Genomic DNA, 56625 nt, shown 5'->3' on the forward strand with positions numbered 1-56625 from the left:
CAGAAGAACAGCTCCGTACCGTCGGGGGCCGCCACCGCGTCCAGCGGCACGTCGTCGGCCGCGCGCCGGCGCGGCAGCACCGGCGCCAGCAGGGCCTCGGCGCGGCGGGCGGCACCGGCCGGGTCCGGTGACTCCAGGCCGATCGCGGCGAGGCCGGTGCCCTCGCGCCGTGCGGCCGGCCCGGTGTTGACGAGGACGCGCGCCTCACCCTGCTGCCACAGGTCGACGGGCTTGCTGCGATGCCGCGCGGTACGGGCGAACCCGAGAGCGCCGAGCACCTCGGACACCGGCTCGGCATCGGGCGTGACCAGTTCGGCGAAGGCCACGCCGGTGGGCACGACAGCACCCGGCAGGTCGGCCAGTCCCAGCGCCTCCTGGAGCACCAGCAGCGAGCGGTGCGCGTCCACGGCCGTAGGACCGGCCTCGGCCTGGCGGAAGACGTCGTTGAACACCTCGAGCGAGAGCGGTCCGTCGTACCCCGCCCGCAGCACATGCCCCACGAGCCCGGCGACGTCGAATCCGCCCTGCCCCGGGAAGCAGCGGTAGTGGCGGCTCCACTGCAGGACGTCCATCGCGAGCAGCGGCGCGTCCGCGAGCTGCAGAAAGAAGATCTTCTCGCCCGGGATGTCCTCGATCCCCTTGGGATCGGACGCGCGGGAGAGAATGTGGAAGCTGTCGAGGCAGGTCCCGAGAGCGGGATGGTCCGCCCGCTCCACGATCTGCCAGGCATGGTCGTACGTACTGACGTGCCGCCCCCAGGCGAGCGCCTCGTAGGCGACGCGGACGCCGAACTCCTGCGCCATGTCGGCGAGTCGGCTCAACTGCCGGGCGGCGAGATCGTCGTCGTCGACCGCGAGCGGATGCACGCTGGAGCAGACGAGCACCGTACCGGCACCGAGCCGCCGCATCACCTCGAACTTGTGCCGCGCCCGCCGGAGATTTCGCCCGAACTCCTCCTCGGGCACACCTTCGATGTCCCGCATCGGCTGATAGAGATCGATGCTCAGCCCGAGGTCGGCACAGCGCTCCCGCACCTCCTCGGGCGCGAGCCGGCTCGCGAGCAGGTCGTTCTCGAAGATCTCCACACCGTCGAACCCGGCCCGCGAGGCGGCGGTCAGCTTCTCGGTGAGCGACCCACTGAGCGAAACGGTGGCGATGGACGTACGCACGGCCCAACTCCTTTCAGGGGCCCGGTCTAACCGACCGAGCTCTCCGCCACACCGGCCAACTCGGCAATGTCCGCAAGCATCGACGCAGCGTCCGGTGCACGTCCGGTGAACAAGCGGAAGGCATCCGCGGCCTGGAACACGGCCATCCCGCCCCCGTCCAACGTGGCGCAGCCACCCGCCCGGGCCACCCGCAGCAGCTCCGTCTCCAGCGGCCGGTAGACGACCTCGGCCACCCACAACTCGGGCCGGAGCAGGTCCGCCGCGAACGGCGACCCGGGGTGCGCGGCCATCCCGGTGGGAGTCGCATGGACGACCCCGTCGGCGGACGACAACAGTCCAGCCAGCTCGTCCGGCGAGCCGGCGGCAGCCCTCCCCGCCCCGAAGTGCCGGTTCAGCTGACCGGCCAGGGAGACCGCCCGCTCGGCCAGCGCGTCGACCACGGTGACCCTCTCCGCGCCGAGCGTGAGCGTCGCATGGGCGACCGCCGCCCCCGCGCCGCCGGCGCCCAGCTGCACCACCCGCTCCAGCGAGGCGTCCGGCAGTCCCCGCGCGAACGAGGCCACGAACCCGGTGACATCCGTGTTGTGCCCGACGGCACGGCCGTCCTCGAAGACCACGGTGTTCACCGCGCCCAGCGCCTCGGCCTGCGGAGCGAGCGCGTCCAGGTGCTCGATCACGAGCTGCTTGCACGGGTGGGTGATGTTCAGCCCGTCGAAGCCCAGGTCGCGGGCGCTCCGCACCAGATCGCCGACCGCCTGCGCAGGCACGCCGAGCACATCGATGTCGATGATCCGGTACAGGTAGCGCAGACCCTGCCGGTCCGCCTCCCGCTCGTGCAGCGCCGGGCTGAGCGACGGGCCGATGCCCGAACCGATCAGTCCGACGAGATACGAGTCCTTGGCCACGCGGACCTCCTGAGCTGAACACTAATGTACGAACCAGTACGTTAGCTATATCAGCCGTGCCGCTCCCTGAGAAGCCCCGGAACCGCCTACCGGGCGGGCCGGGCGGCGCCGCCCGGCCCGCCTTCTACAATCTGCGGCACTGGCCGCACTCCCGAAGGAACCCGATGACCAGCGTCGACGAACCGGCACGACCGAACGGGCGGATCCGTGACGCCGCCCGCACCCAGGCCGAGATCCTCGACGTCGCGACACAGGAGTTCGCCCGGGCCGGGTACGACGGCGCCCGCGTCGACGAGATCGCCGCCCGCACCCGCACCACGAAGCGGATGATCTACTACTACTTCGGCGGCAAGGAGCAGCTCTTCACGGCCGTGCTGGAGCGGGCGTACGGCGTGATCCGCGAGGCCGAGCAGGAGCTGGACGTCGAGCACCTGGACCCGGTCGCGGCGATCCGGCGCCTGGCGGAGCTGACCTTCGACCACCACGAGCAGCACCCCGACTTCATCCGCCTGGTCAGCATCGAGAACATCCACGGCGCCGCGCACATCGCCGGCTCCGAGAAGCTCGGGAAGATCGGCTCCCCCGCGCTCGACGTGATCCGCCGCATCCTGGCCACCGGGCAGGAGTCCGGCCTCTTCACGGCCGACGTCGACGCGGTCGACCTGCACGCGATGATCAGCTCCTTCTGCTTCTTCCGGGTCGCCAACCGGCACACCTTCGGCGCCCTGTTCGGCCGCGACCTGGTGGACCCGGCGCAGCGCGAGCACTACCGCGCCATGCTCGGCGACATGGTGATCGCCTACCTGACGGCGGAGCGCGCGACGGACTGAACCCGTACCGCGGTACCCCTTGACACGCGGGAAACGTGGGCGCAACATCCGTAGCCAACCACTACTAACTACCCAGTGGGTTAATTAGCCGGACAGCGCCCGGCTCGGCCGTCCCGTCACCCCAGGGATCCGGCACTTCTCCCCCGCCGCTCACTCCGCCTACGTTGGAGTTCCCTCGAAGGAGCATCGCCGTGTCCGTCCCCGCCGAAGCCGTCGGGCAACCGAAAAAGGCCGCCGCAGCCGCCTGGATCGGCAGCGCCCTGGAGTACTACGACTTCTTCATCTACGGCAGCGCGGCCGCGCTGATCTTCCCCAAGGTCTTCTTCGACGAGTCCGACCCCGCCACCGCGACCCTGCTGTCGCTGGCCACGTTCGGCGTCGCGTACGCGGCCCGGCCCGTCGGCGCGCTCTTCCTCGGGCACTTCGGCGACAAGGTCGGCCGCAAGAAGATCATGATCTTCACGCTGCTCCTGATGGGCCTGTCGACCTTCCTGATCGGCTGTCTGCCCACCCGCTCCCAGGTCGGCACGCTCGCCCCTGTGCTGCTGGTGCTGTGCCGGGTCCTTCAGGGCATCTCCGCCGCCGGCGAGCAGGCCAGCGCGAACTCCATGACGCTCGAACACGCGCCGTCGAACCGGCGCGGCTTCTTCACCAGCTTCACCCTCGGCGGCACCCAGGGCGGCCAGCTCATCGCCACCCTGGTCTTCATCCCGGTCGCCGCGCTCCCCGAGCACCAGCTGCTGACCTGGGGCTGGCGGATCCCGTTCTGGGCGAGCGTCGTGGTCGCCGCCGTCGGCTACTTCATCCGCCGCCGGCTGGAGGAGACCCCGGCCTTCGCCAAACAGGCGGCCACCGAGGGCGTGGCCAAGCTGCCGCTCGCCGTGCTGATGCGCGAGCACTGGGCCGACGTGCTGCGGGTGATCGGGGGCGCCCTGGTCGCCTCGGTCTCCACGATCTTCACCGTCTGGGCCCTCGCCTACGCCACCAGCGACTCCGTCGGCATGTCCCGGTCCTCCATGCTGTGGGTGGGCGCGCTCGCCAACCTCGTCGCACTCGCCGCGATCCCCCTGTGGGCCTCGCTGTCGGACCGCATCGGCCGCCGCCCCGTGTTCCTGATCGGGGCCGCCGGCAGCGCGATCGCCATGTTCCTCTACCTGTGGGCGATCTCGACGGGCAACTACCCGCTGACACTGATCCTCGGCATCGTCGCCTTCGGCGTGGTCTACAGCGCCGCGAACGGCGTGTGGCCCTCCTTCTACGGCGAGATGTTCTCCACCCGCGTCCGCCTGTCCGGCATGGCGATCGGCACCCAGATCGGCTTCGCCGTGGCCGGTTTCGCGGTGACGTTCGCCGCGCAGATCGCGGGCCCCGACGGCACCGACTGGTCCTCGGTGGCGCTGTTCACCGCGGCCCTGTGCGTGCCGCCGGTCATCGCCGCGCTCTCGGCCCGCGAGACCCACAAGGTCCCGACGGAACACCTGGGCGAGCCCTCGCCCGCCAACGCGTCACAGCGGGAGACGGTGACGGCCTGACGGTCCCACCGCCCCACGACCACCCCGGCCTCCGGACGCCCTACGGCTCCGGAGGCCGGGGTTCGCCGTCTACGGCTTCGGGTGGCGCGGCTCGTAGAGACCGACCTCGGCGCCGCCCGGCAGCCGGAACCCGGTCACCCGGCCCCAGCGCGCCTCTTGCAGCGGTCGTGCGAACTCCACGCCCCGGTCGGTGAGTTCGGCCGTCGTCGCGTCGAGGTCGTCGCACATCAGCAGCAGTTCGTGCGACGGCTCACCGTCGGCCGGATGGAAGGCCACCTCGGCCGGTGGCGCCTTGAAGATCAGCCACCCATGCCCTGCGTCGACGTGCGCCCAGCCGAGAACGTCCCGGAAGAACACCCGGTCCGCCTCGGCGTCATTGCTGTAGATCACCACGTGGGCCCCATTGATCACGCGCGGAGAGTATGCGCGGGGGCCGCTCGCGGCAAGCACCGTGGGAGCTATGCGTTGGACCAGCCCCGCTCGCACAGCACCAGCCGGTACCCGTCCGGGTCCTCGACCGTCACCCCCCACCGGTTCCAGTACGGATTCGGCGAAGCCATCCGCTTGCCGCCGTGGTCCTCCAGACGGGCGACGATGTCCTGCGGCACCGGCCCGTCGACGTAGACGACGAGAAGGTCCTCCTCGGTGGGCCGTGGTTCGACGGGCCGCCCGGGCTCGTGGACGAGTTCCAGATGCCAGCCCGCGTCCGGCCAGCCGACCATCAGCAGATCGTGCTCACCCGGTTCCGTGCCGCCCTCGGTCCGCCACACCACGCTCAGCCCGAGCCCGCCCACCCAGAACCGCTCGGCGGCCGCGAGGTCCCGGGACGGCCGGGCGACACGGATGTGACTACGGGCGTCGACAGACATGCTGACCTCTTTCCGAACTACGGATCCGACCCCCGCACCCTAGGCAGCCGACGATCCCCGGACCATCGGCCATCCGCCCTGCACCCCGGGCCCTAGGTCTCCCGAAGCACCCCGCCCCCGTTGACAGATGACGTTTTCAGCAAGAACATCGGCCGGAACGAGCAGAAATGAACAGCACCGCTGCACGGCAAGGCACAGCAACCCCATGGCTCCCCCCTCTCCCGCAGAAGGACATGAGTGGTGCGCATCCTTTCCCGCAAGTCCGGCTGTCTCCTCGCCGCCACCCTGACGGTGGCGCTCCTCCCCTCCATGGCCCACGCGTCGGCCACCGCGCCGGGACCGCGCGTCTCGCAGTCCGCGAGCGCCGTCACCCTCGACGTGCCGGCCACCCGTGACTCCCCCGGCTACACGGTCTCCGTCCCGCGCAGCGGCCGACTCGCCCTCACCACCGTCAGATCCGGGCACACCGTCCTCGCCACCGGCACCGACGCCCTGCGCTTCCGGGCGGGCGGCGCCTGGCAGCACGCCAGCGGACTCACCGGCTGGAGCTGGCGCGACGGCGTGCTCACCCTGACCGCGGACACGACCCTCGCCGGGGCCCGCGTCGAGGCCCGGGTGACCCCGGTCGCCGACCGCTACCGACTGGACTGGGACGTCAAGGGCGTTCAGGCCGCATCGCTCGGCCTCACCTACGGACTGAACAGCGCCGGGCACTGGTACGGCCACGGCGAGACGACCACCCCCTCGGGCGGTCCGTACACCGACCAGCCCTGGCCGCTGGACGCCGGGCAGGTCGAGCAGGACGACTTCAGCGCGGCCTCGTACCAGATGGTCGATCCCTTCTGGTACACGCAGAGTTCGGCCGGGCTGTACGTCGACACCGGCGACACCATGGACGTCTCCCTCAACAAGTCCGGCGACGGCCTGGGCCGCTTCACGGTCGGCTCCGGGAGCACCTACCGGGCCACCGTCTTCGTCGAGTCGACGCCGCGCGACGTCTACCGCGACTACATCGGCATCGTCGGCAGGCCGGGCAAGAGCGACGCGACCTACGAGCAGTACGCCGAGCCGCTGTGGAACTCCTGGGCGCAGTTCTACACGAACGTGAACCAGGAGAAGCTGCTCGACTACGCAACCGACCTGCACGCGAACGGAGTTGACGGCCACACCATCCAGCTCGACGACAAGTGGGAGTCGAACTACGGGAACATGACCTTCGACCCCAAGGCCTACCCCGACCCCAAGGCGATGTCGGACCAGATCCACGCCATGGGCTACGACTTCGGCCTCTGGGTCACTCTGTGGATCAACCTCGACTCGGCCAACTACCGGTACGCGGCCGACCACGACTACCTGCTGCACGACGCCGCCGACCCCACCAAGCCCTGCACCGTGACCTGGTGGAACGGCACCGCCGGCATCGTCGACCTCGCCAACCCCGAGGCGAAGGCCTGGTACCAGGGCAACCAGAAGAAGCTGATGGACACCTACGGCGTCGACGGCCTGAAGTTCGACACCCGGTTCTTCGACGACCACTGCGCAGGGCGTGACGGCAACACCCGTACCGACTACCAGCGCCTGGGCTCCGAACTCGCCGACTCCTACGACCTCCAGGGCGCCGGCATCCGCGTCCACTGGGGCAGCGCCGCGCACCAGGCGGGCTTCGTGGTGCGCCAGATCGACAAGGGCACCGGCTGGGACTCCCTGCGGGCCGCCGTCTCGCAGAACCTCGCCCTGTCCACGATCGGCTACCCGTTCGTCGAGACCGACATGATCGGCGGCTCCAGCGGCCGGCCCGCGCCGACGAAGGAGGTCCTGGTCCGCTGGGCGCAGACGGCCTCGTACATGCCGCTGATGTACGCCTCCACCTCCCCCGTGGACACGATCGACGCGACGACCGGCCAGAAGGTGGACTACGACCGCCAGACCGTCGACCTGTACCGCGAGGCGATCGCCCGCCACGAACGGCTCGCTCCGTACATCTGGGCGCAGGTGCAGAACTCGCTGAGGACCGGCGACCCGATCGTCCGGCCGCTGTTCTTCGACTTCCCGCAGGACAAGGCCGGTTACACGGTCGCTGACGAGTGGATGCTCGGTCCGGCGGTGCTCTCCGCGCCCAACCTGACGGCCGCGTCCTCGCGCGACATCCAGCTGCCGCCGGGCAGGTGGTACGACGTCAACCGCCGTACGACGATCAAGGGCCCCACGACCCTGAAGGCGTACGCCACTCCCCTCACCGTGACACCGGCCTTCGTGAACCTTCATGCGAAAGGCGCCGTTGAGGCATTGCGCGCACTGCGGTAATCATGAGGTAGCGGCGCGTGCTCCGGCCGGATTCAGGGGCGGCCGGAGCACGTGGTCCGGGGTGCGCCGGGGCTGCTCTCAGCCCCGGTTGGCCCCCTTCGGCATGCCGTACGCGTGCTCCACCCTCAGCCGCACCACCAGGCGCCGGTCACGGACCATCGCGGCGCGGTAGTCGTCCCAGTCGGGGTGCTCGCCCGCGAGGTCGCGGTAGAGCCGGACCAGTTCCTCGACCGTGTCGTCGTACGGGTCCTTCGCGACGGGCGACAGCTCGGCCGTGCCCTCGACGACGGCGTAGGCCCAGCGGTCGGGGGTGGTCACGTGGTACGACGCCCGCGGATCCCGGCGCAGATTGCGCGTCTTGGCCCGGTCGTCGGTGACCGAGATCCGGACGACGCGTTCGTCGGGGTAGTAGCGGTGGCCGACGTTCGACAACTGGGGCCGGCCGTCGCGCTTGAGGGTGACCAGCACCCCGCCGCCGCTTTCGGAGAGCAGCTCGAGCAGTGCGTCCTGAGTCATACCAGGATCAACCCGCCGGGCCGAGCCGCGCATTCCCGCATGGTCAGCATGGGTAGACACTGTCTACTCTCGGCTGGTAGACAATGTCTATGCACGCATCGGACACAAACGCGGCCACAAACGCGGCCACTAGCGCGGACACGGACACGGCCGGGGAAACGGGGCTGCGGGCCCGGCTCGTCGACGTCGGGGTGGAGCTGGTCGCCGGTGAGGGCGCGCAGGCGCTGACCTTGCGGGAGATCGCCCGCCGGGCAGGCGTCTCGCACGGCGCGCCCCGCCGCTACTTCCCCACCCACCTGGAGCTGCTGTCCGCCATCGCGCGCCGCGGCTTCGCCGAGCTGGCCGAGCGGGCCGAGCGGGCGACGGCGGCGCCCGGCCACGGCTCGGCCCCCGGGCGCGAGCAGCTGACCGAACTGGGGCGCTGCTACCTCCAGTTCGCCCTCGACAACCGCGGCATGTACGAGCTGATGTTCCGTCACGACCTACTGGAGAGCGGCCATCTCGGCCTGCGCGACACCAGCCTGCCGCTGTTCGGGCGCCTGGTGGAGCTGGTCGGGCAGGTCCGGCCGGACGCGGACGCCCGGCTCGTCGCCGGCGCACTGTGGGCCAACCTGCACGGCGTCGCCCAGCTGTGGGGCTGGGGCAGCCTCCAACTCGCCACCGGCGCGGAGGACTTCACACCTCTGCTGCGGTCGGCTCTCGACGCGCACCTCGGGGACGGTGCATGAGCCACCGGCGCGCATGGACGCTCGCGAGCAGTGTCGCCGGGGCCGTGATCGTCGCCCTTGACGGCACGGTCCTCACCGTCGCCCAGCCCACCCTGCAGCACGGCCTCGGCGCCACCTTCGCACAGGTCCAGTGGACCAGCACCGGCTATCTCATAGCGGTGGCCGGCCTGTTGGTGTTCTCCGGACGGCTCGGTGACCGGTACGGCCATCAACGGCTGTTCGCCATCGGCATGTTGGGCTTCGGCGCGGCGTCGGCGGGCATCGGGCTGGCGCCCGGCATCGGCTGGGTGATCGGCCTGCGGGTCGTCCAGGGCGTGTTCGGGGCGCTGTTGCAGCCCGCCACGCTCGGGATGCTGCGGGCCGCGTACCCGCCCGACCGGCTGCGGATGCCGATCGCCGTGCGCACCGGTGCGATCGGGCTGGCGGCCGCGGCCGGTCCCGTGCTGGGCGGGGCGCTGGTCGCGGGGCCGGGCTGGCGGGCGGTGTTCTTCCTCAACGTCGTGCCGGCCCTCGTCTTCGGCCTGCTCGCCCTCACGATGCGCGGCCCGCGCCCACAGCCCTCCCCCGCCCGCCTGGACGTGCCCGGCGCGATGCTGCTCGCGGTGACCCTGGCCTGCCTGGTGCACGTCCTCGCCGGGCTGCCGGACCACGGCTGGACGGCCGTGAGCGGGGCGGGCCTCGTCCTGGCCGTCCTCTCGGGCGCCGCCTTCGTACGGCACGAGCGGCGGACCACGAGCCCACTGGTGCCCGCGGACGTCGTGGGCTCGACGGCCGTCCGCTCGGCGCTCGGCATGCTGGTCGCCGCGTCGGCGGCCCTGCACGGCGCGCTGTTCGTCGCGACCTTCCTGCTCCAGGACACCCTCGGCTACGACCCCCTGCACATGGCCCTGCTCGGCCTGCCGCTCGCGGCGCTGATGATCCTCGCCGCCCCGGGCTCCGCGCTGTTGCTGCACCGGATCGGGGCCCGCAGTACGACCGTCACGGCGATGACCGTCCTGTCCGCCGGCATCCTGGTGCTGGGCCGGGGCTCGGGCGCGGTCGCGCTGTGCTCCGGGTTCGCTCTGCTCGGGGCGGGGTTCGGCACGGTGATGGTGGCGGCCACCCATGTCGTCGTACGCCGGGCCGCGGTCGGGTCGGCCGGGGTGGCGGGCGGCCTGCAGCAGACCGCGCTGAACGTCGGGCCCGCGCTCGGCGTCGCCCTCGCGACCACGCTGCTGGGGCCGGGACAACGGTACGGGCCGGCGCTGTGGGTCCTGGCCCTGGTGGCCGGGGTGGGAGCGGTGGCGGGCCGCGCGTTGCCAAAACGTTCCGCTCAAACGATCAATCCTCGCCGAGAGGGGGACCAGGTCGAGGTTCCTGCGCGACGATGAGGTCTGAGGCCGTCCCGGCGGGAGTACCGCCGGACCACACCTCGACGAGCGCATTCGGAGGAGAGCGATGGCAACGCTGCGGCAAGAGGTCGAACCGGACGAGGCCGGGCTGGACGTGAAGGCGCTGGACCGGCTCGACCAGGCGTGCGCCCGCTTCGTCGACGAAGGACGCCTGCCCGGCTTCCTGGTGGCCGTGGCCCGCGGCGGACGCGTCGCGCACCTCACCACCCATGGCCGGCGCGACGTCGCGGCGGACCTGCCCGTCGAGTCCGACACCCTGTGGCGGATCTACTCCATGACCAAGCCGGTCACCTCGGTCGCCGCGCTGATGCTCGTGGAGGAGGGCCGGCTCTCGCTCGACGACCGGCTCGACAGCTACCTCCCGGCCTTCGCGAACCCGCGCGTGTATGAGAGCGGTGAGGGCGACGACGTGCGGACGCGCCCGGCCGACGGGCCGATACGGATCCGCCACCTGCTGACCCACACCTCCGGCCTGACCTTCGGCTTCTACCACAGCCACCCCGTCGACGCCCTGTACCGCGAGGCCGGCCTGGAGTCCTCGGTGATACCGGGCACGGACCTGGCGCGGACGGTCGACGTGTACGCGCGTATGCCGCTGCAGTTCGAGCCGGGCACGCAGTGGAACTACTCGGTCTCCACCAATGTGCTCGGCCGGGTGATCGAGGTCGTGTCCGGGCAGCCGCTCGACGCGTTCTTCGCCGAGCGGATCCTCGGGCCCCTCGGCATGGCGGACGCAGGTTTCCACGTCACCGACGAACAGGCGCCCAGGCTCTGCGAGTTGTACGGCGAGAGCGACGACGGCGGGATCAAGCCCGTCCCCGGGCTGCCGCTGCGCGGCGGGCGGCCCCGCTTCCTGTCCGGCAGCGGCGGCATGGTGGCCTCCGCGTACGACTTCCACCGGTTCATGGAACTGCTGCGCCGCCGCGGCGAGCTCGACGGCATCCGCCTGCTCGCGCCGGGGACGGTGGACCTGATGACCCGCAACCACCTGCCCGGCGGCGCCGACCTGCGCGCCTACGGCAGCCGCCCGGCCCACGACGAGCCCAACAACGACGGCGTCGGCTTCGGCCTCGGGGTCTCGGTCGTCGTCGACCCCGAGCGCACCCAGTCGCCGACGGCGGCCGGCACCTTCGGCTGGAGCGGCGCGGCGACGACGACCTTCTGGGTCGACCCCGGCCGCGACCTGACCGTGCAGTTCATGACCCAGGTCCGCCCGAAGACCTCGCTCAGGATCATCCCGGAGCTCCGGCGCCTGGTCCACGAGGCCGTCATCGGGTAGGCGCTCGGGAGGGCCGGGCCACGGCCCACCTCGCCGACGGTAGATTCCCCTGCAGACACCGGCGGCGAGGTGGGAAGGCGTGCTCAGGACAGGTGTGCCACCGCGTCCAGGTGCGGCAGGACGTGGTCGAGCCGCTCCCGCTTGGTGCGCAGGTAGGTGATGTTGCTCTCGCACGGAGGGATCAACAGCGGTACCGTCTCGGCCACTTCGATGCCGTGCCGCACCAAGGCCTCCCTCTTGCGCGGGTTGTTGGACATCAGGCGCACCGAGTTCACGCCCAGGTCCTGCAGGATCCCGGCGGCCACGCCGTAGTCGCGGGCGTCCACCGGCAGCCCGAGCGCCAGGTTCGCCTCGACGGTGTCCAGGCCCTCCGCCTGCAGCGCCATCGCCCGCAGCTTGGCCAGCAGCCCGATGCCGCGGCCCTCGTGGCCGCGCAGGTACACGACGATGCCGCTGCCCTCGGCGACCACGGCCTTGAGCGCGGACGCCAGTTGATCCCCGCACTCGCAGTGCTGCGAACCGAACGCGTCACCGGTCAGGCACTCGGAATGCAGCCGGGTGAGAACGCCTTCCGCGCCGATGTCACCGTGCACGAGGGCCACTTGCTCATCACCGCGATCGTGATCCAGGTAACCCACCGCGCGGAATTGCCCGTACACCGTGGGCAATGGCGCATTCACGATCCGCTCCACACCCGTGCGCTGTGGAGACTTCTTGCCGAGGACGCCGATTTTTTCTGTCATGATCTGATTCCTAAGCAGAGACGAAGGGCCGTGAAGAAATGAGTGTTTCGGGCGCGCGTACGGCGGCGGACGGGCTGGTGCCGGCGGACACTACGGAAGAGGTACGGACCAGGGCCGCGAGTGTCTCAACGCAGGTCGCGGTGCTTCCCGTCGGAAGTTTCGAGCAGCACGGTCCGTTCCTTCCGCTGGCGACCGACACGCTCGTAGCATGTGCCGTGGCCCGGGAGATCGCCGCGGCGTACGCGGTGCACCTCCTCCCCCCGGTGACGATCTCCTGCTCGCACGAGCACGCGGCCTGGCCCGGTACGGTCAGCATCTCCTCGGTGACCCTTCATGCGGTGGTGTCGGACATCGCGGCCTCGCTCCGCCGCTCCGGCGTCGACGCCCTGGTGGTGGTCAACGGGCACGGCGGAAACTACGTACTGGGCAACGTCGTTCAGGAATCCTCCGCCCGCGGCGAGCGAATGGCGCTGTTCCCGGCCGCGGAGGACTGGGAAGCGGCGCGGCAGCGGGCGGGGGTGACCACCTCGCTGCTGACCGACATGCACGCGGGAGAAATCGAGACCTCCATCCTTCTGCACGCTCACCCCGAATTCCTTCGGCCCGGTTATGAGACCTCCGATTTCGTCGCGGACGACCGGCGTCATCTCCAGACCCTCGGTATGTCCGGCTATACCGATTCGGGCGTCATCGGGCGCCCTTCGCTGGGTTCGGCGGAAAAGGGGAAGGAACTGCTGGCGAGCCTCGCGGATTCCTTCGGCACGTATTTCTCGCTCATCACCTCGGCGGACGGGCGGCCGTGACCCGCGGCCGCCCCGGCCGTCCCGGAGCCCGCGCGCAGGCCGGTGTACCAGCGGGCGACGAGGACGACGGCGCCGGGCAGCGCGGCCACGAAGCTGAGCACGCCGTACACCACGGCGACCGCCACACCGCTGCTCGCGCCGAGGCCCGCCGCGCCGAACGCCCAGGCGGTGGCGCCCTCGCGGGGCCCGAAGCCGCCGACGTTCAGCGGCAGCCCCATGGCGACCAGCGCCAGCACGGCCAGCGGCAGCAGTACGACGACGGAGGCACCGGAGCCGGCGACCCGGGCGGCGAGCACGAACAGCGCGAAATGGCCGGCCAGGATCAGCAGTGAAGACAGGGTCACACCAGGCCAGTTGCGGCGCGAGAGCAGCCCCTCCCGCGCCTCGCTGAGCGTCGCGCGCAGCGCCCGTCCGCGCCGGGAGGGCGCCTTGTTCATCCGCAGCGCGACGACGACGGCGAGCGCGCCGAGAGCGGCGAGCCCGGCCAGCGGGGCGAAGTGGCGCACCTCGGCCCGCACCGGCGACGGCATGGTCAGCAGCATCCCCGCCCCGACGACCGTCAACGCGACCTGCCCGGCGACCCGTTCGAGCACCACCGAGCGCACACCGCGGCCGAGGTCACCGGCGCTCTGCCCGTGCCGCACCGCCCGGTGCACGTCGCCGAGGACGCCACCGGGCAGGGCGGCGTTCAGGAACAGCGAGCGGTAGTAGTCCCCGACGGCCGTCGCGAGCGGCAGCCGGATCTTCAGGCCGCGGGCCACCAGCGCCCAGCGCCAGGCACTGAGTACGGTCGTCACCAGGCCGACGACGAGCGCGATCAGCAGTGTCGTCGCGTCGATGCGCCGCAGGCCGTCCAGCAGGACACCGGTACCGAGCTTCCACAGCAGCCCGCCGAGGATGGCGACGCCGGCGACGGTTCCGAAGTGGGTGCGTACGGCCGGGGAGTTGACCACGGCCGGCGCCTTGCGCCGCCGGGGCGTGGCCGCCGTGGGCACGTCGGTCCGCGCCCCGCCGTGCGACTCGCGCCGCACCACCGGCGCCCGCACCGTGTCCACACTCATGACGCCCCGCCCGTCGGCCGGGACAGCGCCAGCAGGTCGCTGTGGTGGACGGTGACGCGCAGCTCGCCGGCCGCGCAGGCGGCCAGGCGCTCTCGCAGATACCGTTCCGCACGCGCCTTCAGCTCGGGCCGCTCCTCGACGGCCGCGCCCACCCAGCCGCGCAGCCACTGGGCCGCCAGCGCGGCCTCGTCCGGCCCGAGCCGCCAGGGGCTCGGGTCGACCCGTACCGTCGCGCCCCGCTCCGAGAAGATCTCGCACGCCACCGTCACGGCGTCCGGGCCGAGCAGGCCGTCCCGGCGCTGATGGGCGTTGAACGCCTCGGCGATCTCCTCGTCCATCGGGTCGGACGGGCCGAATTCGACCCGTCCGGCGACCGAGAGGGTCAGCAGGGCCGGGCAGCCGGCCCCGGCGCAGGCGTCCGCGAAGGTCTCGATCTCCTCCCGGGTGAGGACGTCGAGCAGCGCGGAGGCGGTCACCAGGGAGGCGCCGCGCAGGGCGTCCGCGGTGAGCCGGGCGACGTCTCCGCGCCGCGTCTCCACGCTGACCCGGCTGCCGTCGGCACCGGAGCGCGGGGAGCCGACGGCGGCGAAGTGCAGCAGGTAGGGGTCGCGGTCGTGCAGGACCCAGTGCTGAGCGCCGTCCAGCCGGGGCGCGAGCCAGCGGCCCATGGAGCCGGTGCCGCAGCCCAGGTCGTGGATGACGAGGCCGCCCTTGCCGGGCAGGTTGGCCAGCCGGATCCGCAGCGGGTCGAGCAGGTCGTGCGCCCGCGCCTCGGCGTCGGCGGGCTCCCGCAGCTCCAGCCACTCGGGCGCGTACCGGGGCGGCTCCTCGGGCCCGTCGTCCCGCAGCCGGACTGTGGCACGCTCACCGGGGCCGGTGGCGGGACCGGCGCCGGGGAGCGCGGAGTCGGCCGGACCGGAGCCGGGCATCACGGAGTCCGCTGGTTCGGAACCGGTCATCATGGCGCCCACCGATCCGGAGTCGTCGCGCGACCCGGGCTGTGCCGGGATCTTCCCACCGATCTCTGCGGTCCTGTTCATGCCGCCCTCCTGGGTTCGCTCGGCAGCCGGCCCAGTACTCCGGCGAGACTGCGGGCCGTGGTCGCCCAGCCGTCCAGGGCGGCCCGTCGGCCCCGTGCGGCGGCCTTCAGCCGGCGTCGTACGTCTGCCTCGCCGAACCAGCCGCGCAGTTCGGCGGCGAGCGCGGCGGGGTCCTCCGGCGGCACGAGGATGCCGGGCACACCGCCGTCGGGGGCGCGCCCGAGCGCCTCCGGCAGACCGCCGACGTCCGTGGCCAGCACGGGGATACCGCGCGCCAGGGCCTCGGTAACCGCCATGCCGTACGTCTCCGCGTACGAGGTCAGGACCATCAGGTCGGCGGCGGCGTAGCTGGCGTCGAGCGCGGCACCGGCCCGCGGGCCGGCCAGCTCGATGCGGTCCTGGAGACCGTTCTGCTCGATCAGCAGCCGCAGCTGGGCGACGTAATCGGGGTCGTGTCCGAGTCCGCCGACGCACACGCAGCTCCACGGCAGGTCGGCCGCCGCGGCGAGCGCCTGCACCAGCCGGTGCTGCCCCTTGCGCGGGGTCACGGCGGCGACGCACAGCAGCCGGGAGACACCGTCGGTGCCGGAGGCGAGAGGAGCGATGTCGGCGCCGGGCGCGGCGACATGGACCCGCTCGGGCGCGAGCCCGTGATGCGAGACGAGGCGCCGTACGGCCCAGTCGCTGGTCGCGATCACGGCGGGCACCGCCCGCAGCACGTCCCGCTCCTTGGCGTCCAACTCGGCTGCCACGGCGGGCTCGAGGCCCGTCTCGTCGCCGAGCGGCAGGTGCACCAGCACGGCGAGGCTCAGCCGTTCGGTCTCCGGGACGACGACCTCCGGGACGGCGCAGGCCACGATGCCGTCCAGCAGGACGACCGAGTCGTCCTGCAACTCCCGCAGCATACGGCCGAGTTCGGCACCGGCGGCGGCCGTGGGCCGGGGCCAGTCACCGGCCACGGCGTGCTTGTGGACCTGCCAGCCGAAGCCGGGCAGATCGAGGCTGACGCGCCGGTCGTAGGCGTTGCCGCCGCTCGGCGCGGCCGGGTCGTCGACACCGCCCGGCATGACGAAGTGCACGGAGCGCAGGGACATGGGAATGATCTCGGCGTTCTCCAGGGCGGAGTGCTGGACGGGCACGTAGCCGAACGTCGTCTGCTCCGCCGTCCGGCGATTCTTCTTCTCCACCTTCTCCAAGGTCACGTCGGTCACAGGGCACGCTCGTAACTCGCCCAGGCGATGTGCGACTCGTGCAGGGTCACGCCGATCCCCGCGATGCCCTTGGCGCCCTCGCCGAGTGCGCCCTTCTCGATCCGGGCGGCGAGCCGGTCGGCGATGACCTTGGCCAGGAACTCCGTCGACGTGTTGGTTCCGGCGAACTCCGGCTCGTTGTCGAGGTTCCTGTAGTTCAGCTCGGCGACCACGGCGCCCAGTTCCTGCGTGGCGAGTCCGATGTCGACGACGATGTTGTCGTCGTCCAGCTGCTCGCGCCGGAACGTGGCGTCCACCAGGAACGTCGCTCCGTGCAGGCGCTGCGCGGGCCCGAAGACCTCGCCGCGGAAGCTGTGGGCGATCATGATGTGATCGCGGACGGTGACACTGAACAACGGACGACCCTCCAGGTGCGGCGCGTCTGGCCCCCCGGCTGATACCTGCCGGGGGATGCCCTTAGTACGGCTCTTGGCTTCCCCGTGTTCAGCCCTCTCAGACCCTTTTCTCAGGTCAGGCCGTTTCGGGGTACCGCACACGGTGGCACAGGGCGGAAATCTCGCCGGAGGCGAGCTTCGGCATCACCTCCGGCAGCTCCTCGAACGTGCTCTCCCCGGTGATGAGCGCGTCGAGCGCCGGGTCGGCCAGCAGATCGAGGGCGAGGGCGAGACGGTCGGCGTAGCTCCGGTTCGCGCGGGCCGGGGAGACGGTGCCGACCTGGCTGCTGCGGATGGTCAGCCGCCGGGAGTGGAAGGCCTCGCCGAGCGGGAGGCTCACCTTCCGGTCGCCGTACCAGCTCAGCTCCACGACGGTGCCCTCGGGCGCCAGCAGCTCCATCGCACGCGCGAGGCCCTGCTCGGTGGCGCTGGCGTGCACGACGAGATCACGGTCGCCGAGCGCGTCCGCGGGCGTGGCGAAGTCGACGCCGAGGGCCCGGGCGACCTTGGCGCGGCCCGGATCGGCGTCGACGAGCTGGACCCGTACCCCCGGGAAGCGCGCCAGCAGCGCCGCGACCGAGCAGCCGACCATGCCGCCGCCGACCACGGCGATCCGGTCGCCGACCAGCGGCGCGGCGTCCCAGAGCGCGTTCACGGCGGTCTCGACGGTGCCGGCGAGGACGGCCCGCTCGGCGGGCACGGTGTCCGGTACGACGGTGACGGCGGCGGCCGGAACGACGTACCGGGTCTGGTGCGGATACAGACAGAAGACGGTCCGCCCGACCAGGTCACCGGGCCCCTCCTCCACCACGCCGACATTGAGGTAGCCGTACTTCACGGGCGCGGGGAACTCGCCCTCCTGGTAGGGCGCCCGCATGGCCGCGTACTGGCTGCCGGGAACACCGCCGCGGAAGACGAGCGTCTCCGTGCCACGGCTGATGCCGGAGTAGAGCGAGCGCACCACGACCTCGCCCTCCGCGGGTTCCGGCAGGTCGGCGGTCCGTATCTCGCCCAGACCCGGACGACTGAGCCAGAACGCTCGAGCGATGCGGTTCATCGGGTGTCCTCCTGAACGATCGGGAAGCCGTTCACGTACCGAGGTGTGCACAGGCCGCGCACAGTACGCGGCGTTGATCGACTCTGTCATACGGCCGGAGGGTGTGCGGTGGCCCTGAACAACACTTACGACGCAAGGCTGGTCCAGCAGGAGACCGCTGTGGGAGCGGGCGTTCAGATCCTGTTGCTGGCCCTGCTCGGCACGGCGATCGGCATGGGGCCGGCGGGCTGGCTGACCGGCCTGGCCTTCGCCGTCGCCAGCTGGGCGGTGCTCTCCCGGGCGCTGCACCGGTCCCGGCTGCGATCCTTCGGCCCGGCCAACCGGGTGACCCTCGGCCGGGCGACCCTGGTCGGCGGCGTCACGGCCCTGGTCGCCGACTCCTTCGAGAGCTCCCCGCCGGTCACGCTCTTCGTCGGCCTCACGGCGATCGCCCTGATCCTGGACGGCGTCGACGGCAAGGTCGCCCGCGCCACCGGCACCTCCACGTCGCTGGGCGCCCGTTTCGACATGGAGGTCGACGCGTTCCTCATCCTGGTCCTCAGCGTCTACGTCTCCATGCAGCTCGGCCCCTGGGTCCTGCTCATCGGCGGCATGCGCTACGCCTTCGTCGGCGCGGCGCGCGCATACCCATGGCTCAACGCCGAACTCCCCCCGAGCATGGCCCGCAAGACGGTGGCCGCGATGCAGGGCATCTGCCTGCTGCTGGCCGCGTCCGGCTACCTGCCGCACATGGTGTCCCTCGGCGTCGCGATACTGGCCCTCACCTCCCTGACCTGGTCCTTCGGCCGAGACGTCCTGTGGCTCCACCGCACCTCACGCGTCCAGGACGCCGAGGTGGAGGAGATCCTGAGCCTGTCGCCGGAGCGCGAGACGGTGGCCTCCTAAAGGACTTCCGCCCGCCTTCAGCCCTCCCAGGCCATCCGGTACACGGCCGACTCCCGCACCTCGAACCCGAGCCGCTCGTAAAGCCGGTTGGCGGCCTTCCGGTCCGGCCGCGAGGTGAGATCGACGGTCCGGGCCCCGGCCTCCCGGGCAACCCGCAGGGCCTCCTCGATCAGCAGCCCTGCGACCCCGTGCCCGCGCGCCGACTCGTCGACCACGACATCCTCGACTCGCGCCCGCAGCCCGGTCGGCAGAGGGAACATGACGAGGGTGAGGGTGCCGACGATCACCCGATCGGCACGGGCGACGAGCACGGTGTTCGCATCGCAGCCGAGAACGCGCCCCACCGCGTCGGCATCCAGCGGCCTCACACGCACGGACAGCTGAGGCAGCAACCGCCGGAAGGCGTCGACGAGTTCTTGATCCGCCTCCTGGGCAGCCTCCACTTCGATCTTCATGGTGGGGACCTTATCGGCGCGGCAAGGACCCGCCGGCGACCTTGACCGGCACGGCACTCGTGCACGGGAGGAGAATTCGGCAATGCCCGACAACCTCGCATGGATCGCCGATGCCTGGCGGAGCGCGCACCTGAACGCCACCGACCTGTACATCACCTGCGCCCGCGGCCTCAGCCCCGAGCGGCTGGCCGGGCGCATGGCCGACCATGAGCCGGTGGAGATCGGGCCCGACCTCACCATCCAGGAAGCGTCCCGCATGGTCGACCTCACGCAGGTCTACTGCGTCGGCCGCATCGGACGGAGCGGCGACTGGTCGTTCGTCGTCGAGTGCGGGGCCAGCGAGGGCTGGTCCCTCGACCCGGCGGTGTCGAGGGACGGCGCCGAGGTACTGGTCTTCGACCCACGGCCGGACGACCCGCCCTCCTTCTTCCGCTACCTCGCCGACGGCGAGCTGCAGCTGCACTTCGAGTTGGGGTTCGGCTACGACCCCGCCGGCGCCCAGCCCGACCTGCTGCGTCCGGCGCTGGAAGCGGCCGGAGTCGTCCCGCCGGAGGACGCCCTCGATGACCTGCTGGGCGCGGACGAGGAGCTGCCACCTGCCGAGGAGAAGCGCCGGGTGCTGGAGGTCGTCGGGGAGCATTTCGGCCTGTCACTGCCGCGGCAGGTGATCGAAAGCGGGCAGCTTCCAGCCGTGGTCACCCGAACCTCACCTCCGTCCTCCTGGTGACCAAGCCGTCGTCTCCCTGGGTGACCTCAAGTGAGCGAGTGGCTCAGGTCGGTGCTGAGCCACCCGCCCGACGGTTCAGGCAGCCCGCGAAGACCGTCCCCTGTGCGTGCGGATGATGTCCGCGTACCGGTACCCGGTCCCCTTGATCGTGCGGACCTGTGTCCGGTAGTCCACGTGGACCAGCCCGAACCGCTTGTCGTAGCCGTACGCCCACTCGAAGTTGTCGAGCAGCGACCAGGCGAAGTAGCCGGCCAGTGGCGCGCCCTTGCGGATGGCTGAGGCGCAGGCGGCGAGGTGGCGCTCCAGGTAGTCCTGGCGCTCCGGGTCGTCGACGGTTCCGTCGGGGCGTACGACGTCCGGGTAGGCGGAGCCGTTCTCGGTGACGTACAGCCGGCGGACGGGGTACTCGTCGGTCAGGCGCAGCAGGAGCGCCTCGATGCCGCTCGCGTCGATCTCCCAGTCCATGCCGGTGCGCGGGACGCCGAGGCGGCGCACGGAGCGCACGTGGGGCGCCGGCGCCGAGGGGTCGTCGGCGACCGTGGACGGCATGTAGTAGTTCAGGCCGTGCCAGTCGAGAGGTGCGGCGATCTTGGACAAGTCGCCTTCCCGCTCGGGCAGTTCGACGCCGTACACCTCGCGCATGTCGGCCGGGAAGCCGCGGCCGTACACCGGGTCCAGCCACCAGCGGTTGATGTGGCCGTCCTGTCGGCGGGCGGCCGCGACGTCCTCGTCGCGGTCGGTGGCGGCGTGCACCGTGGAGAGGTTGGTGACGATGCCGACCTGGGCGGACGGGACCGCGGCGCGGATCGCGTCCACGGCGAGGCCATGGCCGAGCAGCAGGTGGTAGGAGGCGCGGACGGCGGCCGTCAGGTCGGTCAGGCCCGGGGCCATCCTGCCTTCCAGGTGGCCGATCCAGGCCGAGCAGAGGGGCTCGTTGAGCGTGGCCCACTGCGACACGCGGTCGCCGAGGCGCTCGGCGACGACCGCGGCGTACTCGGCGAACGCGAGGGCGGTGTCCCGCTCGGGCCAGCCGCCGCGGTCCTGGAGGGCCTGCGGCAGGTCCCAGTGGTAGAGGGTGACGGACGGGGTGATGTCCGCCTCCAGCAGGGCGTCGATCAACTCGTCGTAGAAGGCGAGGCCCTTGGGGTTCACCGGGCCGTCGCCGCCCGGCATCACCCGCGGCCAGGCGACCGACAACCGGTAGGCATTGGCGCCCAGTTGACGCATCAGGCCGATGTCCTCGCGCCAGCGGTGGTAGTGGTCGCAGGCGACGTCGCCGTTGTCGTTGCCTGCGACCTTGCCGGGCGTGTGGGAGTAGGTGTCCCAGATCGACGGGGCGCGGCCGTCCTCCGCGGCGGCTCCCTCGATCTGGTACGCCGCTGTGGCCGTACCCCACAGGAAGTCGTGGGGGAAGGCGGCGAGGTCGATGCGGTCGGACACGGAAGTCCTCTCAAAGCGATGGGAGTTGGTCACTTGACGGCCCCCGCCGTCAGCCCGGCGACGAGATAGCGCTGCAGCAGCAGGAAGCCGGCCACCACGGGCACGCTGACGACCAGCGAGGCGGCCATGATCTGGTTCCAGTAGACGTCGTTGAGCGTGGAGTAGCCCTGGAGGCCGACGGCCAGGGTGCGGGTGGCGTCGTTGGTCATGACGGAGGCGAACAGCACCTCGCCCCAGGCGGTCATGAAGGCGTAGACGGCGACGGCGACGATGCCGGGGATCGCGGCCGGCACGACGATCCGGAAGAGCGCGCCCAGCGGGCCGCAGCCGTCCACCAGCGCCGCCTCGTCCAGGTCGCGCGGCACCGAGTCGAAGTATCCGATCAGCATCCAGATCGAGAACGGCAGGGAGAAGGTGAGGTAGGTGAGGATCAGGCCGCCGCGCGAGCCGAACAGGGCGATGCCCGTCGCGTTGCCGATGTTGACGTAGAGCAGGAACAGCGGGAGGAGGAAGAGGATGCCCGGGAACATCTGGGTGGACAGCACGGTGACCGTGAAGACCCGCTTGCCGCGGAAGCTGTAGCGGCTGACGGCGTAGGCGGCGAACACCGCGACCACCACCGAGCAGACCGTCGCGGACACCGCCACGATCAGCGAGTTCATGAAGTACTTCGCGAGTGGCACGGTGGACCAGATGTCGATGTACGGCCGGATGGTCAGTCCGCTGGGCAGCCAGCGGAACTTGCCCGTGACGTCCGCGAGGGGCTTCAGCGAGCTGGAGACCATGACGTACACCGGGATCAGCACGAAGCCGGTGAGCAGGGTGAGGAAGATCCGCCGGGACCAGATGAACGAACTCGGCATCGCCATCGGCGACTTGGCCGCCGACCGTGACTTCGGCAGCGTCGTCGGCTTCGGTATCCGCAGCGACTCAGACATCTCCGGTCCTCCGTCCGCGTGAGGTGAGCACCAGGTACACGCCCGTCACGACGAGCAGGAACAGCAGCAGGAGCACGGACATCGCGGAGCCGGTGCCGAAGTTCCAGGTGACGAAGGACGCCTGGTAGATGTGGACCGAGATGAGGTCCGCGGCCTCGGGTGCGGCCTTGCCGAACAGGACGTACGGCGTGTTGAAGTCGTTGAACGTCCACAGGAACAGCACCAGGACCAGCACCTGGTTGACCGGCCGCAGGGACGGCAGGGTGATGCGGCGGATCTGCTGGATCATGCCGGCGCCGTCCAGCGCGGCCGCCTCGTACAGCTCCTTGGGGATGTTCTGCAGTCCCGCCATGACGATGAGGAAGGCGAACGGCCAGCCCTTCCAGACGTGCACGATCAGCAGCGCGTAGAAGCTGTTGTCGCCGATCAGCCAGAAGGACGGCTTGTCCGTCAGGTGCAGCTGGTCGTGCAGGACGTGGTTCACCAGGCCGTTGTCGTGCTGGAACATGAACACCCAGGTGATGACGGCCGCGTAGACCGGCAGTGCGTACGGCACCAGGAACAGGGCCCGCAGCAGGCCGCGCCCGCGGAAGGTGTCCTGCATGTAGATCGCCGCAGTCGTGCCGATCAGCCAGCACAGGGCGACCGAGAGCAGGGTGAAGCCGACGGTGACGAAGAAGGAGTGCAGCAGTGCCTCGCCGACCGGGGCGTCGAAGTCCACCGACACCTTGTAGTTGCCGAGGCCCGTCCAGGGCGCGGAGCCCCAGTCGCGGATGTAGAACTGCGTGAGCTCCTTGAAGCTCATCACGATGCCGATGACCATCGGCACGAGATGGACCAGGAGTTCGAGAAGCAGGGCGGGCAGGAGGAGCAGGTACGGGAGCCCGATCCGGCGGATCCGCCCGGGGCGGCGACGCTGTTCGCGCGGCTCCGCCCCGGGGGCACTCCCCCTCACCGGCTCCTTGAGGGTCGTGGTGGTCATCGGGCTCACTTCGCCGGCATCTGCTGCTGGGCCTTCTCGAGCTTCGCCTTCACCGAGTCGGTGGTGACCGCGCGCCCGGCGGCCGCGTCGGCGAACAGGTCCTTGACGGCCGTGCCGACCGCCGTCTCGAACTGCGACTCGTCGGCGACCTGCGGCAGCGCGGAGGCGCTCGTCGCGAGGGTCTGCTTCAGCACGGAGTTGGAGGCCGAGTTGAACGCGGCGTCCGACTGGGCGCCCTTGACCGGCGGGATGGAGCTGTAGGCCGTGTTGAGGATCTTCTGCTCGGCGTCGCTGGTCATGAACTTCACGAACTTCGTGGCGCCGTCCATGTTGTGGCTGTTCTTGAAGACGGCGAGGTTGATGCCCGCGACCATCGAGTTGACCTGGGCGCCGGTGCCCGGGGTGCCGGACTGCACGGGCACGGGCGCGATGCCGTACGCGTCGTCGGCCATGCCCTGCGACTTGAGGTTGGCGGCGGCCGACTGCCACAGCAGCATGGCCTGCTTGCCCTTGGCGAAGTCGCTCACCGACTGGTTCTGCGCGTACTCGGCGTCGCCGGTCGGGATGACCTTGTCCTTGGCCATCAGGTCGACGTACTGCTTGACCGCGTCGACCACCTTGGGGTTGGTGAAGTCGGGCTTGCCGTCGGCGGTGAAGAAGTCGCCGCCGTGCTGCTTGGCGAAGACGAAGACGTGGTGGATGTTCTCCGACACGTTTGCGCCCTCGGCGCCGAGCGGCGACTTGCCCTTCGCCGTGATCTTCTTGCCGTCGGCGACCAGCTCGTCCCAGGTGGCCGGCGGCTTGCTGATGCCTGCGTCGGCGAAGATCTGCTTGTTGTAGTAGAGGGCGTAGGCCATCGAGTACAGCGGGACCGCGGCCGGGTCCTTGCCCTCGGCGCCCGTCGAGCCGAGGGCCGAGTCCACGAAGCGGTCCTTGCCGCCGATCTTGCCGAAGTTCTTGGCGTCCCACGGCAGCAGGGCGCCGGTGGCCTGGAGCGAGGCGCTCCAGGTGTTGCCGATGTTCAGGACGTCGGGGCCCTGGCCGGACGTGGTCGCGGTGAGGATCCGGTTGAGCAGGTCGGACCAGGGGACGACCTCCAGCTTGACCTTGATGCCCGTCTGCTTCTGGAACTTGTCGAGTTCGGGCTGCAGGACCTTCTTGTCGATCGCGATGCTCGCGCCCTGGTTGGAGGCCCAGTAGGTGAGCGTCTTCGGCGAGTCGTTGGAACCGCCGCCGCTGGACGAACCGCCTCCGCAGGCCGTGGCGGCAAGGGCGAGTGACATGGTGACGGCGCCTATGGCCGCGGCTCGGATGCTGCGCATGGCTCTGGGTGTCCCTTCAGGGATTGCACTCATGGCTTAATTTAGGACGTGAGTTAAACCTCAGGAGATGGCCTAGTCAAGGGGTGCGGCAACGCTTGTGGAACTCCGGTCGTACCTCTTGACGCACTCCTTCGGGTAGTTGAAGCATTCACCGGCAAGAGAGCGCTCCCAAACCCCCACCCCGTTCACTTCCTGAACAGGAGAGCCGCCACATGCCCCTGCCTGACATAGGCCGCAGAACCGTCCTCGGCGCCGCAGCCGCCTCCGCGCCGGTGGTCCTCGGCCTGTCCGCCCGGGCCTCCGCCGCCCCGGGGCCGAAGAAACGGCCGAAGAAGCCGCGCCTCCTGCCCGGCGGCGGCGACCTCGGCCCGAACGTCCTGGTCTTCGACCCGTCCACGGCCGGCATCCAGGCCAAGCTGGACGAGGTCTTCAAGCAGCAGGAGTCGGCCCAGTTCGGCACCGGCCGCTACGCCCTGCTCTTCAAGCCCGGCTCGTACAGCGGCCTCAACGCCCAGCTCGGCTTCTACACCTCCATCGCGGGCCTCGGCCTCTCCCCCGACGACACGACCATCAACGGCGACGTCACGGTCGACGCGGGCTGGTTCAACGGCAACGCCACGCAGAACTTCTGGCGTTCGGCGGAGAACCTGGCCCTGGTCCCGGCGAACGGCACCGACCGGTGGGCGGTCGCGCAGGCGGCCCCCTTCCGCCGTATGCACGTCCGCGGCGGCCTCAACCTCTCGCCCACCGGCTATGGTTGGGCCAGCGGCGGCTACATCGCCGACAGCCGCATCGACGGCCAGGTCGGCCCGTACTCGCAGCAGCAGTGGTACACCCGCGACAGCGCGATCGGCAGCTGGCTCAACGGCGTGTGGAACATGGTGTTCTCGGGCGTCGAGGGCGCCCCCGCGCAGAGCTTCCCCAACCCGCCGTACACCACGCTCGACACCACCCCGGTCTCCCGCGAGAAGCCCTTCCTGTACCTCAGCGGCAGCGAGTACCGCGTCTTCCTTCCGGAGAAGCGGACCAACGCCCGCGGGGTGACCTGGGGCAACGGCACGCCCAGGGGTACGTCGCTGCCGCTGTCGCAGTTCTACGTCGCCAAGCCGGGCGTCACCGCGGCGACCCTCAACCAGGCGCTCGCCCAAGGACTTCACCTGCTGCTGACGCCGGGTGTCTACCACCTCGACCGGGCGATCCAGGTCGACAGGGCCAACACCGTGGTCCTGGGCCTCGGTTACGCGACGCTCGTACCCGACAACGGGGCCACGGCCCTGCGGGTCGCCGACGTCGACGGCGTACGCCTCGCGGGATTCCTCATCGACGCCGGGCCGGTCAACTCCGCGACTCTGCTGGAAGTCGGCCCGAAGGGTGCCACCAAGGACCACTCCGCCAACCCGACCACCGTCCAGGACGTGTTCGTCCGCATCGGCGGCGCGGGCGCCGGCAAGGCCACCACCAGCATGGTCATCAACAACCGGCACACCATCGTCGACCACACCTGGGTGTGGCGCGCCGACCACGGCACGGGCGTCGGCTGGGACACCAACCGGGCCGACTACGGCATCGTCGTCAACGGCGACGACGTCCTGTCCACCGGCCTGTTCGTCGAGCACTTCAACAAGTACGACGTGCAGTGGAACGGCCAGCGGGGCCGCACGATCTTCTTCCAGAACGAGAAGGCCTACGACGCCCCGAACCAGGCCGCGATCCAGAACGGCTCGGTGAAGGGCTACGCCGCCTACAGGGTCGGCGACTCGGTCACCGCGCACGAGGGCTGGGGGCTGGGCAGTTACTGCTACTACAACGTCGACCCGACGATCGTGCAGCACAACGGCTTCGCGGCGCCGAACAAGCCGGGGGTGAAGTTCCACAACCTGCTGGTGGTCTCGCTGGGCGGCCAGGGCCAGTACGAGCACGTGATCAACGAGACCGGATCGCCGACGTCGGGCACGTCGACGACCCCGTCCACGGTGGTGTCCTACCCGTGAGCCGAGGGCGGCCCCGTCCACTGGAGGACGGGGCCGCCCCGCCGGTCACCGCACCGGCCTCACGACCGGCGGCCGGTCACCGCACCGACGCCACGGCCGGCGCCGGCGCGTACCCGGCCGGGCGGGCCGTGAACGTGCCGCGGCCCTGGCTCCGGCTGCGCAACCGCGTTGCGTAGCCGAAGAGTTCGGCCAGCGGGACGGTGGCCGTGACGAGCGCCGCGCGGCCGCGTGCGGTGGAGCCGGAGACCCGGCCGCGGCGGGCGGCGAGGTCGCCGAGAACGCCGCCGACGGCGTCCTCGGGCACGGTCACCGTGACCTCGACGACCGGCTCCAGGAGAACCATCGCGCAGGCGCGGAGGGCTTCGCGGAGGCCGAGCCTGCCCGCGGTGCGGAAGGCGGTCTCCGAGGAGTCCTTCACATGGGTCGCCCCGTCGGTGAGGGTGACCCGCAGCCCGGTCACCGGGTGGCCGCCCAGGGGTCCCTCGGCGAGGGCGTCCCGGCAGCCGGCCTCGACCGCGCGGACGTACTCCTGCGGCACCCGGCCGCCGACGACGGCCGAGCGGAACTCGAACCCGTCCTCCAGCGGCTCGACATCGAGGACGACGTGCGCGAACTGCCCCGCGCCACCGTCCTGTTTGACGTGCCGGAAGATTAGACCCGACACCCCGCGGCCGACCGTTTCGCGGTAACTCACCCTGGGACGGCCGACGTTGACCTCCAGGCCGAAGGAGCTCCGGAGCTTCTCCGCCGCCACCTCCAGGTGCAGTTCGCCCATCCCGGACAGCACCGTCTGCCCGGTCTCGGAGTCCGTCCGCACGACCAGTGACGGGTCCTCCTCGGCCAGCCGCGCGAGCGCCGACACCAGCTTGTCGGTGTCGACGGCCCGGCGCGCCTCGACCGCCACGGACACCACCGGCTCGGTGACGCCCGGAGGTTCGAGAACGAGCGGCGCCCCGGGATCGCTGAGGGTGGAGCCGGCGCGGGCGGACTTCAGCCCGATCACGGCGACGATGTCCCCGGCGACCGCACGGTCCACCTGCGCGTGCCGGTCGGCCTGCACCCGCAGGATCCGCCCGATCCGCTCGCTGCGGCGCGCGCCCGCGTCCCACACGGTGTCCCCCTTCCCGATCGTTCCCGAATAGACCCGCAGATACGTCAGCCGCCCCGTAGAGGTGGCGTTCACCTTGAATGCCAGCGCCGCGAACGGCGCCTGCGGATCGGCCGCCCGCTCCTGCTCCGTACCGTCGTGCGTGCCCCGTACGGCCGGCACGTCGAGCGGCGAGGGCAGGTACGAGACCACCGCGTCGAGCAGCGGCTCGATCCCGCGGTTGCGGTAGGCCGAGCCGCACAGCACCACCACCCCGTCGCCGCTGCGCGTCACCTCGCGCAGGGCGACGACCAGCGTCGGCGCGGAGAGTGCCGACTGCGCGCAGAACTCCTCCAGCGCGCCGGTGTGCAGTTCCGCCACCGCCTCGTCCAGGAGCCGCCGGCGCCGCCGCGCCTCCTCGCGCAACTCCTCCGGCACCGGCCCCTCCACGGCCCTCTCGCCGTCGTCGGCCCACACCAGCGACCGCATGCGGACGAGGTCGACGACGCCCCTGAAGGCGTCCTCCGCTCCGATGGGCAACTGCACGACCAGCGGCGCCGGATGCAGCCGTTCGCGGATCGAGGCGACGGCCGCGTCGAGGTCGGCACCGGCGCGGTCCAGCTTGTTGACGAACGCGATGCGCGGCACGCCGTGCCGGTCCGCCTGCCGCCACACGGACTCGCTCTGCGGCTCCACCCCGGCCACCGCGTCGAACACCGCGACGGCACCGTCCAGCACACGGAGCGAGCGCTCGACCTCGTCGGCGAAGTCCACGTGTCCCGGTGTGTCGATCAGATTGATCCGGTGACCGTCCCAGGCACAACTGACCGCCGCGGCGAAGATGGTGATGCCACGGTCGCGCTCCTGCGGGTCGTAGTCGGTGACGGTGGTCCCGTCGTGCACCTCGCCACGCCGGTGCGTGGTGCCGGTGGCGTACAGGATCCGCTCGGTGACGGTGGTCTTGCCCGCGTCGACGTGGGCGAGGATGCCGTGGTTGCGGACGACGGCAAGCGTGCTGGGATTGATGGTGGTGCGCATGGCCCGTTGGCCTTCCTGGTGATCGGTGACGATCGGAAAAGGGCAGCGCGATTCCGGGCGAACGGGCCCGACCATGAGGCGCCGGTGAGTGCGGCAGGTCGCGTCAGACGTTCGTCTCGGGCATCCGGTACCGGCCGCGCAGCGGGCACCGGACGGACGGGGACACGAGGATCACCTCGTACTGCGAGCAGGGGACGACGACATCGGTGCGGTAACGCACGGCCGTTCCCCTCACTCGTCGCGCGCGTCACGACGACGCACGGTGCGTGGCGAGTGTAGGGAACGCGACGCGGTCGGGGCACCGCATTTTCCGGCGGTGGGCGGTGAATGAACTTTCCTGGAACGGACGGAACTTATCCGTCCCGCCGCTAGTTTCTACGGTGCTGTAGATCTCTTACGACCACCGACAACATGGAGTTCTCATGGCCCTGTGGGACCGCATCAAGGAATCCGCGACGACGATGCAGACCCAGCTCGTGGCGAAGAAGAACGATCTGAAGAGCGGCGCCTTCCGCGACGCGAGCATGGCGATGTGTGCCCTGGTCGCCGCCGCGGACGGCACCATCGACCCGGCCGAGCGGCAGCGCGTGGCCCAGTTGATCGCCACCAACGAGGTCCTGCAGAACTTCCCCGCCGACGATCTGCGCCGCCGTTTCGAGGAGAACCTGAACAAGCTGACGACCGACTTCGCCTTCGGCAAGGTCAGCGTGCTCCAGGAAGTCGCCAAGGCGAAGAAGAAGCCCGCCGAGGCCCGTGCCGTCATCCAGATCGGCATCGTCATCGGCGGCGCCGACGGCGACTTCGACAAGACGGAGCAGGCCGTGGTGCGGGAGGCGTGCTTCACGCTCGACCTGCCGCCGCACGAGTTCGACCTCTGATCGGCCCGGCGGCGGCCTGGCCCCTGACGCGCTGGAGCGCGCTACAGCGGGGTCGCCGCCTTGAGGATCAGGAACATGGTGACCGCCGAGTTCGCCGACGACATGGCGGAGAGGGCGGCACCCGCGGCCGCCGTCCAGACGGCCACGCCCATGGCCGTGAACATCGGCGGCAGGGTACGGGCGGCCGGAGCCGGACCCAGCAGGGCCGCCACCCTGCGCGGCACGGGTCCGGCCGTGGCGGCGAGCGCGGCCAGGGTCGGCGCGGGTGCCAGCCGGGAGACCAGGGCGGCCTTGGCGATCGCACGGGCGGTGACCCGCCGGCTGCCGACCGCCCGAGCCGCCTCCTCGTCCGCCCAGCGCTCCACGGTGTAGGCGACGGCGGTCCGCAGCGGCCGTAGGAACGGATTGGCGCGGGCCGCGAGTCCCGCCCGCAGCAGATGGCGGTCGTGGCGTCCGGTGAGATGGGCGCGTTCATGGGCGAACAGGACGCGGCACTCACGGGAGTCCAGGCCGGCCAGCATGCCGGTGGAGACCAGGATGCGCCCGGCCCGGCCGCGCCGCCCGGGCAGCGCGTGGGCGTACGGCACCTCGTCCGGCAGGACGGCGACCTGTGTGGCGGGCAGTGCGCGCAGCGCCCGTGCGGCACGGCGGTGTACCCGGCGGTGGCGCAGCAGCAGGGCCGTGCAGGCGGCGGCCGCGAGGGCGAGCGCGCACACGGCGCCCTTGCCGATCACCTCGTCGTGCGGCACCGCCGCGCGCACCTGCGGATCGGCCCAGCCGTCGGGCAGGGGGTTGCCCGGCAGCTGTGCGGTGCCCACGATCGCGAGAAGTCCCAGGCACAGACTGCTGCACAGGCCGAGCACGGCGGCGGCCGCCGACAGCAGCAGGGTCGCCGGATGCGGATGCAGCCGGTGCTCGGCGAGGCGCGCGACGGGCCAGGCGGTCAGCGGCAGCACGAGCGGCAGCAGGACGAACACGCCCATGCCTCAGTGCTCCCGGCCGTCGGCGCGCGCATCACTGCCGCCGCGCTCCGTCTGCGCGGTCTCCTCGGTCTGCGCGGCGGCCTCGGTCTCCTCGGTCTCCTCGGTCCCCTCGGTCTCCTGGAAGAGCCTGCGGAGCAGTTCCTCGTCCTGGGGCGGAAGGGAGGAGACGAAGCTGGCGAGCACCGCCTGCCGGTTCGTCTCGCCGTCCAGCACCCGGCGCATGCGGTGCGCCGCGAGGCCCGCCTCGTCGGCCGCCGCGGTCCATGCGAAGGAGCGGCCCGCGCGCTGACGGGTCACCACGCCCTTGGCCTGGAGCCGGGTCAGGATGGTGATGACGGTGGTGTAGGCGAGGGTGCCGCCGAGATGCTCGCGGACCCAGCCCGCGGGTACCGGTTCCGGGGCGGCCCGCAGAGCGGCGAGCACCTGGGCCTCCAGTTCGCCCTGCCCCCTCCGGCGAGCCGGCACTCCCGGGCTCCCGCCGCCGCGTCCGTCCTGCTGTCCCACCCGGCCTCCCCAGTACGGCACCGCGCTGCGCCGCTCAACACCCGCTCCATCGTAGTGAGATGGCCCACTCGCCGGCCCCTGCGTCACAGGTCCCACCAGGGCGTACCACAGGGGAGTCCCGTGTTCCGGGGTTTACGCGGCAGAGAATCGGTCAGGCGCGTGGGATGTCCCATCCTCAGACCACAGCCGCCACTCGGATAAGACAGTCCCCCGGGACCACAGGTTCCCCGCGGGGCGAAGGGCAAAAACGGCCGGCCCGGCGCGACGCGTACTTCGACAACGCGAAGTACCTGGCGATCGTGCTGGTGGCGATGGGGCATTCATGGGAGCCGCTGCGGGACGGCAGCCGGACCGTCACCGCGCTCTACAACTTCGTCTACGCCTTCCACATGCCGGCGTTCATAGTGATCTCCGGCTACTTCTCCCGCAGCTTCGACGCGAGCCCGGCGAAGATCAAGCGCCTGGTGACGGGCGTCCTGGTGCCGTACGTCGTCTTCGAGACGGCGTACACCCTCTTCACCCGCTGGACCGACGGCGTCCCGGACCGGCCGATCACGCTGCTGGACCCGCTGTATCTGACGTGGTTCCTGATCGCGCTGTTCGTCTGGCGGCTGACGACACCGCTCTGGAGGACCGTGCGCCGGCCGTTGCCGCTGGCGCTCGTGATCGCGATGCTGGCGAGCGTCTCGCCGTCCATCGGCAACGACCTCGACCTCCAGCGTGTGCTGCAGTTCCTGCCCTACTTCGTGGTCGGCCTGTGCCTGCGCCCGGAGCACTTCCAGCTGCTGCGCCGCTGGCGGGTGCGCGCCTGTGCCATGCCCGTGCTCGCCGGTGCGCTCGCCGTGTCGTACTGGGCGGTCCCGCGCATGACCGGGGCCTGGTTCTTCCACCGCGACAGCGCCCAGGAGCTGGGTGCGCCCGCCTGGTACGGGCCCTTGATGACGCTCGCCGGCTTCGGCTGCTCGATGATCCTGGTCGCCTGCTTCCTGTCCTGGGTGCCGGGCCGCCGCCTGTGGTTCACCGCTCTGGGCGCGGGCACGCTCTACGGCTATCTGCTGCACGGCTTCATCGCCCAGGGCTCGAAGTTCTGGGGCTGGTACGACCCTGCCTGGATCCACGGCCCGCTCGGCGAGATCACCGCCACGCTCGTCGCCGCCACGGTGGTGACCGTGTTCTGCACGTCGCCGGTCCGGCGGATCTTCCGCTTCGTGATCGAGCCGAAGATGGACTGGGCGTTCCGGCGGGACCCGCGGGAGCTACGTCTCTCCTGAGGACCCGGCAGCGCCGACCGCCCCGCCCGCCCCGGCCGCCCCGGTCGCCCCGGTCGCCCCGCCTGAAGGATCGCTACTGGATCCTGCGTTCCGCGCCGGTCCAGGCCCGATCGCGCAGGACGAACTTCTGGATCTTGCCGGTGGACGTCTTGGGCAGCTCCCCGAACACCACGTGCCGGGGCGCCTTGAACCGGGCCAGCCGGGCCCGGACGAACTCGATGATCTCGGCCTCGGTGGCCTCGGCGCCGTCCAGCAGACTCACGTACGCGGCGGGCACCTCCCCCCACCGCTCGTCGGGTACCGCGACGACCGCGACCTCCGAGACGGCCGGATGCTCGGCGATGACCTGCTCGACCTCGACCGAGGCGACGTTCTCCCCGCCGGTGATGATCACGTCCTTGCTGCGGTCGCGCAGTTCTACGTACCCGTCCGGGTGCAGGACACCGAGGTCGCCGGTGCGGAACCAGCCGTCCGGTGCGGCCTTCGCGGTGGCCTCCGCGTCCTTGAAGTAGCCGAGCATGAGGTTGTTGCCGCGCAACGAGATCTCCCCCACCGTCGTCCCGTCCGCGGGAACGTCGGAGCCGTCCCCGGCGATCACACGTGCCGCGCACGAGATCATGTTGCCGACGCCCTGGCGCGCCTTGAGACGGGCCCGGGCCCGGTCGTCGAGGACGTTCCACTCCGGACGCCAGTCGCAGATCATGGCCGGGCCGAACGTCTCGGTCAGGCCGTACAGATGCGTGACGTCGAAGCCCAGTTCCCCCATCCGCCGCAGGATCGCCGGGGACGGCGGCGCCCCGCCGGTCGCGACCTTCACGGTCTGCGCCAGCAGCGACGCGTCCGGTGCGTGGGCGAGCATCGACAGCACCGTCGGGGCGCCCTCCAGATGCGTCACCCCCTCGGTGTTCAACAGCCGCCACACCTCGGCGGGTTCGACCTTCGGCAGGCATACGTGGGTGGCCGCCGCCGCGGTCACCGCCCACGGGAAGCACCAGCCGTTGCAGTGGAACATCGGCAGCGTCCACAGGTGCACCGAGGACGGTGACAGCCCGGTGTGCCCCACCATGGCCAGCGACTGGAGGTAGGCGCCGCGGTGGTGGTACATCACGCCCTTGGGCCGTCCGGTCGTCCCGGACGTGTAGTTGATCGACAGCAGCGACCGCTCGTCCTGCGGCCGGATCGCGGTGGGGGTCGCCTCGGCCAGCAGGCGCTCGTACTGCTCCCCCGCCCGGATCCGGTGCGGGGGCTCGGACAGGCCCGCGACCGCGGCGTCGGCCAGGTCGTCGAGGAGGGGGTCGTGCACCAGCACCGACGCCTCGCAGTGGCGCAGGATGTAGGCGATCTCGCGGGCCGACAGCCGGGTGTTGACGGCCACCAGGGGGACGCCCGCCCACGGCACCCCGAAGCTCGCCTCCAGCAGCACATGCGTGTTGGGCGCGAGCACCGCGACCGGCCGGCCCTGCGCCAGAGGTGCCAGCACACCCGCCAGCCGGCGGCAGCGGTCGTGGAACTCCGTGTACGACCAGCGCCGGTCGCCGTCCACGACCGCGATCCGCTCTCCGTGCGCCGCCGCGGCCCGGTCCAGGTACGAGACGGGGGTGAGCGGCTCGAACGACAGGGTCGAGGCGGGCCCCTGTTCCGGTTCGGTCATCGGTTCCGGCCCTCCGATCGCGCGGAGCGGGTCACGCAGGTCGTCTTCGAAACGCGAAAGACCCCTGATCAACAGGGGTCTTTGCTGGTGTCCGAGGGGGGACTTGAACCCCCACGCCCGATAAAGGGCACTAGCACCTCAAGCTAGCGCGTCTGCCATTCCGCCACCCGGACCAGGTGTCTGCCGCCTTGACCGGGGTGTTCCCCCGGGCGACATGCACAACAATACCAAGGTTTCGCAGTGCCCTTCACCTGCATATCCGCGTGCATTCCCGGGTGCGCGTCCCCGCCGTGGTGACGCGTTTCCTCCGACCGCGGAAGGCCGGAGGAAACGCGTCACCAGCGGTGATCGGGCCGTTACGGCCATCGGGCGTCGGTCACGGCATGAGGTGGTAGTCCGGGAAGTTCCCGGGCAGCCGCTCCCCCGCCGGCCCCTGCGTCACGGCTCGGACGAGGAGTTCCCCGCCGACGAAGGCGCCCCGCCAGGACGCCCCGAAGCCGCCGAACAGCTCGTCCCGGTCACCACGGGAGCGGGGCCTGCCGTGTCCTGTCTTGAACGCGCGGATCTGCGGCGCCAGCCGGTCGAAGGTGGACCGGTCGTCCGTGGACAGCGTGGCCACGAGCGCGCCGTTGGAGGCGTTCATCGCGGCCAGCAGCTCCGCCTCCGTGTCGACCAGGACGATCGTGTCGACCGGGCCGAACGGCTCCGCATGGTGCAGCGGCGACGACGGCGGCGGATTGAGGAGCGTGACCGGCTGGACGTACGCCGAGGTGTCCTGCCCCGGCAGGAAGCGGGCCTCGGCCTCACCGGCGCGGTGCAGCGGGACCGCGCCGCGCTCGATGGCCTCGGCGATCTGGTCGTGCAGTTCCTTGGCCTTGGCGGCGTTGATGACCGGCCCGAAGTCCAGCTGCGGATACGGGTCCTCGGGCCGCTCGACGGCGAGCGGGTGGCCGACCTTCAGGGTGCGCACCGCCGGGAGGTACGCCGCCAGGAAGTCGTCGAACAGCCGCCGCTGGACGACGAAGCGCGGATACGCCGTGCAGCGCTGCTTGCCGTAGTCGAAGAGCTTGGGGATCATCGCGCCGAGCGCGTCCCAGTCCGAGTGGTTCCAGATGCCCCAGGTGTTGAGTCCTTCCTGTTCGAGCACATGGCGCTTGCCGAGGTCGGCGACGGCCGTGGCCACGGCGGCGCCGGTGTCGCGGCCGCCGACGAAGGAGACACAGCCGATCTCCGGCGCCCGCACCAGCGCCTGGGACAGCTCGCCTCCGCTGCCGCTGACGAGGGTGGCCGGGATGCCCTCACGCGCGGCGAGCGCGCAGGCCAGGGTGAGACACGCGACGCCGCCGTCGGTCGGGGTCTTGGCGATCACCGCGTTGCCGGCCAGGGCCTGGACCAGCAGGGCGTGGACGAGCACGCTCATCGGGTAGTTCCAGCTCGCGATGTTGGAGACCGGGCCGTCCAGCGGAGCCCGGTCCTCCAGCATCGGCTCGATGCCGTCGACGTACCAGCGCACGCCGTCGATCGCCCGGTCGACGTCCGCCTGCGCGAGCCGCCAGGGCTTGCCGATCTCCCAGACGAGCAACAGGGCCAGGAGTTCGCGGTGTTGGGTCAGGGCGTCGAGGGTGGCCGCTACCCGGGCGCGGCGTTCCTCGAGGGGGACGTGCCGCCAGGCGCGGTGCTGGTCGAGCGACGCGCGGACGGCCTGGTGCGCGGTGTCGCGGTCCAGGCGGGGCGGGCCGGCGACGGGGCTGCCGTCGACGGGGCTGCCGTCGACGGGGCTGGTGGCGGGCAGCGCCCGGCCGTCCGCCTGCCAGCCGGAGCCCCAGAGGTTGAGGACACGGTCGTCCCGAAACGCCTCGGGGGCGACGCGGAGGCAGCGCTGCCAGGCGTCCTGCCAGGACGTATCCGCTTTGAGCGTCAGGGAGTTGGTGGTGAGGGTCGATGCCATTCGGTTGCTCCGCTCTCGGTGCACAGTCGGGGGCGGGGATACGTGGCTCAGTTCGACTATGAGCGACCTATCGCTGCTCTTCGAGACGTGCGAGCACAAGTTTCGCCGTCTCCGTCGGTGTGCTGCCCACACGCACCCCTACTGCCTCCAGCGCCTCCTTCTTCGCCTGCGCGGTGCCGGAGGAGCCGGACACGATCGCGCCCGCGTGCCCCATCGTCTTGCCCTCGGGCGCGGTGAAGCCGGCGATGTAGCCGACCACGGGCTTGGTGACGCGCTCCTGGATGTACGCCGCCGCCCGTTCTTCGGCGTCGCCGCCGATCTCGCCGATGAGGACGATCAGTTCGGTGTCGGGGTCGTCCTGGAAGGCGGCCAGGCAGTCGATGTGGGTGGTGCCCACGACCGGGTCGCCGCCGATGCCGACGCAGGTGGAGAAGCCGATGTCCCGGAGCTCGTACATGAGTTGGTAGGTGAGCGTGCCCGACTTCGACACCAGGCCGATGCGGCCGGGCTTGGTGATGTCGGACGGGATGATGCCCGCGTTGGACTGCCCCGGAGTGATCAGGCCGGGGCAGTTGGGGCCGACGACCCGGGTGCCCTTCGCCTTCGCGTACGCGTGGAAGGCGACGGAGTCGTGGACGGGGATGCCCTCGGTGATGACGACCGCCAGGCCGATGCCGGCGTCGGCGGCCTCGATCACGGCGGCCTTCGCGAAGGCCGGCGGGACGAAGACGACGGTGACGTCGGCGCCGGTGGCGTGCATGACCTCGGCGACCGACCCGTAGACGGGGACGGCCCGGTCGTCGAAGTCGACGCTGCGGCCGGCCTTGCGCGGGTTGACGCCGCCGACGACGTTCGTGCCGGCCGCGAGCATCCGCCGGGTGTGCTTCATGCCCTCGCCGCCGGTCATGCCCTGGACGAGAACCTTGCTCTCCTTGGTGAGATAGATGGCCATGTCGTCCCGTTTCCTCAGTTGGCGGTGGCGAGTTGGGCTGCCCGGGCGGCGGCGCCGTCCATGGTGGTGGCCTGCTGCACCAGCGGGTGCGCGCGCTGGTCGAGGATGGCGCGGCCGCGGGCCGCGCTGTTCCCGTCGAGCCGCACGACCAGCGGCTTGGTCAACTGCACGGCGTCCAGGGCCTGCACGATGCCGTCGGCGACCGCGTCGCAGGCGGTGATGCCGCCGAAGACGTTGACGAAGACCGACTTCACGGCCGGGTCGGAGAGGATGACGGACAGGCCGTCGGCCATGATCTGGGCGGAGGCTCCGCCGCCGATGTCCAGGAAGTTGGCGGGGCGGGCGCCGCAGCCCGCGACCACGTCGAGCGTCGACATGACCAGGCCGGCACCGTTGCCGATGATGCCGACCTCGCCGTCCAGCTTCACGTAGTTGAGGCCCTTGGCGGCGGCCGCGGCCTCCAGCCTGTCGTCGTGCTCCACACCCTCCGCGCCCCAACGCGCTTGCCGGAAGCGGGCGTTGTCGTCGAGGGTCACCTTGCCGTCGAGCGCAAGGATCTGGCCTTGCCCGGTGCGCACGAGCGGGTTGACCTCGACGAGGAGCGCGTCCTCGCGGACCAGTACCTGCCACAGCCGTACGAGCACGTCGACGGTCTGCGGCGGCAGGCCCGCCGCCTCCGCGATCTCGCCCGCCTTCGCCGAGGTCACGCCCTCGGCCGGGTCGATCGGGATGCGGGCCACCGCCTCGGGACGACTGGCGGCGACCTCCTCGATGTCCATGCCGCCCTCGGCGGAGGCGATCGCGAGGAAGGTGCCCGCCGCCCGGTCGAGCACATAGGAGACGTAGTACTCGGTCTCGATGGCCACGGGCTGCGCCAGCATCACCTTGCCGACCGTATGACCCTTGATGTCCATGCCGAGGATCTGCCGTGCGGTGAGCTCCGCGGCAGCCGGGTCGGCCGCCAGTTTCACCCCGCCGGCCTTACCTCGTCCGCCCGTCTTGACCTGGGCTTTCACCACCACTCGCCCACCCAGCCTGCGGGCGATCTCGCGTGCTTCCTTGGGCGAGTCGGTGACCTCCGCCCTCGGCACCACGATGCCGTGCTCCTCGAAGAGTTCTCTTGCCTGGTGCTCGTACAGGTCCATTTCGGCTCCTGTCTTAAAAGTGCCGCACGCCCCCTGGACACCACCCACCGGATGCGGGATAACAAGGTTCATACAGTATTCGTCGACTGTATGCAATGTACCGCGAGAGCAGTTCCACCCCCTACGAAGGGACAGGACTTCGCCATGCCCGACGACACCCAGGACTCGATTTCCGGCGGTCATCTGGTGGCCAAGGCCCTCAAGGCCGAGGGGGTCGACCGCATCTACACGTTGTGCGGCGGCCACATCATCGACATCTACGACGGCTGCGTCGACGAGGGCATCGAGGTCGTCGACGTCCGCCACGAGCAGGTCGCCGCGCACGCCGCCGACGGTTACGCCCGGCTCACCGGCAAGCCGGGCTGCGCGGTGGTCACCGCGGGCCCGGGGACGACGGACGCCGTCACCGGTGTCGCCAACGCCTTCCGCGCGGAGTCACCGATGCTGCTGATCGGCGGCCAAGGAGCGCTCACCCAGCACAAGATGGGGTCGCTGCAGGACCTGCCGCACGTCGACATGATGACGCCGATCACCAAGTTCGCGGCGGCCGTACCCGATACGGCGCGCGCCGCGGACATGGTGTCGATGGCGTTCCGCGAGTGCTACCACGGCGCGCCCGGCCCCTCCTTCCTGGAGATCCCGCGCGACGTGCTGGACGCCAAGGTGCCGGCCGACAAGGCGCGCGTGCCGAAGGCCGGCGCCTACCGCGCCTCGACCCGCTCGGCCGGCGACCCCGAGGCCGTCGAGAAACTCGCCGACCTGCTGGTGCACGCCGAGAAGCCGGCCATCCTGCTCGGCAGCCAGGTCTGGACGACCCGCGGCACCGAGGCGGCCATCGACCTCGTGCGCACCCTCAACATCCCGGCCTACATGAACGGCGCAGGGCGCGGCACCCTCCCGCCCGGCGACCCGCACCACTTCCAGCTGTCGCGCCGCTACGCCTTCTCGAACGCCGACGTCATCGTCATCGTCGGCACGCCCTTCGACTTCCGCATGGGCTACGGCAAGCGGCTCTCCCCCGACGCGACCGTCGTGCAGATCGACCTCGACTACCGCACCGTCGGCAAGAACCGCGACATCGACCTCGGCATCGTCGGCGACGCCGGGCTCGTCCTGAAGTCGGTCACCGAGGCCGCCTCCGGACGCATCAACGGCGGGGCCGCCAAGCGCAAGGAGTGGCTCGACGAGCTGCGCGCCGCCGAGCAGACCGCCATCGAGAAGCGGCTGCCCAGCCTGAGGTCGGACGCCTCACCGATCCACCCGTACCGCCTGGTCAGCGAGATCAACGACTTCCTGACCGAGGACTCGATCTACATCGGCGACGGCGGCGACATCGTCACCTTCTCCGGGCAGGTCGTGCAGCCCAAGTCCCCCGGGCACTGGATGGACCCGGGACCGCTCGGCACCCTAGGCGTCGGCGTCCCCTTCGTGCTCGCGGCCAAGCAGGCGCGGCCCGACAAGGAGGTGGTGGCCCTCTTCGGTGACGGCGCCTTCTCCCTCACCGGCTGGGACTTCGAGACCCTCGTCCGCTACGACCTCCCGTTCGTCGGCATCGTCGGCAACAACTCCTCGATGAACCAGATCCGTTACGGCCAGGCGCAGAAGTACGGCATGGAGCGCGAGCGGATCGGCAACACCCTCGGCGACGTCCACTACGACAAGTTCGCGCAGATGCTGGGCGGTTACGGCGAGGAGGTGCGCGACCCCGCCGACATCGGCCCCGCGCTGCGGCGCGCCCGCGAGTCGGGCAAGCCGTCGCTGATCAACGTCTGGGTCGACCCGGACGCGTACGCCCCCGGAACCATGAACCAGACCATGTACAAGTGAGGTGACCCGATGACCACGGAGATCATTTCGACCTCGCAGCCGACCAAGGCGCTCGCCGGCGTCCGCGTCCTCGACATGACCCACGTCCAGTCCGGGCCCTCCGCGACCCAGTTGCTGGCCTGGCTCGGCGCGGACGTCATCAAGCTGGAGGCGCCGACCGGAGACATCACGCGCAAGCAGCTGCGCGATCTGCCGGACGTCGACTCCCTCTACTTCACGATGCTCAACTGCAACAAGCGGAGCATCACCCTCAACACCAAGACCGAGCGCGGCAAGGACATCCTGACCGAGCTGATCCGGCGCTCCGACGTCATGGTCGAGAACTTCGGACCGGGCGCGATCGACCGCATGGGCTTCACCTGGGACCGCATCCAGGAGATCAATCCCCGGATCGTCTATGCCTCCATCAAGGGGTTCGGCGAGGGCCCGTACACCAACTTCAAGGCCTACGAGGTCGTCGCGCAGGCCATGGGCGGGTCGATGTCGACCACCGGTTTCGAGGACGGGCCGCCGCTGGCGACGGGGGCCCAGATCGGGGACTCGGGCACGGGCGTCCACGTCGTGGCGGGGATCCTCGCGGCGCTGTTCCAGCGCGAGCACACCGGGCGCGGCCAGCGGGTGAACGTGGCCATGCAGCACGCTGTGCTCAACCTCTGCCGGGTGAAGCTGCGCGATCAGCAGCGCCTGGCCCACGGCCCCCTTGCTGAATATCCCAACGAGGACTTCGGCACCGAAGTTCCCAGGTCGGGAAACGCCTCCGGCGGCGGTCAGCCCGGCTGGGCGGTCCAGTGCGCGCCGGGCGGCCCGAACGACTACGTGTACGTCATCGTCCAGCCCGTCGGCTGGCGGCCCATCAGCGAGCTGATCAGCCGGCCGGAGCTGGCGGAGGACCCCGAGTGGGCGACGCCCGAGGCCCGCCTGCCCAAGCTCAACAAGATGTTCCAGCTCATCGAGGAGTGGTCCTCGACGCTGCCCAAGTGGGAGGTGCTGGAGCGGCTGAACGCCCACAACATCCCGTGCGGGCCGATCCTCTCCACCAAGGAGATCATCGAGGACCGGTCGCTGGTCGCCAACGAGATGGTCGTCACCGTGCCGCACCCCGAGCGCGGCGAGTTCACCACGGTCGGCAGCCCGCTGAAGCTGTCCGACTCCCCCGTCGAGGTGACCAGTTCACCGCTGCTCGGCGAACACAACGAAGAGGTCTACGTCGGCGAGCTCGGCCTCGGCGACGAGGAGCTGCGCCTGCTCAAGTCGAACGGAGTGATCTGACGTGATGGCGGAAGACCGGGAGCTGAGGGTGCGGTCGCTCCTCGACACTGTGCGGGCCGAGGGGCGGACCGCGCTGACCGCGCCCGAGGGCAAGGTGATCGCCGACGCGTACGGCATCGCGGTACCGGGCGAGGAGCTGGCCACCGACGTCGACGAGGCCGTCTCCTACGCGGCGCGCTTCGGCGGGCCCGTCGTGATGAAGATCGTCTCGCCGGACATCCTGCACAAGACCGACGCCGGCGGTGTGATCGTCGGCGTCGAGGGCGCCGCGGACGTACGGGCCGCGTTCCACAGGATCGTCGAGAACGCCCGGGCGTACGACGCCCAGGCGCGTATCGAGGGCGTGCAGGTCCAGGAGCTGCTGCCGCAGGGGCAGGAGGTCATCGTCGGCGCGGTGACCGACCCGACCTTCGGCAAGGTGGTCGCCTTCGGGCTCGGCGGAGTGCTCGTCGAGGTCCTCAAGGACGTCACGTTCCGGCTGGCGCCGGTCAGCGCCGACGAGGCGATGTCCATGCTGGACTCGATCCGGTCGGCGGAGATCCTGCACGGGGTGCGCGGCGCCCCGGCCGTGGACCGGTGGGCGGTCGCCGAGCAGATCCGCAGGGTGTCACAACTGGTGGCGGACTTCCCGGAGATCGCCGAGGTCGACCTCAACCCGGTGATCGCGACCCCGGAGAGCGCCGTAGCCGCCGACATCCGCGTGATCCTCGCCGAGAAGCAGCCGCCCCCGCGCAGGAAGTACACGCGCGAGGAGATCCTCACCTCGATGCGGCGCCTGATGCAGCCCGCCTCGGTCGCCGTGATCGGCGCCTCCAACGAGCAGGGCAAGATCGGCAACTCCGTGATGCGCAACCTCATCGACGGCGGCTTCGCCGGAGAGATCCATCCGGTGAACCCCAAGGCCGATGACATTCTGGGCCGCAAGGCGTACAAGAGTGTCACGGACGTTCCCGGTGAGGTGGATGTGGCGGTCTTCGCTATCCCCGCCAAGTTCGTGGCCTCGGCCCTGGAGGAGGTGGGACGCAAGAACATCCCCAACGCCGTGCTGATCCCCTCCGGTTTCGCGGAGACCGGCGAGCACGAACTCCAGGAGGAGATCGTCGCGATCGGCGCGCGGTACGGCGTCCGCCTCCTCGGCCCGAACATCTACGGCTACTACTCCACGTGGCAGGACCTGTGCGCCACGTTCTGCACGCCGTACGACGTCAAGGGCGGCGTGGCGCTGACCTCGCAGTCCGGCGGCATCGGCATGGCCATCCTGGGCTTCGCCCGCACCACCAAGACGGGTGTGTCGGCGATCGTGGGCCTCGGCAACAAGTCGGACCTGGACGAGGACGACCTGCTGACCTGGTTCGGCGAGGACCCCCACACCCAGTGCATCGCGATGCACCTGGAGGACCTCAAGGACGGGCGCGCCTTCGTGGAGGCCGCGCGCGCGACCGTGCCGAAGAAGCCGGTCGTGGTTCTGAAGGCGGGCCGTACGGCGGCGGGCGCGAAGGCCGCGGGCTCGCACACCGGGGCGCTCGCGGGCGACGACGCCGTCTACGACGACATCCTCAGGCAGGCCGGCGTCATCAGGGCGCCCGGGCTGAACGAGATGCTCGAGTACGCGCGCGCGTTGCCGGTGCTCCCCGCCCCCCAGGGCGACAACGTCGTGATCATCACCGGCGCGGGCGGCAGCGGGGTGCTGCTGTCGGACGCGGTGACCGACAACGGTCTGACTTTGATGGAGATACCGGAGGACCTGGACGCGTCCTTCCGGAAGTTCATCCCACCCTTCGGGGCCGCGGGCAACCCGGTCGACATCACCGGTGGCGAGCCGCCGTCGACGTACGAGGCGACGATCCGGCTGGGTCTGGAGGACCCGCGCATCCACGCTCTCGTCCTCGGCTACTGGCACACGATCGTGACTCCCCCGATGGTCTTCGCGGAGCTCACCGCGCGCGTGGTGGCCGAGTTCCGGGAGCGCGGCATCGAGAAGCCCGTGGTGGCCTCGCTCGCGGGCGACGTCGAGGTCGAGGAGGCCTGCCAGTACCTCTACGAGCGCGGGGTCGTGGCGTACCCGTACACGACCGAGAAGCCGGTGGCCGTGCTCGGCGCCAAGTACCGCTGGGCCAGGGCGGCGGGACTGTTGGGGGGCGGTTCATGAGGTGAGGGAACGCGGGGCCGGCCGGCAGTGCGGCCGGTCGGCCCCCGGGACCCGTGCGCACGCGAAATGCATTGGACAGGGGGCGCTGGCCAGAGCTTTCGACGCAAGGGGCACTGAGCAAATGACAACCACCCACCATCCGTCCGTCCCCTGTAGGGAGGTGACGGACCGCAAAGGCCGCGTGTATCGGGTCGGCGAATCGGATGTCGATCTGATGGGCCGAACACGCACATCGATGGTCGTCCTGCCCTGGGTGGGCATGATGGGCATCAGCTCCGCCGAGCTCGCATTCGCGTCGGCGGGGGGCACGCTCCACGAGGCGCATGCGTGGAGCGGCGGGCACCTCTTCCGGCTGCTGGGCGTCTGGGTCTTCTTCCAGGCGGCCACGGCCTACCCCGCCGGGCTGCTGCGCGAGAGCGGCCGGCTGCCCGCCCGTACGGCGATGTCCTGCGGCGCCGTCGGCGCGCTGCTGGGCTGTCTGTGGCTGGCGTTCGTGCCGGACGCGGCGGTCTCCCAGGTCGGCTTCGGCGTCCTGGGCGGCATCGGCGCCGGGCTTGTGCAGGCGACCTGCCTGAACACGGCCGCCAAGTGGTATCCGGAGCGCAAGGGCTTCAGGACGGGCCTCGTGAGCAGCGGTTTCGCCTACGGGTGCGTGCCCTTGGCCGTTCTGGTTGCCTCGGGCCTCGACCTGGGCGCCCACCGGGGCGTGCTCGCCGCCGCGGGCACCGGGCTGTGCCTGGTGGTGGCCGCGGCAGGCCGGCCCCTCGTGGACCCGCCGAAGAACTGGTGGCCGGTCCACGTGGATCCGCTGCGGATGACCGGCGACCCGAAGACCCGCCGGGCACTGCGGAAGAACCCGCCGGCGGTCAGGCAGTACACCGTGAAGGACGCCGTCCGCACTCCCGTGCTGTGGATGATGTGGCTCTGCCTGCTGTGCACGGCCGGCATCGGCGTCCACGGCATCGCGGTTCTGGTGCCGTTCGGCGACGAGTCCGGCTTCGGTTCCGGGTTCGTGGCCACGGCGATGGCCCTGACGGCCGTCGCGTACGGCACCGGAAGCGGTGTCGCCGGCTGGATCTCCGACCTCTGGGGACGCCGCAACACACTCATCACCGTCTGCATCGTCCTCGGCACGGCGCAGTTCGGCGTGCTGGTCTTCGGCCAGGCGGGCAGCATGCCGCTTCTCCTGCTCTGCTCCATGGTCTCGGGTCTCGGCGGCGGGGCGATCTTCCCGCTGTTCGCGGCCATGACGGCGGATCACTTCGGTGAGAACGCCAACGCCGCCATCCATGGACTGCTCCACGGCTCGGCGCTGATCGCCGGGCTCGCCGCCTCGGGCGTGGCCGCGCTCGTCGTCGGCAGGTGGGACCACCACGGCGCGTTCGTCCTGGCCGGCTCCGTCGGCCTGGCCTCCGCAGTACCGGCCCTCTTCCTGAAATCCCCGGGCAGGCCCAACGCCCGGCGCATCGTCCCCAACCCGCACCCGCTCGGCGAGGAGATGTCCCTGACATGACCGCGGACCCGATAGCAACAGGCAGCTCGCCGGCAGAGCCCGGCGCCGCAAACCGTCCCTACCGAGAGGTCAAAGACTCCCACGGCCGTGTCTACCGCGTCGGCGAGACCGACAGGGACATCCTCGGCCACCCCCGCAAGTTCATGGTGTATCTGCCGTGGGCCGCCATGATGGCCATCAGCGTCTCCGAGTACGCGTACGGCTCCGCGGAGGACACCCTGTCCTCGGCGCACGGCTGGACGCAGAGCAACACCTTCTGGATCCTGAGCATCTGGGTGTTCTTCCAGGCGGGCATCGCCTTCCCGGCCGGCTGGCTGCGCGAGCGCGGCATCCTCACCGCACGCCGGGCCATGTACACCGGCGCGGCGATGTGTCTGGTCGGCTTCCTGGCCCTGTCCCACCTCGACAACGTGATGCTGGCCATCCTCGGCTTCGGTGTGGTCGGCGGTCTGGGCTCGGGCCTGATCTACGCCACCTGCATCAACATGGTCGGCAAGTGGTTCCCCGAACGGCGCGGCGCGAAGACCGGCTTCGTCAACGGCGGCTTCGCCTACGGCTCGCTGCCGTTCATCTTCATCTTCAACTACGCCTTCGACACCGGGAACTACAACGAGGTGCTCGACCTGATCGGCGTCTACGTGCTGATCGCGGTGGCCGTCTGCGCCTACTTCTTCAAGGACCCGCCGAAGAACTGGTGGCCCGCGGACATCGACCCGCTGTCCTTCTCCGGCAACACCAAGAGTGCGCACAGCCTGGCCAAGAACCCTCCCGCGGTGCGGCAGTTCACGCCGAAGGAGGCCATCAGGACCGGAATGCTCCCGCTGATGTGGATCACCATCGTCATGACGGCCGGTGTGTCGATCTTCGGCATCTCCTTCCAGGTCGACTTCGCCAAGGAGGCGGGCTTCGGCCCGCTGGTCGCGGCCTCCTCGATGGGTGTCATGGCCGTCATCAACGGCGTCGGCCGGGCCGTGGTCGGCTGGCTGTCGGACCTGTGGGGCCGCAAGCTGACCCTGGTGTTCGTCATCCTCGTCCTTGGCCTCGCCCAGTTCGGCGTCATCTGGGCCGGTGACATGAAGAACGAGTGGCTGTTCCTGTTCTTCGCCTTCCTCTCCGGCTTCGGCGGCGGCGCCTTCTACCCGATGTTCGCCGCCCTCACCCCGGACTACTTCGGCGAGAACTACAACGCCACCAACTACGGCCTGGTGTACAGCGGCAAACTGGTCAGCGGCCTGTTCGGCGGCGGGCTCGGCTCCATGGTGGTCGCGGCCTGGGGCTACAACGGGGCGTACGCCCTGGCCGGAGGCGTGTCGATGGTCGCGGCGGTGATCGCGCTGTTCCTGCGGCAGCCCGGGCGCAGCGGCAGGGACGCGCTGACTCCGCAACCGCAGCCCGCGAGCTGACCGACGCCACGCGCGCGTGAGGAGGCCCTCCCCGGATGCGGGGGAGGGCCTCCTCACGCGTGTGCTCCGTGCTCGCGAAGGGCCGTCAGCACTTCGCGCGCAGGTTGTGCAGATACTCGCTGGAGCGGCGCGCGAACGTGAACGACTCGGTGGGCTGGTCGTGTTCGGTCTGCCAGTGGTGGGCGAGGCGTTCGCCGCGCAGCCGGGTCACGGCGGACATGAACTTCTGCTAGTCGATGTCGCCGTCGCCGACGTCGACCATGCGGTAGCCGAACTGGTTCGACGGATCGCTCACGCCGTCCTTGACGTGGAAGAGCGGACAGCGGCGGGGCTGCCTGAGCACGTAGTCGAGCGGCTCGAAGGGGGCGGCGCTGCCGTCGGGGCGCTTGGAGAAGCGGAACCGGCCCGCGTAGGCCCAGAAGATGTCCATCTCCAGATGGACCAGGCCGGGGTCGGTCTCGGCGAGCAGCACGTCGTAGAGGCGGACCTTGGGGTCGTCGGTGGCGAAGCCGAACTCGTCGGAGTGGTTGTGCTGGTAGAACTTCATGCCGCGCGCCTTCGCCGCCGCGCCGTAGGTGTCGAACTCCTCGGCGGCCCGCTTCCAGTCGTCGACGGTGTTGCCGTAGCGGTTCGGGCCCGACGCGGTGCCGATGTGCTTGAGGCCGAGGGCCTCGGCGTCGTCGAGGACCTTGGTGAGGTTCTGGGCGAAGGTGTAGGCGTTAGGGTCGTCGGAGGAGTAGCCGACGTGGCTGCCGATCGGGTTCAGGCCGTGGTTCTTCGCCAGCCGCCTGAGCTGGGCCAGGGTGCGAGAAGGCGGGTCCCGAGACATAGCCGAGCGGCAGTCCGGCACCCACAACCACGGTGGTCAGTCGGCTCGTTGAGCGCTTCAGGTTTCGAAGGGCGCGAAGTCGGCCGCGGTGCCGGTCTCGGGGGCGTCGCCCGCCGGGGTGTCGAGCGGGGGCGTGTAGTAGAGGTAGATGGCCCGGTTGGCGGCGAAGCCCGGGTCCACGCCGACGCCTTGGAGTCCCTCCTCGTCGTGGGAGTAGACGTCGAGCTTGCCGATCAGCCGGGTGTTGCCGGCCGCGTCCGTCATCCGGAGTTCGCCGTCGCGTGAGGTGTGCAGGACCGAGCGGTCGGGGAGCACGGCGAGCGACATGGGCTCGCCGGCCTCCGGTTCGCCCTTGGCGAGGGTGCCCGCTGGAAGTCCTCGGCCGCGGCTGCCGCCGGTGCGGCCCTGGGTCGGCGACGGCTGCGCCGGCCTGGGGAGCGGTGAGGGAGAGTGAGGCTCCTGCGAGGAGCACGCCGCCGAGGAGGGCGACGGCCCTGCGGAAGCGGTGTCCGTGGGCCTCGTTTCTGTCGGTGCTGGTGATGCGGGTGTTCCCGTGCACGGATGCCTCCGATGGGGGCAGGTTGTACGGGTGGGGTGCGGTACGCCGGGATGCGCCGTCATCCCGGAACGCGTCGGTGTGGTCTGGCGGATGGGATCTAGCCGTTGCCGCCGAACGCCGCGTCGAAGGAGGCCGAAGGCGGCTCGAAGTCGAATGCCTTCAGGCGGGTCAGGGCTTCGGGCGCGCCCTGCAGCCGGTCCATGCCGGCGTCCTCCCACTCGATGGAGACGGGACCCCGGTAGTCGATGGACCGCAGCATCCGGAAGACGTCCTCCCAGGGGACGTCGCCGTGTCCTGCCGAGACGAAGTCCCAGCCGCGGCGCGGGTCGCCCCAGGGCAGGTGGGAGCCGAGGCGTCCGTTGCGGCCGTCGAGGCGCTTGCGGGCCTCCTTGCAGTCCACGTGGTAGATCCGCTCGCGGAAGTCCCACAGGAAGCCGACCGGGTCGAGGTCCTGCCAGACGAAGTGGGAGGGGTCGAAGTTCAGGCCGAAGGCGGCGCGGCCGCCAACCGCCTCGAGAGCGCGGTGAGTCGTCCAGTAGTCGTAGGCGATCTCGCTCGGGTGGACCTCGTGCGCGAACCGCACGCCCTCCTGGTCGAAGACGTCCAGGATCGGGTTCCAGCGCTCGGCGAAGTCCTCGTAGCCGCGCTCGATCATCGACTCCGGCGCGGGCGGGAACATCGCGACCAGATGCCAGATGGCGGAGCCGGTGAAGCCGATGACGGTGTCGACGCCGAAGGCGGCCGCGGCCCGCGCGGTGTCCTTCATGCGCTGCGCGGCGCGTCGGCGGACGCCCTCCGGGTCACCGTCGCCCCACACCTCGCGCGGCACGATCGCCCGGTGGCGTTCGTCGATGATGGCGTCACACACGGCCTGGCCGGTGAGGTGGTTGGAGACTGCCCAGCACTGCAGTCCGTACTTGTCGAGCAACTGCTTGCGCGAGTCGATGTACGACGGGTCGGCGAGCGCCTTGTCGACCTCGAAGTGGTCGCCCCAGCAGGCGAGTTCGAGGCCGTCGTAGCCGAAGTCGCGGGCGAGGCGGCAGACCTCTTCGAGCGGCAGGTCGGCCCATTGGCCGGTGAAGAGCGTGAACTGGCGCGGCATGGTGCTCGAACCCTTCTCAGACGGCGACGGTCGTATAGACGGAGTTCTTCTCGGCGCTCTCCTCCACCGCCGCCAGCACGCGCTGCACCTGCAGCCCGTCGGCGAAGGAGGGTTCGGGCCGGCGGCCCTCGGCGACGGCGTGGACGAGGTCGCGGGCCTGGTGGACGAAGGTGTGCTCGTAGCCGAGGCCGTGCCCCGGTGGCCACCAGGCGTCCAGGTAGGGGTGGTCGGGCTCGGTGACGAGGATGCGGCGGAAGCCCGCGTGCGTTCCGGGCTCCGTGCCGTCGTGGTACGACAGCTCGTTGAGCCGCTCCAGGTCGAAGGCCAACGAGCCGCGTGTGCCGTTGAGTTCGATGCGCAGGGCGTTCTTGCGGCCGGTCGCGTACCGGGTGGCCTCGAAGGAGGCGAGCGCCCCGGAGGTGAAGCGTCCGGTGAACAGGGCGGCGTCGTCGACGGTGACCTCCCCGGCGCCGGAGGACTGCACCGCCGACAGGCCGCTGGAGGCGCCGCCGGGCAGCGGCCGCTCCCGTACGAAGGTCTCCGTCATCGCGGACACCCCCGCCAGCGGCTCGCCGGCCAGGTACTGCGCGAGGTCGACGATGTGCGCGCCGAGGTCGCCGAGCGCGCCGGAGCCGGCCAGCTCCTTGCGCAGCCGCCAGGTGAGCGAGAACTCCGGGTCCACCAGCCAGTCCTGAAGGTACGTCACCCGCAGGTGCCGCAGCGTGCCGATCCTGCCCTCGGCGACCATGTTCCGGGCGAGCGCGGTCGCGGGCACCCGGCGGTAGTTGAAGCCGACCATCGCCAACTGCCCTCGTGACTCGGCCGCTTGGGCCGCCGCCGCCATCGCCTCGGCCTCCTCGACGGTGTTCGCCAGCGGCTTCTCGCACAGCACGTGCTTGCCCGCGGCGAGCGCGGCGAGCGCGATCTCGGCATGGCTGTCGCCGGGGGTGCAGATGTCGACGAGATCGACGTCGTCCCGCTCCACCACGGCCCGCCAGTCGGTCTCGGCCGCCGCCCAGCCGTGCCGGTCGGCGGCCCGGCGCACGGCGTCCGCGTCCCGCCCGCAGATCACGGACAGGACCGGGCTCAGCGGCAGCTCGAAGGCGCGGCCCACGGTGCGCCAGCCCTGGGAGTGGGCGGCGCCCATGAAGGCGTAGCCGACCATGCCGACGCGCAGCGGCGGCTTCGCGGCCTCCGGTCCGTCCGGCTGCTGGGGCTGTCCCATACGGATGTCCTCCTCGTCCTGGTGGTGAAAGCGCCGTGGGGGGTGCGGGGCGGGTCCGGTCAGCGGAAGCCCGTGGGCATGTACTGGTCAACGTTGTCCTTGTCGACGACGGCCGAGTAGAGGGTCAGCGAGGCCGGGATCTCGAACTCCGCGAGGCCGCCGATGCCCTTGGACTGGCCGAGCGCGCGGGCGAGGTCGATCGCGGACGCGGCCATCGTCGGCGGGTAGAGCACGGTCGCCTTCAGGACGCCGTTGTCCTGCTTGATGGCCTGGAAGGCGGAGAGCGCGCCCGCGCCGCCGACCATCAGGAAGTCGTCGCGGCCGGCCTGCTCGATGGCGCGCAGCGCGCCCACGCCCTGGTCGTCGTCGTGGTTCCACAGGGCGTCGAACTTGGGCTGCGCCTGCAGGAGTTGGGCCATCTTGGCCTGCCCTGACTCCACCGTGAACTCGGCGGCCTGCCGGGCCACCTTCTTGATGCCGGGGTAGTTCTTCAGGGCGTCGTCGAAGCCCTGGGTGCGCTGCTTGGTCAGCTCCAGGTTGTCCAGGCCGGCCAGTTCGACGACCTTGGCGCCCTTCTTGTCCTTGAGCTGCTCGCCGATGTACGTGCCGGCGTTGAGCCCCATGCCGTAGTTGTCGCCGCCGATCCAGCAGCGGTACGCCTGCGGGGAGTTGAAAATCCGGTCGAGGTTGACGACCGGGATGCCGGCCCGCATCGCCTTCAGCCCGACCTGGGTGAGCGCCTTGCCGTCGGCGGGCAGCACCACCAGGACGTCGACCTTCTTGTTGATGAGGGTCTCGATCTGGCCGATCTGGGCGGCCGTGTCGTTCGAGCCCTCGGTGATCTCCAGCGTGACGTCGGAGTACTTCCTGGCGCGGCTCTTGGCGTTGTCGTTGATCGCGTTGAGCCAGCCGTGGTCGGCCTGGGGTCCCGCGAAGCCGATGGTGACGTGCTTGCCGGGCTTGTCGTCGGCGGACGGCTGGTCGTTCGCGGCCGGCTTCTCGTCCTTGGTCTCGTTGCTGGTGCAACCGGTGAGGAAGGCGGTGGCGGACACGGCCGCGGTCCCGAAGAGCAGACCTCTGCGACTGGTGGTATGTGACATACCACTGGTGGGATGTGACATGGTACTGACCCTTTCGTCAGGTCGTGCCGGCGGTACGGCGCTGGACCAGCACAGCAGCCACGATGATCGCTCCCTTGGCGATCTGCTGGACGTCGCTCTGCAGGTTGTTCAAAGCGAAGATGTTGGTGATCGTCGTGAAGATCAGGACACCGAGCACGGAGCCGGTGATGGTGCCGCGACCCCCGCTGAGCAGCGTGCCGCCGATGATCGCGGCCGCGATGGCGTCCAGCTCGTAGAGGTTGCCGTTGGTGTTCTGGCCGGAGCCGGACAGGATGATCAGCAGGAAGGCGGCGATGCCGCAGCACAGGCCGGACAGCAGATAGAGGTAGAGGCGCTGGCGGCGTACGTCGATGCCGGCGAGCCGGGCCGCCTCCGCGTTGCCGCCGACGGCGACGGTGCGGCGGCCGAAGGTGGTGCGGTTGAGGATCAGCCAGCCGATGACCGTCACGACTGCGAAGACGATCACGAGCGGGGGCACGCCGAGCACATACGCGTCGCGCTCGCCCAGTTCGAGGACGCTGCTGATGGTGACGATCTGGGTCTTGCCGCCGGTGATCTGGAGTGCCAGCCCGCGCGCCGAGGCCAGCATGGCGAGGGTGGCGATGAACGGGACCATGCCCCCGTAGGCGATGAGCAGTCCGTTCACCAGGCCGCAGCCGACGCCGACGAGCACCGCGGTGAAGAGGATGCCCGCGAAGCCGTACTCCTGGGTGGCCACCGTCGTCGCCCAGACCGAGGCGAGCGCGACGATCGCGCCGACCGACAGGTCGATGCCGCCGGAGGTGATGACGAAGGTCATGCCGACGGTGACGACGCCGATCACCGAGGCCTGGGTGAGGACGAGCTGGAGGTTGCGGGTGTCCAGGAACTCGTCCGGTTTGGTGATCCCGCCGATCAGGACCAGTACGGCGAGGACGCCGAGGAGCGAGAGGGTACGGACGTCGGCGCGGGCGAACAGGCCGCGCCAGGACGGTGGTCGGCCCACCGGTGGCACCTTGTCGGTGTTGTCCCGTGGCGGGGAGGCATGCTGCGTCATGACGCCGGGCTTCCTTCCATGACCAGGTCGAGTACGCGGTGTTCGTCGAGTTCGCGGGCGGGCGCGGTGTGCACGACACGGCCCTCGCGGAGCACCAGGACGCGGTCGGCGAGGCCGAGCACCTCGGGAACCTCGCTGGAGACCAGCAGCACGGCGAGTCCCTCGTCGGCGAGACGGCGGATCACGGCGTACAGCTCGGCGCGGGCGCCGACGTCCACGCCCCGGGTCGGCTCGTCCAGCAGCAGCACCCGGCAGCCGCGCAGCAGCCAGCGCGCGAGGACGGCCTTCTGCTGGTTGCCGCCGGACAGGGTGCGCACCGGCGCGGACGGGTTGTCGGGCCGCAGCGACAGCTCGCGGGTGGCCGCCCGCGCCGCCCCGGTCTCGGACCGCCGATCGATCCAGCCGCCGCGCGAGAAGCGGGACATGGAGGAGACCGAGACGTTGCGGGTGACGGACTCCAGCATCAGCAGGGCCTGCGCCTTGCGTTCCTCGGGGGCGAGTCCGACCCCGGCGCGGACGGCCGCGCGCACACTGCCGGTCCTCAACGCCCGCCCGTCGACCTTGACTTGACCACCGGACGCCTTACGGGCGCCGTAGATCGTCTCCAGGATCTCGGAGCGCCCGGAGCCGACCAGTCCCGCCAGCCCGACGATCTCGCCGGGGTGGACGTCCAGGTCCAGGGGCTCGAACTCGCCCTGCCGGGTGAGGCCGCTGACCTCCAGCACCGGCGCCCCGTCGGGGGCCGAGGCGGGCCGCTTCGGGAAGACGTACTCCACGTTGCGCCCCGTCATCAGCGCGACCACCTCACGGGTCGGCGTCGACTTGGCGGGCAGCCCGCCCGCGACGGCCCGGCCGTCCTTCAGCACGGTCACGCGGTCGCCGATCCGCCTGATCTCCTCCAGCCGGTGCGAGATGTAGACGACGGCGACGCCTTCGGCGGTCAGGTCGCCGACGATGCGGAAGAGGTTGTCGACCTCGTCCGGGTCGAGGGCGGCTGACGGCTCGTCCATCACGATGAGCCGTACGTCGTGGGAGAGCGCCCGCGCCATGGACACGATCTGCTGCTGCGCCGCCGACAACGCCCCCACGAGCCGCGCGGGTTCGATCTCCGGATGCCCGAGTCGCCTGAGCAGAGCGGCGGTCGCGGCCCTGGCCGCCTTCGACCGTACGACGAAACCGGCGGCGGTCGGCTCGTGTCCGAGATGGACGTTCTCGGCCACCGACAGATGCTCCACCAGGTCGAGTTCCTGGTAGATGGTGGCGATGCCGAGACGCATGGCGGCGATCGGCGAGCGGAGCGTGACCTCCTCGCCGCGCCAGCGGATGGTGCCGGTGCCGGGCTGGTGGGCGCCGGCCAGCACCTTGATCAGGGTGGACTTGCCGGCCCCGTTCTGGCCGAGCAGGCAGTGCACTTCGCCGGCCTGGACGTCGAGGTCGACGCCGTCGAGGGCCCGGACTCCGGGGAAGGACTTGGTGATGCCGGACATGCTGAGCAGCGGTGGTTCTGGAGCCATGCGGATCCCCTTGGCGGGCGTGCGGGCCGGTTTCAGGGCGCTTTCGGGCAGCCGTGTCGAGGGCAGGGCGAAGCAGGGCGCTGTGCCGAGTGCCTGGTACGAACCGAGTGCTTACGCGGGTGAGAACAGGTGATCGCTGATGAGGCGGGCCGCGCCGGTGACTCCGGCGGTCGGTCCCAACTCCCCCAGCACGATGGGCAGGTTGCCCGTCGCCAGGGGCAGTGACTGGCGGTAGACCTGGGTGCGGATCGCGGCGAGCAGGGTGTGGCCGAGGCCGGTCACCCCGCCGCCGATCACCACCAGGCCCGGATTGAAGAAGGAGACCAGGCCGGCGATCACCTGGCCGGTGCGGTTGCCGCCCTCGCGGATCAGATCGAGGGCGGTGGCGTCACCCGCGGCGGCAGCGGCGGCGACGTCGACGGCGGTCAGGCCGCCGTTCGCCTCCAGCCGGCTCGCGAGTTCCTCCGACTGCCCCTGCTCGGCCGCAAGCACGGCGTCGCGGGCGAGGGCCGCCCCGCTGAAGTGTGCTTCCAGACAGCCCCGGTTGCCGCACGCGCACGGGCGTCCGTCGGGCACGGCCTGGATGTGCCCGATGTCGCCCGCGCTGCCGGTCGCCCCGCGGTGGACCTCACCGCCGGCGACGATGCCGCAGCCGATGCCGGTGCCGATCTTGACGCAGAGGAAGTCGCCCACGGAGCGTGCGACGCCCGCGTGCATCTCCCCCATCGCCATCAGGTTCACGTCGTTGTCGACCATGACCGGGCAGCCGAGTTCCTGGCTGAGCGCCTCCCGTACGGGAAAGCCGTCCCAGCCCGGCATGATCGGCGGAGCCACCGGGACGCCCTCGGGGAAGCGGACCGGTCCCGGGACGCCGATGCCGGCGCCGTCGAAGCCCTCCGCGAGCCCTGAGGCCTTCAACTTGGCTGCCATGGACAGCACTTGCTCGAAGACCGCGACCGGCCCCTCGCGTACGTCCATGGGCTGGTTGAGATGTCCGAGGATCTCCAGCTCGGCGTTGGTGACCGCGACGTCGACCGAGGTCGCGCCGATGTCCACACCGAGGAAACGCAGTTCGGGATTGAGCCGGATGTTGTGGGAGCGGCGGCCGCCGCGCGAGGCGGCGAGTCCGTCGGCCACGGCCAGCCCCGTCTCCAGCAGCCGGTCCACCTCCACGGCCAGCTTGGACCGTGACAGGTCGACCTGATCGCCCAGCTGCGCACGGGAGTTGGGACCGCCGTCACGCAACAGCTTGAGCAGCTTGGCCTGGTGAGCATTCGCGGGTCGTGCCGTCATACGTCTCACGAGCCCCTCCCCGCCTCGATCGGCCACGCCTGTGTTCGGCCTTTCGAGGGGAACGTAGCAGTGGCTGCCGAACCTGGGAAGAAGCTGTGGGCGAATTGCTGCCGACTTTCTCCACTGACAGGACAAAGACGCGGTCACGCGTCTCCGTACGGCCCAACGGCCCGGAGGGAGTTACGACTTCGCGCGCTCGTGGTACGACCGCCGCGTGTGTTCCGTGTGCTCGCGCATCAGCTGGGTGGCGCGCTGCTCGTCCCGCTCCACGATCGCGGCGATCAGTGCGCGGTGCTCGATCCAGGACTGACTGCCGCGCTGCCGGGCGATGGGTGTGTAGTACCAGCGCACCCTGCGGTCCACCTGGGCGGCCAGCTCGGACAGCACGGCGTTGCCGGCGAGCTCCATGATCTTGGCGTGGAAGTGGGCGTTCATGCCCACGGCTCCGTCCACGTCGTCGGCGGCGACGGCCTTCTCGCCCTCCGCGCACAGGTCCTCCAGGGCCTTGATGCCCGCGGCGTTGGCATTGGCCGCGGCGAGCCGGGCGGCCTCCGCCTCCAGGAGCGTACGGACCGTGAGGAGCTGGTCGGCCTCCTCCTCCGTGGGCTCGTGCACGAACGCGCCCTGGGCGGGCCGCAGATCGACCCACCCCTCGGTGTTCAGGCGCTGGAGCGCCTCCCGCACCGGCTGCCGGGACACACCGAGGTGGCCCGCGAGTTCGCTCTCGACGAGATGCTGGCCGGGCTGCAGCGCGCGCGTGGTGATGAGTTCGAGGAGCGCCTCGTAGACGCGGTCGCGCAGCGGGCCGGGCCGTTCGAGCTTGGGTACCGCGCCCTGCGGCAGTCCTGTCGACAACATCGGTCGGTCCCCCTCCTTGGCGGCACGGAGCAACCTGCAGCCGGAAAGCCAGTATGGATTGTCTTTCGTCTACAGTCTACGGCGCACAACGGCCAGTCAGATCGGGAGTCGGATGCGTCACACCCGGCCGTACCCGCAGGTCACGGGCAGCGGACGACCTGACCGGCGTAGGAGAGATTCCCGCCGAAGCCGAAGAGCAGGACCGGGTCGCCGGTGGAGATCGCGCCCTGTTCGACGAGCTTGGAGAAGGCGAGCGGAATGCTCGCGGCCGAGGTGTTCCCGGACTCGCAGACGTCCCGCGCGACGACGGCGTTGACGGCGCCCAGCTTCTCGGCGAGGGGCTCGATGATGCGCAGGTTCGCCTGGTGCAGCACGACTGCGGCGAGGTCCTCGGGCGCGAGCCCGGCGCGCTCGCAGGCCTTGCGCGCGATGGGCGGCAGCTGGGTGGTCGCCCAGCGGTAGACGCTCTGGCCCTCCTGGGCGAACCGCGGCGGGGTGCCCTCGATCCGCACGGCGTGCCCCATCTCGGGCACCGAACCCCACAGCACGGGACCGACGCCGGCGTCCTCGGACGCCTCCACGACGGCCGCCCCCGCGCCGTCGCCGACGAGCACGCAGGTGGTGCGGTCGCTCCAGTCGGTCACCTCGGACATCTTGTCCGCGCCGATGACCAGCGCACGGCCCGAGGCACCCGCCCGCACCGCGTGGTCGGCGGTGGCCAGGGCGTGGGTGAACCCGGCGCAGACGACGTTGACGTCCATCGCGGCGGGCGAGGGGATGCCCAGCCGGGCGGCCACCCGGGCGGCCATGTTGGGCGAGCGGTCGACGGCCGTCGAGGTGGCGACCAGCACCAGGTCG

The 56625-nt window shown here is 70.8% G+C and carries 47 protein-coding genes, 1 tRNA gene and 3 pseudogenes (2 of these 51 running past the window's edge); 17 read left to right on the forward strand and 34 right to left on the reverse strand.

Annotation, left to right across the window (positions count from 1 at the left end):
- Nucleotides 1–1169 carry the 5' portion of a bifunctional sugar phosphate isomerase/epimerase/4-hydroxyphenylpyruvate dioxygenase family protein gene (locus ACGFYN_RS00490; protein WP_393863484.1) on the reverse strand. 616 nt of this gene lie to the left of the window's left edge, so 1169 of the gene's 1785 nt are visible here — the first part of the coding sequence; its start codon is at nucleotides 1167–1169; its stop codon lies beyond the left edge, outside the window.
- 26 nt (nucleotides 1170–1195) lie between these two features.
- Complete coding sequence (locus ACGFYN_RS00495; protein ID WP_393863485.1) at nucleotides 1196–2074, reverse strand: shikimate dehydrogenase; 879 nt, start codon at nucleotides 2072–2074, stop codon at nucleotides 1196–1198.
- A 164-nt stretch (nucleotides 2075–2238) separates the two neighbouring features.
- Here ACGFYN_RS00495 and ACGFYN_RS00500 point away from each other — a divergent pair, with 164 nt between their 5' ends.
- Both ACGFYN_RS00500 and ACGFYN_RS00505 read left to right on the forward strand, forming a co-directional pair.
- Nucleotides 2239–2904, forward strand: coding sequence for a TetR/AcrR family transcriptional regulator (locus ACGFYN_RS00500; RefSeq protein ID WP_393863486.1), 666 nt, complete (start codon nucleotides 2239–2241; stop codon nucleotides 2902–2904).
- A gap of 191 nt (nucleotides 2905–3095) precedes the next feature.
- Nucleotides 3096–4436 (forward strand): MFS transporter, encoded by a 1341-nt coding sequence (locus tag ACGFYN_RS00505; protein WP_393863487.1) that lies wholly within the window; start codon nucleotides 3096–3098, stop codon nucleotides 4434–4436.
- Between the two features lie 69 nt (nucleotides 4437–4505).
- Here ACGFYN_RS00505 and ACGFYN_RS00510 read toward each other — a convergent pair whose 3' ends face one another.
- Nucleotides 4506–4847 carry a VOC family protein gene (locus ACGFYN_RS00510; RefSeq protein WP_393863488.1) on the reverse strand — a complete coding sequence of 114 codons (342 nt, stop codon included), beginning with the start codon at nucleotides 4845–4847 and terminating at the stop codon, nucleotides 4506–4508.
- 47 nt (nucleotides 4848–4894) lie between these two features.
- Complete coding sequence (locus tag ACGFYN_RS00515) at nucleotides 4895–5305, reverse strand: VOC family protein (RefSeq protein WP_393863489.1); 411 nt, start codon at nucleotides 5303–5305, stop codon at nucleotides 4895–4897.
- Nucleotides 5306–5545: 240 nt separating this feature from the next.
- Here ACGFYN_RS00515 and ACGFYN_RS00520 point away from each other — a divergent pair, with 240 nt between their 5' ends.
- Nucleotides 5546–7609: a glycoside hydrolase family 31 protein gene (locus tag ACGFYN_RS00520; RefSeq protein WP_393863490.1), complete on the forward strand. Its 2064-nt coding sequence runs from the start codon at nucleotides 5546–5548 to the stop codon at nucleotides 7607–7609.
- Nucleotides 7610–7687: 78 nt separating this feature from the next.
- On the opposite strand, the gene ACGFYN_RS00525 is transcribed toward ACGFYN_RS00520, so the two are convergent.
- Nucleotides 7688–8125, reverse strand: coding sequence for a PPOX class F420-dependent oxidoreductase (locus ACGFYN_RS00525; RefSeq protein ID WP_393863491.1), 438 nt, complete (start codon nucleotides 8123–8125; stop codon nucleotides 7688–7690).
- 89 nt (nucleotides 8126–8214) lie between these two features.
- Here ACGFYN_RS00525 and ACGFYN_RS00530 point away from each other — a divergent pair, with 89 nt between their 5' ends.
- The 3 genes from ACGFYN_RS00530 (at nucleotide 8215) to ACGFYN_RS00540 (ending at nucleotide 11523) form a co-directional block, all read left to right on the forward strand.
- Nucleotides 8215–8853 (forward strand): TetR/AcrR family transcriptional regulator, encoded by a 639-nt coding sequence (locus tag ACGFYN_RS00530; protein WP_393863492.1) that lies wholly within the window; start codon nucleotides 8215–8217, stop codon nucleotides 8851–8853.
- Complete coding sequence (locus tag ACGFYN_RS00535) at nucleotides 8850–10223, forward strand: MFS transporter (protein WP_393863493.1); 1374 nt, start codon at nucleotides 8850–8852, stop codon at nucleotides 10221–10223. The genes ACGFYN_RS00530 and ACGFYN_RS00535 overlap by 4 nt, the downstream gene beginning before the upstream one ends.
- 67 nt (nucleotides 10224–10290) lie before the next feature.
- Entirely contained in the window at nucleotides 10291–11523 is a 1233-nt protein-coding gene (locus ACGFYN_RS00540; protein WP_393863494.1) for a serine hydrolase domain-containing protein, read from the forward strand.
- An 83-nt stretch (nucleotides 11524–11606) separates the two neighbouring features.
- Here the strand turns inward: ACGFYN_RS00540 and ribA are convergent, their stop codons facing one another.
- Nucleotides 11607–12266 carry a GTP cyclohydrolase II gene (gene ribA / locus ACGFYN_RS00545; protein ID WP_393863495.1) on the reverse strand — a complete coding sequence of 220 codons (660 nt, stop codon included), beginning with the start codon at nucleotides 12264–12266 and terminating at the stop codon, nucleotides 11607–11609.
- 38 nt (nucleotides 12267–12304) lie between these two features.
- Between ribA and ACGFYN_RS00550 the strand changes: the two are divergent.
- Nucleotides 12305–13051 (forward strand): annotated as a pseudogene (locus ACGFYN_RS00550) (creatininase family protein); the annotation flags it as partial.
- Here ACGFYN_RS00550 and ACGFYN_RS00555 read toward each other — a convergent pair.
- The 5 genes from ACGFYN_RS00555 to ACGFYN_RS00575 form a co-directional block, all read right to left on the reverse strand.
- Nucleotides 12937–14130 carry a YbhN family protein gene (locus tag ACGFYN_RS00555; RefSeq protein ID WP_393863496.1) on the reverse strand — a complete coding sequence of 398 codons (1194 nt, stop codon included), beginning with the start codon at nucleotides 14128–14130 and terminating at the stop codon, nucleotides 12937–12939. The pseudogene ACGFYN_RS00550 and the gene ACGFYN_RS00555 overlap by 115 nt on opposite strands.
- A complete protein-coding gene (locus tag ACGFYN_RS00560; protein ID WP_393864135.1) occupies nucleotides 14127–15059 on the reverse strand; it encodes a class I SAM-dependent methyltransferase in 933 nt (310 codons plus the stop codon). Before ACGFYN_RS00560 ends, ACGFYN_RS00555 begins: the two co-directional genes overlap by 4 nt.
- A gap of 107 nt (nucleotides 15060–15166) precedes the next feature.
- A complete protein-coding gene (locus ACGFYN_RS00565) occupies nucleotides 15167–16381 on the reverse strand; it encodes a glycosyltransferase family 4 protein (protein ID WP_393863497.1) in 1215 nt (404 codons plus the stop codon).
- Nucleotides 16378–16776, reverse strand: a complete 399-nt coding sequence (locus tag ACGFYN_RS00570) for a 6-pyruvoyl tetrahydropterin synthase family protein (protein ID WP_393863498.1) — start codon at nucleotides 16774–16776, stop codon at nucleotides 16378–16380. The genes ACGFYN_RS00565 and ACGFYN_RS00570 overlap by 4 nt, the downstream gene beginning before the upstream one ends.
- A 115-nt stretch (nucleotides 16777–16891) precedes the next feature.
- A complete protein-coding gene (locus ACGFYN_RS00575; RefSeq protein ID WP_393863499.1) occupies nucleotides 16892–17872 on the reverse strand; it encodes a zinc-binding alcohol dehydrogenase in 981 nt (326 codons plus the stop codon).
- A 108-nt stretch (nucleotides 17873–17980) separates the two neighbouring features.
- On the opposite strand from ACGFYN_RS00575, the gene ACGFYN_RS00580 reads away from it, so the two are divergent.
- Nucleotides 17981–18757, forward strand: a complete 777-nt coding sequence (locus tag ACGFYN_RS00580; protein ID WP_393863500.1) for a CDP-alcohol phosphatidyltransferase family protein — start codon at nucleotides 17981–17983, stop codon at nucleotides 18755–18757.
- A gap of 17 nt (nucleotides 18758–18774) precedes the next feature.
- Here ACGFYN_RS00580 and ACGFYN_RS00585 read toward each other — a convergent pair whose 3' ends face one another.
- The gene (locus ACGFYN_RS00585; protein ID WP_393863501.1) at nucleotides 18775–19212 is read right to left on the reverse strand and encodes a GNAT family N-acetyltransferase; all 438 of its coding nucleotides are present in this window, start codon (nucleotides 19210–19212) and stop codon (nucleotides 18775–18777) included.
- A gap of 82 nt (nucleotides 19213–19294) precedes the next feature.
- Between ACGFYN_RS00585 and ACGFYN_RS00590 the strand changes: the two genes are divergently transcribed.
- Nucleotides 19295–19939: a DUF6461 domain-containing protein gene (locus tag ACGFYN_RS00590; RefSeq protein WP_393863502.1), complete on the forward strand. Its 645-nt coding sequence runs from the start codon at nucleotides 19295–19297 to the stop codon at nucleotides 19937–19939.
- A gap of 75 nt (nucleotides 19940–20014) precedes the next feature.
- Here ACGFYN_RS00590 and ACGFYN_RS00595 read toward each other — a convergent pair whose 3' ends face one another.
- The 4 genes from ACGFYN_RS00595 to ACGFYN_RS00610 are packed head-to-tail and all read right to left on the reverse strand — an operon-like array spanning nucleotide 20015 to nucleotide 24621.
- The gene (locus ACGFYN_RS00595) at nucleotides 20015–21379 is read right to left on the reverse strand and encodes a GH1 family beta-glucosidase (protein WP_393863503.1); all 1365 of its coding nucleotides are present in this window, start codon (nucleotides 21377–21379) and stop codon (nucleotides 20015–20017) included.
- Between the two features lie 29 nt (nucleotides 21380–21408).
- Entirely contained in the window at nucleotides 21409–22317 is a 909-nt protein-coding gene (locus tag ACGFYN_RS00600) for a carbohydrate ABC transporter permease (RefSeq protein ID WP_393863504.1), read from the reverse strand.
- Nucleotides 22310–23299, reverse strand: coding sequence for a carbohydrate ABC transporter permease (locus tag ACGFYN_RS00605; protein ID WP_393863505.1), 990 nt, complete (start codon nucleotides 23297–23299; stop codon nucleotides 22310–22312). Before ACGFYN_RS00605 ends, ACGFYN_RS00600 begins: the two co-directional genes overlap by 8 nt.
- Before the next feature lie 5 nt (nucleotides 23300–23304).
- Nucleotides 23305–24621 (reverse strand): ABC transporter substrate-binding protein, encoded by a 1317-nt coding sequence (locus tag ACGFYN_RS00610; RefSeq protein WP_393863506.1) that lies wholly within the window; start codon nucleotides 24619–24621, stop codon nucleotides 23305–23307.
- A gap of 212 nt (nucleotides 24622–24833) precedes the next feature.
- Between ACGFYN_RS00610 and ACGFYN_RS00615 the strand changes: the two genes are divergently transcribed.
- Nucleotides 24834–26612, forward strand: a complete 1779-nt coding sequence (locus tag ACGFYN_RS00615) for a coagulation factor 5/8 type domain-containing protein (RefSeq protein ID WP_393863507.1) — start codon at nucleotides 24834–24836, stop codon at nucleotides 26610–26612.
- Between the two features lie 76 nt (nucleotides 26613–26688).
- Here ACGFYN_RS00615 and fusA read toward each other — a convergent pair whose 3' ends face one another.
- Entirely contained in the window at nucleotides 26689–28737 is a 2049-nt protein-coding gene (gene fusA, locus ACGFYN_RS00620; RefSeq protein WP_393863508.1) for an elongation factor G, read from the reverse strand.
- Between the two features lie 422 nt (nucleotides 28738–29159).
- Here fusA and ACGFYN_RS00625 point away from each other — a divergent pair, with 422 nt between their 5' ends.
- Entirely contained in the window at nucleotides 29160–29615 is a 456-nt protein-coding gene (locus ACGFYN_RS00625) for a tellurite resistance TerB family protein (protein ID WP_393863509.1), read from the forward strand.
- A 41-nt stretch (nucleotides 29616–29656) separates the two neighbouring features.
- On the opposite strand, the gene ACGFYN_RS00630 is transcribed toward ACGFYN_RS00625, so the two are convergent.
- Together ACGFYN_RS00630 and ACGFYN_RS00635 are read right to left on the reverse strand one after the other, a co-directional pair.
- Nucleotides 29657–30598 (reverse strand): M56 family metallopeptidase, encoded by a 942-nt coding sequence (locus tag ACGFYN_RS00630; protein ID WP_393863510.1) that lies wholly within the window; start codon nucleotides 30596–30598, stop codon nucleotides 29657–29659.
- A 3-nt stretch (nucleotides 30599–30601) separates the two neighbouring features.
- Nucleotides 30602–31102, reverse strand: coding sequence for a BlaI/MecI/CopY family transcriptional regulator (locus ACGFYN_RS00635; protein ID WP_393863511.1), 501 nt, complete (start codon nucleotides 31100–31102; stop codon nucleotides 30602–30604).
- 164 nt (nucleotides 31103–31266) lie between these two features.
- On the opposite strand from ACGFYN_RS00635, the gene ACGFYN_RS00640 reads away from it, so the two are divergent.
- The gene (locus ACGFYN_RS00640) at nucleotides 31267–32373 is read left to right on the forward strand and encodes an acyltransferase family protein (RefSeq protein WP_393863512.1); all 1107 of its coding nucleotides are present in this window, start codon (nucleotides 31267–31269) and stop codon (nucleotides 32371–32373) included.
- Nucleotides 32374–32446: 73 nt separating this feature from the next.
- On the opposite strand, the gene ACGFYN_RS00645 is transcribed toward ACGFYN_RS00640, so the two are convergent.
- The 5 genes from ACGFYN_RS00645 to sucC all read right to left on the reverse strand — a co-directional run bounded on the left by ACGFYN_RS00645 (nucleotide 32447) and on the right by sucC (nucleotide 38069).
- Nucleotides 32447–34024 carry an AMP-binding protein gene (locus ACGFYN_RS00645; RefSeq protein WP_393863513.1) on the reverse strand — a complete coding sequence of 526 codons (1578 nt, stop codon included), beginning with the start codon at nucleotides 34022–34024 and terminating at the stop codon, nucleotides 32447–32449.
- A gap of 85 nt (nucleotides 34025–34109) precedes the next feature.
- Nucleotides 34110–34197, reverse strand: a tRNA-Leu gene (locus ACGFYN_RS00650).
- 203 nt (nucleotides 34198–34400) lie between these two features.
- Complete coding sequence (locus tag ACGFYN_RS00655; protein WP_393863514.1) at nucleotides 34401–35972, reverse strand: aldehyde dehydrogenase family protein; 1572 nt, start codon at nucleotides 35970–35972, stop codon at nucleotides 34401–34403.
- A 67-nt stretch (nucleotides 35973–36039) separates the two neighbouring features.
- Nucleotides 36040–36924 carry a succinate--CoA ligase subunit alpha gene (gene sucD / locus ACGFYN_RS00660; RefSeq protein ID WP_393863515.1) on the reverse strand — a complete coding sequence of 295 codons (885 nt, stop codon included), beginning with the start codon at nucleotides 36922–36924 and terminating at the stop codon, nucleotides 36040–36042.
- A gap of 14 nt (nucleotides 36925–36938) precedes the next feature.
- Nucleotides 36939–38069 carry an ADP-forming succinate--CoA ligase subunit beta gene (gene sucC / locus ACGFYN_RS00665; RefSeq protein ID WP_393863516.1) on the reverse strand — a complete coding sequence of 377 codons (1131 nt, stop codon included), beginning with the start codon at nucleotides 38067–38069 and terminating at the stop codon, nucleotides 36939–36941.
- Between the two features lie 144 nt (nucleotides 38070–38213).
- On the opposite strand from sucC, the gene ACGFYN_RS00670 reads away from it, so the two are divergent.
- The 5 genes from ACGFYN_RS00670 (at nucleotide 38214) to ACGFYN_RS00690 (ending at nucleotide 46230) form a co-directional block, all read left to right on the forward strand.
- Nucleotides 38214–39896: a thiamine pyrophosphate-binding protein gene (locus tag ACGFYN_RS00670; protein WP_393863517.1), complete on the forward strand. Its 1683-nt coding sequence runs from the start codon at nucleotides 38214–38216 to the stop codon at nucleotides 39894–39896.
- 9 nt (nucleotides 39897–39905) lie between these two features.
- Nucleotides 39906–41165: a formyl-CoA transferase gene (gene frc / locus ACGFYN_RS00675; protein WP_393863518.1), complete on the forward strand. Its 1260-nt coding sequence runs from the start codon at nucleotides 39906–39908 to the stop codon at nucleotides 41163–41165.
- Nucleotides 41166–41169: 4 nt separating this feature from the next.
- A complete protein-coding gene (locus ACGFYN_RS00680; protein ID WP_393863519.1) occupies nucleotides 41170–43314 on the forward strand; it encodes an acetate--CoA ligase family protein in 2145 nt (714 codons plus the stop codon).
- A 121-nt stretch (nucleotides 43315–43435) separates the two neighbouring features.
- The gene (locus tag ACGFYN_RS00685; RefSeq protein WP_393863520.1) at nucleotides 43436–44827 is read left to right on the forward strand and encodes an OFA family MFS transporter; all 1392 of its coding nucleotides are present in this window, start codon (nucleotides 43436–43438) and stop codon (nucleotides 44825–44827) included.
- The gene (locus tag ACGFYN_RS00690) at nucleotides 44824–46230 is read left to right on the forward strand and encodes an OFA family MFS transporter (RefSeq protein ID WP_393863521.1); all 1407 of its coding nucleotides are present in this window, start codon (nucleotides 44824–44826) and stop codon (nucleotides 46228–46230) included. The genes ACGFYN_RS00685 and ACGFYN_RS00690 overlap by 4 nt, the downstream gene beginning before the upstream one ends.
- A gap of 85 nt (nucleotides 46231–46315) precedes the next feature.
- Here ACGFYN_RS00690 and ACGFYN_RS00695 read toward each other — a convergent pair.
- The 10 genes and pseudogenes from ACGFYN_RS00695 to ACGFYN_RS00740 all read right to left on the reverse strand — a co-directional run.
- A pseudogene (locus tag ACGFYN_RS00695) lies at nucleotides 46316–47035 on the reverse strand (sugar phosphate isomerase/epimerase family protein); the annotation flags it as partial.
- Between the two features lie 87 nt (nucleotides 47036–47122).
- Nucleotides 47123–47618: pseudogene (locus ACGFYN_RS00700) on the reverse strand (PQQ-dependent sugar dehydrogenase); the annotation flags it as partial.
- 97 nt (nucleotides 47619–47715) lie between these two features.
- Entirely contained in the window at nucleotides 47716–48720 is a 1005-nt protein-coding gene (locus ACGFYN_RS00705; protein ID WP_393863522.1) for a sugar phosphate isomerase/epimerase family protein, read from the reverse strand.
- 16 nt (nucleotides 48721–48736) lie between these two features.
- Nucleotides 48737–49945 carry a Gfo/Idh/MocA family protein gene (locus ACGFYN_RS00710; RefSeq protein WP_393863523.1) on the reverse strand — a complete coding sequence of 403 codons (1209 nt, stop codon included), beginning with the start codon at nucleotides 49943–49945 and terminating at the stop codon, nucleotides 48737–48739.
- Between the two features lie 59 nt (nucleotides 49946–50004).
- Nucleotides 50005–51045 (reverse strand): substrate-binding domain-containing protein, encoded by a 1041-nt coding sequence (locus ACGFYN_RS00715; protein ID WP_393863524.1) that lies wholly within the window; start codon nucleotides 51043–51045, stop codon nucleotides 50005–50007.
- Between the two features lie 37 nt (nucleotides 51046–51082).
- Entirely contained in the window at nucleotides 51083–52102 is a 1020-nt protein-coding gene (locus ACGFYN_RS00720) for an ABC transporter permease (protein WP_393863525.1), read from the reverse strand.
- A complete protein-coding gene (locus ACGFYN_RS00725; protein WP_393863526.1) occupies nucleotides 52099–53616 on the reverse strand; it encodes a sugar ABC transporter ATP-binding protein in 1518 nt (505 codons plus the stop codon). Before ACGFYN_RS00725 ends, ACGFYN_RS00720 begins: the two co-directional genes overlap by 4 nt.
- 111 nt (nucleotides 53617–53727) lie before the next feature.
- Nucleotides 53728–54909, reverse strand: coding sequence for an ROK family protein (locus ACGFYN_RS00730; protein ID WP_393863527.1), 1182 nt, complete (start codon nucleotides 54907–54909; stop codon nucleotides 53728–53730).
- A 180-nt stretch (nucleotides 54910–55089) separates the two neighbouring features.
- The gene (locus ACGFYN_RS00735; protein WP_393863528.1) at nucleotides 55090–55767 is read right to left on the reverse strand and encodes a GntR family transcriptional regulator; all 678 of its coding nucleotides are present in this window, start codon (nucleotides 55765–55767) and stop codon (nucleotides 55090–55092) included.
- 140 nt (nucleotides 55768–55907) lie between these two features.
- Nucleotides 55908–56625, reverse strand: the 3' portion of a protein-coding gene (locus tag ACGFYN_RS00740; protein ID WP_393863529.1) for a beta-ketoacyl-ACP synthase III. Its footprint extends 221 nt past the window's final position; 718 of the gene's 939 nt are visible here — the last part of the coding sequence; its start codon lies beyond the right edge, outside the window — the gene reads right to left on this strand; the stop codon is at nucleotides 55908–55910.

This window comes from Streptomyces sp. NPDC048419, assembly GCF_043200415.1.
GTDB lineage: Bacteria > Actinomycetota > Actinomycetes > Streptomycetales > Streptomycetaceae > Streptomyces.

Bases quoted from the DNA above. Each gene is read 5' to 3' on its own strand.
- frc (WP_393863518.1), top strand. From the start codon at position 39,906: ATGACCACGGAGATCATTTCGACCTCGCAGCCGACCAAGGCGCTCGCC.
- ACGFYN_RS00540 (WP_393863494.1), top strand. From the start codon at position 10,291: ATGGCAACGCTGCGGCAAGAGGTCGAACCGGACGAGGCCGGGCTGGAC.
- ACGFYN_RS00725 (WP_393863526.1), bottom strand. From the start codon at position 53,616: ATGGCTCCAGAACCACCGCTGCTCAGCATGTCCGGCATCACCAAGTCC.
- ACGFYN_RS00720 (WP_393863525.1), bottom strand. From the start codon at position 52,102: ATGACGCAGCATGCCTCCCCGCCACGGGACAACACCGACAAGGTGCCA.
- ACGFYN_RS00625 (WP_393863509.1), top strand. From the start codon at position 29,160: ATGGCCCTGTGGGACCGCATCAAGGAATCCGCGACGACGATGCAGACC.
- ACGFYN_RS00590 (WP_393863502.1), top strand. From the start codon at position 19,295: ATGCCCGACAACCTCGCATGGATCGCCGATGCCTGGCGGAGCGCGCAC.
- ACGFYN_RS00530 (WP_393863492.1), top strand. From the start codon at position 8,215: ATGCACGCATCGGACACAAACGCGGCCACAAACGCGGCCACTAGCGCG.
- ACGFYN_RS00535 (WP_393863493.1), top strand. From the start codon at position 8,850: ATGAGCCACCGGCGCGCATGGACGCTCGCGAGCAGTGTCGCCGGGGCC.
- ACGFYN_RS00680 (WP_393863519.1), top strand. From the start codon at position 41,170: ATGGCGGAAGACCGGGAGCTGAGGGTGCGGTCGCTCCTCGACACTGTG.
- ACGFYN_RS00585 (WP_393863501.1), bottom strand. From the start codon at position 19,212: ATGAAGATCGAAGTGGAGGCTGCCCAGGAGGCGGATCAAGAACTCGTC.
- ACGFYN_RS00600 (WP_393863504.1), bottom strand. From the start codon at position 22,317: ATGTCTGAGTCGCTGCGGATACCGAAGCCGACGACGCTGCCGAAGTCA.
- ACGFYN_RS00615 (WP_393863507.1), top strand. From the start codon at position 24,834: ATGCCCCTGCCTGACATAGGCCGCAGAACCGTCCTCGGCGCCGCAGCC.
- sucD (WP_393863515.1), bottom strand. From the start codon at position 36,924: ATGGCCATCTATCTCACCAAGGAGAGCAAGGTTCTCGTCCAGGGCATG.
- ACGFYN_RS00525 (WP_393863491.1), bottom strand. From the start codon at position 8,125: ATGACTCAGGACGCACTGCTCGAGCTGCTCTCCGAAAGCGGCGGCGGG.
- ribA (WP_393863495.1), bottom strand. From the start codon at position 12,266: ATGACAGAAAAAATCGGCGTCCTCGGCAAGAAGTCTCCACAGCGCACG.
- ACGFYN_RS00560 (WP_393864135.1), bottom strand. From the start codon at position 15,059: ATGCCCGGCTCCGGTCCGGCCGACTCCGCGCTCCCCGGCGCCGGTCCC.
- ACGFYN_RS00645 (WP_393863513.1), bottom strand. From the start codon at position 34,024: ATGACCGAACCGGAACAGGGGCCCGCCTCGACCCTGTCGTTCGAGCCG.
- ACGFYN_RS00715 (WP_393863524.1), bottom strand. From the start codon at position 51,045: ATGTCACATACCACCAGTCGCAGAGGTCTGCTCTTCGGGACCGCGGCC.
- fusA (WP_393863508.1), bottom strand. From the start codon at position 28,737: ATGCGCACCACCATCAATCCCAGCACGCTTGCCGTCGTCCGCAACCAC.
- ACGFYN_RS00575 (WP_393863499.1), bottom strand. From the start codon at position 17,872: ATGAACCGCATCGCTCGAGCGTTCTGGCTCAGTCGTCCGGGTCTGGGC.
- ACGFYN_RS00500 (WP_393863486.1), top strand. From the start codon at position 2,239: ATGACCAGCGTCGACGAACCGGCACGACCGAACGGGCGGATCCGTGAC.
- ACGFYN_RS00685 (WP_393863520.1), top strand. From the start codon at position 43,436: ATGACAACCACCCACCATCCGTCCGTCCCCTGTAGGGAGGTGACGGAC.
- sucC (WP_393863516.1), bottom strand. From the start codon at position 38,069: ATGGACCTGTACGAGCACCAGGCAAGAGAACTCTTCGAGGAGCACGGC.
- ACGFYN_RS00515 (WP_393863489.1), bottom strand. From the start codon at position 5,305: ATGTCTGTCGACGCCCGTAGTCACATCCGTGTCGCCCGGCCGTCCCGG.
- ACGFYN_RS00655 (WP_393863514.1), bottom strand. From the start codon at position 35,972: ATGGCATCGACCCTCACCACCAACTCCCTGACGCTCAAAGCGGATACG.
- ACGFYN_RS00630 (WP_393863510.1), bottom strand. From the start codon at position 30,598: ATGGGCGTGTTCGTCCTGCTGCCGCTCGTGCTGCCGCTGACCGCCTGG.
- ACGFYN_RS00735 (WP_393863528.1), bottom strand. From the start codon at position 55,767: ATGTTGTCGACAGGACTGCCGCAGGGCGCGGTACCCAAGCTCGAACGG.
- ACGFYN_RS00730 (WP_393863527.1), bottom strand. From the start codon at position 54,909: ATGACGGCACGACCCGCGAATGCTCACCAGGCCAAGCTGCTCAAGCTG.
- ACGFYN_RS00555 (WP_393863496.1), bottom strand. From the start codon at position 14,130: ATGAGTGTGGACACGGTGCGGGCGCCGGTGGTGCGGCGCGAGTCGCAC.
- ACGFYN_RS00705 (WP_393863522.1), bottom strand. From the start codon at position 48,720: ATGCCGCGCCAGTTCACGCTCTTCACCGGCCAATGGGCCGACCTGCCG.
- ACGFYN_RS00610 (WP_393863506.1), bottom strand. From the start codon at position 24,621: ATGCGCAGCATCCGAGCCGCGGCCATAGGCGCCGTCACCATGTCACTC.
- ACGFYN_RS00690 (WP_393863521.1), top strand. From the start codon at position 44,824: ATGACCGCGGACCCGATAGCAACAGGCAGCTCGCCGGCAGAGCCCGGC.
- ACGFYN_RS00710 (WP_393863523.1), bottom strand. From the start codon at position 49,945: ATGGGACAGCCCCAGCAGCCGGACGGACCGGAGGCCGCGAAGCCGCCG.
- ACGFYN_RS00605 (WP_393863505.1), bottom strand. From the start codon at position 23,299: ATGACCACCACGACCCTCAAGGAGCCGGTGAGGGGGAGTGCCCCCGGG.
- ACGFYN_RS00670 (WP_393863517.1), top strand. From the start codon at position 38,214: ATGCCCGACGACACCCAGGACTCGATTTCCGGCGGTCATCTGGTGGCC.
- ACGFYN_RS00640 (WP_393863512.1), top strand. From the start codon at position 31,267: ATGTCCCATCCTCAGACCACAGCCGCCACTCGGATAAGACAGTCCCCC.